The following is a 57,671-nucleotide window of genomic DNA, read 5'->3' as shown; positions in this document are numbered from 1 at the left end:
TGCGAGGATGCGCAGCATGGTGCTCTTGCCGGCGCCGTTGGCGCCGACCAGAGCGGCCCGTCCGGCGGGGATGGTGAAGCTGAGGTCGTCGAAGACTTCGGTGCCATCGGGCCAGCGCAGCGAGAGTGCTGAGACAGCGAGAGAGGTAGCCATGAATGCTCCTTGAGGTCGTCAGGGGCCGCGGCACCGTGTGACACCGGGTGCGAGGGCGGCGGGGGCCGAGGACGTCTCAGGACAGCATGGCGACGAGTATAAGAGCCGGTGCGCGCGGCGCGCCACCGCTTTTCTCGATGCCCGTTTCTCCCGGCGCGCCTCCGAAACCGGCCCTCTGCGCGGTCTCGACGCGAATACATCGCCGTGACCCGGCGAAACGGCGGTTTCGGACGCCGACACCCGATCGGAGTGTGACCTGCGTCGCAGTTCCGTCTCGTGCGCTTGCGCGCTCGACGGTTCGGGGTGCTACTTTCATGACATGTCCGGGAGTCTTGAGGCACATCTGCGCGTCGGTTATGAGACCGTCGCGCTGGGTTGCCGTCTCCCCATGGTTCGCGTGCACTGTCGAATGTGTTGCTGCTGAGCGTTCCGCTCGCACCTCCCGCCGGCCCTTCTGATCGGGCCGCACCTTCGACAACTCCATCTTCACGCCGGCGCCCGGGAGAGTTCCCGCAGGTCGCGGCGTACGCACACCTACGAGGAATCATGACCGTCGTTGATCTTCCTGCCACTTCCGCCACGACCCGCGCGCCGCAGGCCCGCACGGCCCGGCCGCGCAATCCGCTCGTCCGTCCGGCCGCCCCCGAGCGCCAGGTCCGCACCGCTTCGCCCGCACGGGTTTTCGCCCCGCAGCTGCGGGTCTCGGAGAAGCCCGCCGCCGCCGTCCTGCGGGTGATCCGCCGCGGCGGCCTCGTGTTGCGCGACGAGATCGTCCGCGAGACCCAGCTCTCCGCCGCCACGGTGAACCGCCAGGTCACCGCTCTGATCGAGGCCGGCCTGGTCCGGGAGCGCGCCGATCGCGCGGCGAGCGGCGTCGTCGGCCGCCCCCGCCTGCCGCTCGAGGTGGATCCGAACGGTCCGCTCGCGCTCGGCATCCACATCGGCTTCCGGGTGAGCACCGTGACGATGCACGACGTCGCCGGCAAGATCGTCGGCGCCATCCAGATCCCGACGCCCGAGAGCGGCGAGCCCGGTGAGGTGCTGTCGGTGATCGCCACCAGCGCACGACGTTTCCTCGCCCGCTGGGACGGACGTACCGTTCTCGGTGCGGGCATCGCGATCGGCGGCCGGGTCGACGATCGCGGCGTCGTCGCCGATCACCCGCGCCTCGGCTGGAAGGACGTCGCTCTGGGCGAACGCCTTTCGGGCGCCATCGGCCTTCCCGTGACCGTCGCCCCGCACGTCGAGGCGATGGCCGCAGCCGAGCTGCACCTGTCCGAGGAGTACGAGTCCCAGGGCTCGACGCTGTACTTCTACGGTCGCGAGACCGTGGGCGTCGCCCTCGCGCTGCACGGCGCCGTGCACTCGCCGAAGTCGGGCCCGCACACCATCGGCCACCTGCCGACGCGGGGTGTCGAGCTGCTGGACCCGCAGCGCACCGGCCGTCTCGAGGACGCGGTCACCGACACCGCCGTCGTGGATGCCGCACGCGCGCAGAAGCTTCCGGTGCGCAACATCGCCGATCTGCACAAGCTCGCCGACGGCGGCAACGAGACCGCGCGCGCCATCGTCGCCGAGCGCGGCCGGGTGCTGGGTGAGGCGGCGGCCCTCGTCGCCGACATCTTCAACCCGGACCGGCTGATCCTCGGCGGCCAGGCGTTCACCGACCACACGGCGATCCTGCCGCACGTCTCCACCGCGCTGAAGGCCACGTCGGCCGAGCCCGGCCGGGCCGTGCGTGTGAGCGGCGCGGGTGGGCGCGTGCAGCAGCAGGCCGCCGGTGCCGCTGCGCTCGACGGTGTCTACACCGACCCGCTGGGTGCGGTCGCGCGCGTCACCGCCTGACGGGCTCGTCTACTTCGCGTCCTTGACCATGAGGTAGCTCGCCGTCGCTTGCTGGTGTGCCTGCACCAGCGTGCTGACCGCATCGGTGGAGACGTAGTAGCGACCGGCGACGAAGGCGCAGGAGTAGGCCTTGCGGGGGTCGCCGTTGGCCCTCGTGAGGTAGGACTCGCACACGACTCCGGGTACTCCGCGAGCGGCCGGCTCACGCGTTGTGGCCGCACCCGAAGCCCCCGCATCCCTGCTGTAGTCGTCGAAGAGGTTTCGGGCGGCGGCGCCGCTGCGCGTGCGTTGCACAACGGATCCCGCTGCCCCGATCAGGTCGACCCCTGCCTGCTCCAGACGCACTTTCGTCTCGAGCCAGTCGTCCGCGGCGGCGTGGAGCCATGCCCGCGGGGTGAGGTATCCCAGGGAGGGTTGCGTCCCGTCGCTCGTCCGGACGACGTTCGGCAGTGTGAGCGACATGATCCCGTCGCGGTCGGGAGGCGGCCGCAGCATCTGCTCCGCCGTCGTGGTCAGGGTTCGGAGAGCGGCGATCTGGCGGTCGAACCACGTCGCGGCGAGGACGTCCGCTGAGGACTCGCCGACGTTGCCGAAGCCGACCATGAGCAGCTGATCACCGACGGGCATCCACCACACCCGGGTCAGGCCGCGCGGTGTGATCGCGGCCCCGGGGAAGGCGTCGGGATGCGCGGGGATTCTCGACGGCTGATCGGCACCGAATCCGGTGCGGACCGCGCGGGCGGCCGCACCGGCGTTCTCGGCGGTGCGGTACCGGATGAGGGCGGTGAACATCCGGGCGGTGTCGGGGCTCTCGCGTTCGATCTTGGTCGTCTGCCGCGCCGAGACCGCCCCACCGACGAAGCTCTCGTTCTGCGAAAGCGGGGCGGCGAAGGGGATTCCGAAGAACGTCCCGATCCCGGCCAGTGACGGGAGGACCGGCGTCGACGCGGGCGCGACCCACGTGAAGTTCTTGTCGATCTCGGCCGGGGCCACGAGGTACGCGGACAGGTCGTAACTGGACTGCACGCGGCTGTCGTTGATGTTCGTGCGCTCGGGGACGGCGCGGGGTGCCGTCGGGTAGCCGCCGGTATCGAGCCGGATCGCGCTCGGATCGGCCTCGGCGCTGCCGTCGACGGTGGCGGAGCAGCCGACGAGGATCAGCAGTGCTGCCAGTACCCAGCACCGACCGGCGGGGGATCGATTCATTGCGATAGCTTCGCACGGTCAGCCTCCCGGCCGAGCGTTCGCGCTCGGATCACCAGGGTGCACCTCCACCGGATTACGACATCGAATCCTCGTGTCTGATGTGCATCCTCACGAAAGAACTGCGCGTGTGGCGCCCCGTCGGGTGGAATCCGGCAGGGGGTTCCGCGCGGAACCGCTCCACCACCTGCGGTGATGATGTCTCGACGAGACGATTGGGGCCGGCTGTGTGCGCCGGTCGCCGACCGGCGATCGGGGGCGGAGCGCCCCGGGCGCCGACCGCGGGGCGGATCGGGCCGCAACCTTGCACAACATGACCGACAACCAAAATTGTCGATAACGATCCTGTGTGTTCTGACCTGGCAGTCTTTCCGCCGGACAAGCGCGCCTACAGAAGAGTGCAGTTGCAATGGGGGTGGTACATTCTTTTGCGACAACGAATCCAGTCGGTACGTGTGTGCCGACTGGCTGGGCAGGACGGGAGGGTGGCATTGAGCTCCGACACGGACAGCAGTGCGAACCTCGGCCAGAGCGCGGGTGCCCGCGCCATCGAGGCGCGCGCGGCCATCGCCACGGCGCAACTGCGATCGACGGTGACGTCGATCAGCTCGTCGATGGGCAGCACCAGCGCACATGGTGAACGGATCGTCGAGGCCATCGACGATCTCGTCGATGACGTCATGCCCGAGCTCGAGGCCGCGGAGGCCCTCGCTCAGCGCAACCGCGCCGAGCGGCCGACGAGCGATCAGTCGGCCCGCGGATCGGTGTGGGTGCACACCCCGTCGACCGTGGGTGCTTCGTCGTGAGCGTTCCGTCCGCCGCGGCAGCATCGCCGCTCTCGGTCTGAAGTGAGGTGTCGAAGTGATCGATCGCCCTGATACCCCCCATGCCGACGTCCTCCTCGAAGGGATCTGGGAGGACGAGGTGACCCCCGACGATCTGGCGTCGCGGGCGTTGTCCGCCGCCCAGGCTTCGTCGTACGCGTTCCGCGTCGCCAGCGAGGGCACCACTGCCACCGCCCAGCTGGGCGAGGTCGATGTCGCCGAGTTCCTCGAGTCCGAGACGGGCAAGTGGGCGCAGAGCTTCATCGGCATCGTCCGCGTCGGCGAGTCGCTCGTGCACGTCTCCGCCGCGCTCGGCGAGCTCGCCCGGAGCCTGCAGCAGGTCAATCTCGAGCAGTCCGAGATCGTCTACCAGGTCGAGGCCGAGATCGAGGCCGCGGAACTCCAGTCGGCGCAGACCGGTGTCGACTCGGCCGAACGGATCGCGGAGTTGATCGCGCATGCGCGCGCCCGCGCCGCCGAGGTCGCCGAGAAGATGGCCACGCCCGAGAGCGTGAGCGCGAAGAAGAAGCCGGCCGCCGGCCTGGTGAGCGGGTTCATGGCGTTCGGCCGCGTGCCCGGGAACAGTGCCGAGGCCACGGAGCGCAACGGTCGCGTGGCGCGGAACGGGCACGCGCGCAGCGGCTACGCGATCCGGAACACGCGCGCCGCGCAGAACGGTCATGACCACGCCGCGGTGAACGGCCACGACGACGCCGCGACCGCGGTGAACGGCCACCACGAGGCCCACGCGGTCCCCGACGACACGGTGAACGGGCACGCGAGCGTCAACGGGCACGAGGCCGCCGGTGCCGAGACGGCCGCCCGTCCCGAGGACGCGGCCGCGGCGGCGGAGGACGCGTTCGCGAACTCCGTCGACGAGGCCCCGATGGACCTCGTGTTCATGGGATTCGGTCGGACGCCGTCAGGCGCGGTCCTGCATGCCGAGAGCGCCGATCCCGACGACGCTCCCGCTTCCGTCCCGGCACCCGAGGCCGACGAGGCGGACGTCGCCGGGATCGACGACGCCGATGCTGCGGAGCCGGCGGCAGGTGCCGCCGAGGCCGAGCCGGTCGAGGCGCGGGAGACGCCCGACGTCGAATCCGGGACGGCGGTGCGGACCGACGCATCGCCGTCGATCGCCGTCGAGTCGCCTGCGCCCGTGCTCTCCGAGGGGTTCCTCGGCCTCGGGCGCGCGCCCTCGCACACCGGTCCGAACGGTGAGACCGGCGTGCCGGCACTGCCGCAGCCGCTGGAGCAAGGGTTCACCTTCGGGCGGGTCCCCGGGGCGGCCGCACGGGCGCCCCACGAGGCGAACAGTGGTCCGTTCCCCGTCGCCGCGGCCACCGGATTCCTGCCGATCGCCGCGGAGAGCACTGCTGCCGGAGCGTCTTTCGGCGAGGAGGCGGGGGAGCCACTTGCTGTGGGTGGCGGTACCGAGCATCCGGAGCCGAGCCGGATCGACGCAGCGGCCGCGCACCGCGATGACACCGCGAACGACGATGTCCTTTCCTTCGGTCGCGTACCGGGTGGTGCCCGGCGGGGCTCGGGTGCCGTTCCGACGGTGCCGGGCGTCGGGGCGGCTGCGGCGGAATCCCTGTCCGACGAGCCGATCGGTACTGCGGCGTCCGTGGGGGACGTCGCCGAGGTGGACGTCTCGGAGGATCTGGGCATCGACGACGTCGCCCTGGACGAGGACGAGCTCGCCTCGCTCGACTTCGCCGACGACGCCTTCGACGCGGACGATGAACCGGACACCGAGATCGACGGGGCCGGGGTCCTGGATGCAGTGGAGGACGACGCCGAGGCGGTCGGGGAACCGATGAACGACGAGATCGCAGTCGAGAGCGACGACGAGCAGGACGTCCTCGACTCGAGCGAGGACGACTCCGCCGTGGCGGGGGCGGAGGGCGAGGACATCGTCGAAGAGGATGTCGATGCGCCCGAGCCTGATTCGGGCGAGATCGTTGAGGTCGAGTCGGAGGAGGCGGGGGCGGACCCGGACGAAGCCGATGAGACCGATCAGCCGGCGAGCGCCGATGGCTCCGACGGTGACGCGGACGAGGCGGCCGCGGTCGAGTCGGACGAGACTGGTGAGCCGGTGCCTGACGGTGACGCGGACGAGGCGACTGCGGTCGAGTCGGACGAGACTGGTGAGCCGGCGCGCGACGACGATGCGGATGAGGCTCCCGCTGCTGAGTCCGAGGCGCCCGACGCGGACGCCGACGAGACGGACGGTGCACAGACCGTCGCGGACGGTGACGCGGATGATGACGCGGTCGAGGGTCCGGTCGAGTCGGTCGAAGAGGCCGACCGCCACGAGGATGCAGCCGACGACGCCGCTCCGGGGGAGGCCGCTGCGGATCCCGTCGACGTGCCCGCGGAGGACGCGGCTCCTGCCCCGGATGCTGCGGCCGCAGGCGTGCCGGCCGCGCCCGCGGCCGGGAAGGTGCCTGCGGCGGCGGTACCCGTGAAGAAGGCGGGGCCGAAGGCGGTCAAGTTCTCCGAGCTGATCAAGGCCACTCGCCCGAGCGCGAGCGGCCCCGCACAGGTATCGGCGGCGACCGCACCGGCCCCGGGCCCGGCCGAATCGACGACCCCGGCTGAGCCGACGGTGCCGGCTGCCGCCGCGGCACCGTCGGAGCCCGAGCCCGCCCCGGAACCGACTGTCGAGGTCCCCGCGCGTCCTGCGCCCGTCCTGGCGACCGGGCCGGTGATCCTCGGGCGCGCTGAGCCCCTGGTGCTTCCGCGCCGGTCCTCGCCGGAGGTGCAGCAGGTGCACGACGCGGTCGCCTCGATCCTCGGCTCGCTGCGCGGCGGACCGCACGGACCGGAGTCCGGCCTGCACTGGGCGGCAGCGCTTCTGGTCAAGGACGCCGAGACGGTCATGGCCGTCACGACGTCGGACGCCGGGTGGCTGCCGCTCGGCGTGGTGATCCCCGCAGGCGTCCGCGTGCTGTGGAACGCTCCCGACGGCTATCGCTGGGCGTCCGTGGACGATCCGGTGCGCCAGCTGGTGGAGTACGCGCGGCGCAACGGCTACACGCTCTCCGCCGTGGCGACGACCCACCCGAGCAGGGCCTACGCCTCCGTCGTGGGGGAGGAGAACCTCGTGGGCGTGCGCCGCGCGGGTGCCGTCCTCCCCGGTGGTCGCAACCGGTTGGAGGCCACGGTCTCCCCGGTGCGCCTGCAGCACATCCGCTCGCTGGACCCGGAACAGGCCCAGCGCCAGATGCGGGCGCTGATCCGCGATCTCGAGACCCAGCCCATCGCGCCGGAGCACGCCATCGGCATCGAGGCGGCGCGGATCGACGCGCGCTGCTTCCTCGACGAGCGTGCGGCGGTGCCGCCGGCCGTCCTGCAGCAGTTGCACAGTGACGAGCAGGCGCTCGGTGACGCGCTGCGGCTCGACCGGACGCCGGCGTCGCCGGCGGATCTCGAGGCGCCCGCCCCGGCGGCCGTCATGCTGCGCGACCGGCTGTTGGAGCGCGCGATCCTCGTCGCCACTCTGGCCTCGGCGTACCGCGACATCGAGTCGGCGGTCTACGCCTGGACCTTCGCACGCTTCCTCTCGAGCCAGGATCAGGACTGACGCACAAGAACGATGACGACCTCGAATCCCACTGCCCAGCGGTACTTCTCGCTCGGGCTGCGATCTCTCGCTGCGCGGACGGACACGCGCGAACCGGCGCAGGCCTTCCGGCTGGCGGTCGAAGCCGATCCCACGATGTGCGATGCGTGGATCGGCCTGATGGCCGTGGACCGCACCCAGCTCGCCGATCCCGCCGCCGCCCGCGGTCTGCTGGCGTCCGCGCGAAACTTCGGCGCGGAACTGCGTCGCAACGGCATGACCGTCGACCCGGCCGAAGGAGCGCTCGGCCTGAAGATCCCCGTGCACATGGGGGTCGTCGAACTCGGGATGCCGGTGACCGACGTGACGTACGCGCGTGCGGGTGCCGCCGTGATCCTGGCGCAGACCGGCCACCTCGCCGAGGCCGCGGAGGAGCTGACCAAGCTGCAGCGCGAGGTCAGTCACGATTCGCCGGCGCAGCGCAACTACCTGCGCTACCTGTGGCTGTGCCTGCTCGGGCTCGCGCACCGCTGGCCCGAGGTCCTCTCGACGGTGGCCGACAGCCGCGAGCCGCTCTGGGTGTCGGCCGAGTCCGACGGAGCGGTCCGCTTCTGGCAGCTCGGCGTCACGGCCCTGACGGCGCGCGCGCTGGTCGGGACCGGCGATGCGCACCAGGCGCTCTCGGCGACGCGGACGGCCCTCGCCTCCGAGGACTACAAGCTGGTGCAGGCCAGCCTCATCGTCACGCAGGCGTACGCCCTCCGCGCGACCGGTGATGCGGACGGCGCGGCCAAACTGTTGCGCGATGCGCGGGCGTGGATCTCCTCGCGGGCCGACCTCGACCACGCGGCGGCGGGCGGCTTCCTCGAGGTGGTCACCGCGCAGTCGATGGGAACCCGCACCGATCCCTGGGATCCGGCTTCGGGCACCACGGCGCAGGAGATCGAGCAGCAGAGCCTGGACCGGCAGCGCGACGTCGTGCTCGCCGATGCGTGGCGCGAGCTGGACGCCCTCGTCGGCAGCCCCGATGTGAAGTCCCAGATCCGCCGCCTCGCCTCGAAGGTCGAGATGGACCGCGAGCGCAAGCAGCTCAGCGAGGAGCTCGGCGAGGAGTACCTCGAGGAGGAGATGCGGCTCTCGGCGATCATCACCGGACCGCCCGGCACCGGTAAGACCACCGGTGTGCGGATCCTCGCGAAGCTGTACTACGGCCTCGGCGTGATCGCGCGCCCCGAGGTGTACGAGCACCAGCCCAGCGACATGATGACCGGCTACGTCGGGCAGGCCGGTATCCGCACCAACAAGCTGGTCGACGAGTCCCGCGGCGGTCTGTTCTTCCTCGACGAGGCGTACGGGCTCGTCGCGGGGGACGGCGAGGATCAGGCCTCCAGGTTCGGTCGCGAGGCGCTCGAGGCCCTGCTGGCCCGGATCGAGAACGAGGGCGACCGTCCGCTGCGGGACAAGGTCGTGGTGGTCCTCGCGGGGTACGACGACGACATGAACCGCCTGCTGCAGGTGAACGCCGGTCTCCCGCTGCGCTTTCCGACGCGGATCTCGTTCAGTTCCTTCACTCCGGGGGAGCTGGTGGAGATCGCCGAGTCCGTGGCGGCGAAGAACCGGGAGCGGCTGGGCGACGGCGTGCGCGAGTATCTCGAGACCCACAACGACCGTCTCGCCGAGGTGAGCGCCCTCGACCTGAAGGGACGGCTGTGCACCGGCATCGACCTGATGTCGAACGCCCGGTTCATGCGCACCGTCATCTCGTCCGCGCGCGGTTTCCGCGACTTCCGGGTCAGCGCGATCGATCGTTCCGGCCTCTCCTCGGAGGAGAAGCGGTCGCTGCTGCGCACGCTCGAGCTCGACGACGTGCGGCTGGCCTACGAGGAGACCCTGCGGGTGTCGCCGAACTTCCCGTGGGCGGAGTGGAATCTGTTGGAGTCGAACTGGCGGGCGAAGACGAATGGCTGAGATCAACTCCGACCCGTCGAACCCGAAGTCGGGCCTGCAGGAACGGGTCCGCGGCTTCCGGCTCACGTCGAAGTACCAGAAGTCGGGCGAGGCGTACCTGCAGCGGCGCAACGAAGAGGCGCTGGTGCGGCGGGACACGCGCTGGATCGACGACGTCAAGAAGTACCAGGGGTCGCCGCTCTACATGGCGCTCGCGGTGGGCCTCGTCGTGGCGCTGGGCTCCGTGATCGGCGCGGTCATCTTCCCCGCGGGCAAGGTGGGCGACGGGGAGATCATCCAGGACGCCCAGACGGGCGGCCTGTACGTTCGGGTGGGTGACACGCTGAACCCGATCCCCAACGTGGTCTCCGGACAGCTCATCGTGGGCTCGCCGGCCAAGCCGGTCCAGGCCAAGTCCGGCGAGATCGAGAAGCTGCCCCGCGGGCCCATGGTCGGCATCCCGTACGCCCCCACGGTCATCCGCAACTCGCAGAGCACACTCTCGCAGTGGGCCGTGTGCGATACGACGGCCACCGGATCGGCCGTACCGCTCGATCCCGGCACCGGCCTGCCCACGACCGCGACCTCCGCGGTCAAGGTCACCGTCATCGGCGGCGGCCTCTCGCCCGCCGCCGGCACCGACGAACTGACGGGCGATCGCGCCCGCGTCGTCGCCTTCGACAACCAGACCTGGCTCGTCTACTCCGACGACGGGGTCGTGGCGCGGGCCCGCCTGGACCTGGGCAACTCCGCGATCCGCGAGGCGCTGGGGATCAGCATCGATCAGCGCGTCGTCCCGATGTCCTCGGGCCTGTTCAACGCGCTCGCCGCGCGCGAGCCGGTCGACGTCCCGCAGATCACGGATCTCGGTAAGCCCGTGCGCTTCCCGAACACGGAGAAGCTGCTCGTCGGCACCACTCTGCGCGTCCCCACGGTCGACGGCGGCTGGACCTACTACGTGGTCGCGGCCGACGGCATCCAGCAGATCACGCAGACGGCGGCGTCGATCCTGCAGACCGTCTCGCCGGTCAAGAGCGGCGTGGTCGAGACCGAGGCGGCGAAGGCGAACCAGTGGCCCAAGGTCGGTGGGCGGATCGCCGTCGACCATTTCCCGGAGGGCAAGGTGCGCATCGAGGATCCGACGAGCGATCCCGTGACCTGCCTGGCCTGGTCGCACGACGGGGACGAGCCCACGGCCGACCAACGCGTGCTCGTGGCCGGCACCCTGCCGCTCACCGCGGAGCAGAACGCCGCCCGGATCTCGCTCATCGGCGCGCCGGACTCGGCCGGCACCATCGCCGACGACGTCTACCTCCCGGCCAACAGCGGCCGGTACGTCTACGCCACCGGCTCGGCGCCGGACTCGCGCGAGCACAGCGGCGAGTTCTGGATCGCCGACACCGGGATCCGGTACGGCATCGACGATCAGGGCTCGACGGAGCAGGGGGCCTCGGCCAAGGCGCTCGGCCTGAGCAACCCGGTGCCCGCGCCGTGGACGATGATCAGCCTGTTCGCGCAGGGGCCCACGTTGTCGCAGGCCGGTGCATCCATCAAGCACGACGGTGGCGCGCAGGACCCCGTCGTCGCGAAGTTCGACCCGAGGGGGAAGTAGTGAGTCGGCAGGTCTTCGAGCCCCCGCTCCACCCGAAGAAGGAGCCCCGGGTCGTCAAGAAGGAGGTGGAGGTCCGCACCCCGGACACCATCGACGAGGTCGACCCTCCGGGCAAGTGGCGCACGGTGATGATGCCCGTGGTCATGGTGGTCGCCGTGCTCGGCATGCTGTTCATGATGATCCGCCTCAACCGCGGCTTCAATCCGGTGATGCTGCTCATGCCGATGATGCTGCTGTTCGGCATGTTCGCCTACATGGGCGGCGGTCCCGGCGGCAGCGGCAACAAGTCGAAGGCGCAGCTGCTGCACGACCGCAAGCAGGCGAGCCGGTCGATCGGCACCTCCCGCGAGAAGGCGCTCGCGCGCGGCCGCAACTACTTCGACGCCCTCGCGCACGCCTACCCGGATCCGGCGGTGATCGCCTCTCTCGTCGGTACGGAACGGATGTGGGAGGTGAACGGCGGCGACGCGGAGCGCAAGAGCAGGTTCACCGCGGCGCGGTACGGCCGCGGCCGCATCGTGCCGAAGGCCAAGCTGCTCACGCCCGAGGCGCCCGACGGGGAGTTCCTCGACCCGGTGCAGTGGACCGAGACCGTGAAGTTCCTGCACACCCACTCGACGATCGCCGACATGCCGCTCGCACTGACGCTGCGCAATCTCCCGGTGCTCGGCGTGGGCGGAGATCCGGAGCGGTCCGCGGGCATGGTGCGCGCGATGCTGAGCCACCTCGCGGTCACGCACGGCCCGGACAGGCTGCGGTTCGCCGTGGTCGCCGACACCCCGGACGGCGGCCGCTGGGAGTACCTGAAGTGGCTTCCGCAGGTGCAGCATCCGACCCTGATCGACGCCCTGGGCTCGCGCCGCATGATCTACGGCAACTGGACCGAGTTCCTCGAGGAACTGGCGGGCAGCGACGAACAGCCGACCGCCGAGGCCGACCGCGTCGTCGACTACTCGCGGCCGTTCACCACCGAGACCGAGGTGACCGGGCGGACCCGGCACACCGTCGTGATCGTGGAATCCGCTGAGCGCGCCCGGATGACGGACCAGGCGATCGCCTCGCTGGCGGACGTCACCTGGATCCTCATGTCGCCGCCCGAGGGCGTCATCGACTCCTTCCCGCACGCCGTGCTCCTGGACGTGGACCGCACGGGCATCGTGACCCGCTGGGACTCGGACCTGCCGCTGGAGCCGCCCAAGGAGATCGCGCGCGCCGACTACCTCGACCTCATCGATGCGCACACCACCGCCCGCAAGCTGGCGCGGTGGGAACTCGAGACGACCGCCTCGCTGCTGTCGAAGGAGCGCCAGGACACCGGGCGGGACTGGGCGAGCCTGGTGCAGGTGGAGGACCCCGGCGCCATCGACGTCCTCGCCTTCTGGCAGCGGATCAAGCGGTTCGACGATCCGCACCGCCTCAACTTCCCGATCGGCTTCGCCCCCGACGGCACGCGCATCTTCCTCAACATGCGTGAGGCCAGCCAGGGCGGTACGGGCCCGCACGGCGAGATGATCGGTACGTCGGGATCAGGTAAGTCCGAGTTCCTGCGCTGCCTGGTGCTCGACGCGTGCCTGTTCCACTCCCCGTCGATGCTCAACCTGTTGTTGGTGGACTTCAAGGGCGGCGCGACCTACCAGGGCATGGAGGACATCCCGCACGTCGCCGCGGTGGTCACCAACCTCGAGAAGTCCGAGAGCATGGTCGACCGGATGATGGAGGTCATCACCGGCGAGCTCAAGCGGCGCCAGCAGCTCTTCGACAGCGCGGCCGCGAAGTACCCGTCGTTCAACATCATCGGCCTCACGGAGTACGAGAAGGCCCGCGAGTCCGGGCACTGCCCGGACCTGGAACCGATGCCGGCGCTGCTCGTCCTGATCGACGAGTACACCGAGCTGCTCGAGGCCAAGCCGGAATTCGTGAACATCTTCAGCCAGATCGGCCGCGTCGGCCGGTCCGTGGGGGTGCACCTGCTGCTCGCCTCGCAGAACGCGGAGATGGCGCGTTCGCGCGGCCTCGAGTCGAACATCCACTACCACATCGCACTTCGCACCGGCACCGCCGGCGACTCCCGCGCGGTGATCGGCGTTCCCGACGCCAAGAACCTGCCCGGCAAGCCGGGCAACGGCCTGATCAAGACGCTCCACGAGGACGATCTGATCCGGTTCTACGCGGGTTTCACCGGCAAGCCCTACTTCGCCCCCGAGGTCGCTCCCGAGCCCGTCAAGCGCGAGGTGGTGCAGCCCACCGCGGACGACCTCTCCTCGCGCGGTTTCAGCGCGCGCCGGGTGGACATCCCGGACCTCGAGGTCGAGATCGTCGAGGACGACGAGGTGGTGCGCACGGAGGAGGAGATCCTCGCCGCGCCCACGGTCTTCACGGTGGTCAAGGAGCTGCTCACCAAGGCGCCGGCGCGGCCGGCCTACAAGCCCTGGTTGCCCGAGCTCACCTCCACCACGCTCGACATCCTGGCACCGTCGCTCAGTGCGGACGAGTGGGTCGCGCCGATGGTGACCGTCCCGGCCACGCTGAAGGCGCCGTTCGGCGTCTTCGACGACCCGGCCAAGCATCAGCAGCCCGTGTGGGAGCTGGACCTGTCGGGCGGCCAGGGCAACGTGCTGATCTACGGCGGCCCGCAGCGGGGCAAGACCACCGCCGCGATGACGCTGGTGACCTCGCTGGCCCTGACCCACTCGCCGGAACAGGTCCAGTTCTTCATCGTCGACTACACCGGCGGCGGCTGGATGCGGCTCGAGGACCTGCCGCACGTCTCCCGGATCGCGACGCGCTCCGAGGAGGACGCGATCAACCGGATCATCTCCCAGATGTCCGACCTGATCGAGCAGCGCGTCAAGCTCTTCCGCAAGTACCGCGTCAACTCGATGGCCGAGTACCGCAGGCTGCGCAGCGATCCCGGCGCCGAGATCAGCGGCGAGGACGCCTTCGGCGACGCCTTCATCGTGATCGACGGCTTCGACGCCGCGGTCACCGAGGGCGGCGTGTTCGAGGACAAGGTGCCGGTGCTGGAGGCGCTCGCCTCGGGCGCCCTGAACTACGGCGTCCACTTCGTGATCACCACGGCGCGCAACACGGTGCTGCGCGGCCTCTCGAGCCATATGCACACGATCGTCGAGGGCAGGATCTCCTCGGCGAGCTACGACATGTCGGTCGTGAACTCGCAGCGCAACAAGGCGGTTCCCGACAAGCCCGGTCACGTCATCTCCACCGATCGCGAGCTCCTCGGCCTCGTCGCGCTGCCGCGCGCCGACGGCGACAGCTCGCCGGAGACGCTCAGCGCGGGCATCGAAGAGGTGGTCGAGCGGATCCGCCGGGCCAACACCTCCGGCGCCGAGGCTCCGAAGCTGCTGGCACTGCCCGAGGTGATCCTGCAGGACGATCTCTTCTCGGTGCTGCCGGCGCAGGCCGGTGCGCGCGAGCGGGTCCGGCTGCCCTTCGGCGTCCGCGAGATCGACGGCGGACCCGCCGTCGCGGACTTCGGCCGAGAGGCCCACATGTACGTGGTGGGCGAGAGCGGTTCGGGGCGTTCGGCCCTGGTGCACACCCTCATCGAGGCGATCAGCCGGCGGTACCCGACGATCGACGACGGCGCCATCGCCCTGCTCGACCCCAAACGCGTGCACCGCGGCGCCTTCGCGCCGAACCCGAAGAACCTCGGGGTGCACGGCTCGGACCTGCACGACTTCCTGCGCCGGTGGCAGGACAAGCTCGTCGAGTGGATGGGCGAGGGGGAGACCGACCCGGCGAAGGTGACGTACCGCCGCGTGCCCGACGGTGCGGACAGCGCCGCGCTCGCCCGCCGCGACTGGTGGACGGGCCCCGAGATCTTCCTCATCATCGATGACTACGACGCCGTCGTGGCGCGCGGTGACCGCACCAACCCGATCACGCAGACCGTGAAACTGATGAGCGACGGCGTCATTCGCGGCTTCCACGTGATCGTGGTGCTCAACGACACCGAGTACCTCTACAAGGCGAGCTCCGACCCGATGATCCAGTTCCTCGACACCAACAGCGCCATGGCGTTGGCGCTGTCGGCGGACAAGTTCAACGTCAACATCGGCGGCGAGCGCGGCCAGCGGTTCGGCATCCCCGGCCGCGGCCGGTTCCATCCGGGCCGCGGCGCCCCGTCGGACGTCGTGCAGGTCGCCTGGAACGGCGTGCGCCGGGACGAGGCCGAGTCGGACGAGGACGTGTGGGGATGAGGGAGACACGGTTTCCGTCCGAGGTGGGCCGTACCCACCGGTAATGTGGGATCATTAATTTCGGGCAACCCGGGATTGACGAAATTTGACGGTTCTGTTTTAGTTGCAACTTGAAAATCAAGTAAAGGGGACAGCGGGTGAGCCTGAACGTGGCGCCTATTCAGCTCTTGGCAGGAACCAACGAGGTCATGGCCAACGTGGCCACCACCTCGGGCGTGATCGGTGGCGCCGCCGGCGCCATCGGTGCCGTCGTGCCCGCAGGTGCGGATGACGTCTCGCTGCTGGTCTCGACCAGTTCGGCCGCCCACGCCGCCAACTTCCTGGCCGCCTCCGTCCTGGACCACGCCGAGGTGGCGCAGTACGGGGTCAGCCTCTCGGCGGCCGCGGCGACGTACATCATGGCCGACAACGCCGTCCAGTTCTGACCCGAGTGTGACGCCGTGACTTTCCCAGCCCTGCCGCCCGAGGTCAACGTGGGGCGCCTGATGTCGGGCGCCGGGCCGGCACCCGCCACCGCCGCCGCTGCGGCGTGGGCATCGGTGGCGGCGTCCGTGAGCGCCCGCTCGGTCTTCCTGCAGTCCCTGCTGCCGCGTCTCGCCGCGTCGTGGCAGGCGCCCGAGACCGCCCTCATGACCCGCAACGTGGCCATGTACCTCGCGCACAACGAGGCCGTGCGCGCGCAGGCGCTGCTGGCCTCCACCCGGCACACCAAGCAGGCCGCCGACTACTCCGCCGCGCTGGCGGGCATGGCGCAGCTGCCCGAGATCGCGCTCAACCACCTCACCAACGCCGTGCTCAACGCCACCAACTTCCTGGGCGTGAACACCGCGGCGATCGCCGCCAACGAGGCGCAGTACGCGGCGATGTGGGCGCAGAACGCCTCGATGATGGCGGTCTACCTCGCGAACTCCGTCGCCAACATGACCTTCGAGCCGTTCATCCCGCCGAAGCCGATCGCGACGCCCGCGGGCGTGCCGATCCCGGCCGCGGCCGCTGGCGCGGCGTCCGTGGGCGACGCGGTGGTCACGAAGATGACGCTGGCCGCGCAGGGCGCGCAGGCGACCGCCAGCATGCTCGCGATGCGCACGGCCGGTGGCGTGCTGTCCGCGACCAAGCTCGCGCAGACCGCGATCGTCAACGCGCAGCGTCTCGAGCAGGTGGCGTCGAACATCGCCACCGCCGAATCGAAGTCGAACGACGGCCCGCGCCCGGTGATGGGCCAGCAGCTCGGCGCCAGCCTGGTGCAGCAGCTCGGCGGCGTGGTCGGCGCGGGCGCGGCCGGCGGCGTGAGCGCCGCCGCGGGCGCCGCGATGAACGTCGGCGGCGGTGCCGTCGGGCAGGTGCCGACCGCGGGGGTGACCGCCGGTGGCGTGGTCTACCAGCCCATGAGCGCGTTGCTCGCGAACGTGAGCGCCGAGAACCGGACCAGCAGCGTCGGCTACTTCGGTGCGCGCCCCGGTTCCCCCAACCTGGAACGGATGTCCCGCGGCGAGCCGGCGATCCGCTCGGCGTCGGCGCTGCGGGTGGAGACGGGGGCGATCGCGCAGGCGCAGGTCGTGGCACCGTCGAACTGGTCCACCGACGGTCTGACCGTTGCGCCGCCTCCGCCGCCGGTCCCGCGCGTCGCGGCCGAGCCGCTGCGGCCGATCCTCCCGACGGGCACGAGTGCCCCGGTGGCGCGGTCGCAGGGCAAGCAGCGCGAGCGCGTCGTCGTGCCCGATACCGCGGCCATGCCGATCTACCAGGATGCGGCGCCCGAGTACGAATCCGTCCCCGTCGACGTTCCGTCGAGTGGGGAGGGACGCTGATCCGCACCCCGCCGATGCCCCGCACAGACCACCACTGAACAGAAGGAGCTCTCATGCCCCCGCAGATCTACGACATGAACACCGTCGCCCACGCCGCCGGTACCGCCAAGACCACCGACGTGGCTGCGAGCACCCTCGCGAACATCAAGTTCGTGCGTGCCACCGCCGAGGCGTACCGCGCCGAGAACTCGGGTGACACGGCCAACCGCGCGACCGCGCACATGGAGGAGCTCATCGCCGTGTGCAACGCCGAGCAGCAGAAGCTCGAGGCCGTGGCCGAGGCCCTCGGCCGCAACGGCACGCACATCATCAACACCGACGGCGACGCCGGCGGCCTGTTCACCGGCTACGCCGTCTAGGCGACCCCACTCACTCGAAGGAGTTCCACCATGACCTCTCCGACCAACATCCGGGTCAGTGATTCCAGCTACGACGTCACCTCGGTCAGCTTCGGCAAGGCGGCCGCGGTCGCCGAGGGCCTCATCGCCGAGCTGACGAGCAACAACGTCGCGAACCTCAACGTCGGCAACTGGGTCGGTATCGACCAGGAGAGCTACCAGCGCGTGCACGAGGTGTGCCTGAAGGCGAACGAGAACCTCATCATGGCCCTGCAGAAGACCGGCGTGAACGTCCAGACCGCTGCGGCGATCCACAAGGCCGGCCAGGTGCAGGCCATGAACTTCTACGCCATCTAGCAGCACCACGCCCACGCCCGTGGGCGGAGACCGGAAGGGAGTGCCGTGTCCGTGACGACCGACGGCCCCGTGGCGAAGCTGTCCGCTTTCGCCGCGGACATCGATGAGCTGCTGCTGCTCATGCGGCTGGCCGACGTCATGGAGCTGGCGCCGATCGTGCTCGCGGTGCATCCCAACGTGTACCGGCCCGACGATCAGCTGGTGGTCGACCTGGCGGTGCTGCCCGGTCTCGTGGATGCGGGCCTGGTGGACGGCACGGGGTCCGTCGATCCGCAGGTGAAGGCGTGGCTCGGCGTGCTCCAGGATCCTGCGGCGGAGCTCGCGATCCGGGTGTTCGACGGTGACACCGTGCTCCGCGGCGCGGTGGTGCGGCGCGACGAGACCGTGGTGGTCGCCTTCCGCAACGACGATCAGTTCACCGTGCAGGGGTTCCGCACGGACCGCGAGGACTTCGAGGCGACGGTCGTCGAACCGCTCTGGCGGGTCCTCGGTGCGCAGGCGCCGGCGGAACTCGAGTCCCTCACCCTCGACGCGAACGAACTGGCGGAGATCGTCGCGAGCTTCGACCCGCAGGTGGGCGGGGCGCGGGCAGAACGGGAGATCCGGAGCCGGCTGCGCGAGCACGACCTCTCGCAGCAGACCGTCGACATCCTGCTCGATGCCGCGCGGTACACCGGCCGACGGGCCGAGATCGTCTACCACCGTGCGGATTCCGGTGTGCGTACCCAGGCCGGATGGGCGGTGGGCGTCATGGACACCGCCGCGGGCCGGGTCCTGTCCACGACCCAGCGCGGATCGCAGGGCGCGGTCGACGTGACGCTGAGCCCGGGGACGCGGCGCCGTTTCTCCGAGGGGATCGCGGATCTGGTCGAGCGCGGGGGTTGCACCGGATGGTTCGACACAGCAAACTGATAGCCGCCCCCCGCTGGCTTCGTGACCAGCGCGTGTATTAATCTGCAAACAATTCTTCCATCGAGAGAGGTGCGGTCCATGAGCGACGCAGCTACGAACGTTCGGGTGCCTTTCGTGCCGCAAAATAGCCACGGTGAGAGCGATGCGGCTTCCCCCGTCCTGCCCTCGACCGATACCGCCGTGCCGGTGGTCCGTCCGTCCGCGCCCACCGGTGGCGCGCTGTCCGAGCCCGTGAGCGGCGAGTGGGAGGAGCCCGCGCTCCCCGACGTCGACGACCTCGACGGATCCGCGGCGATGCCCACCGCCCCCGCCACCCCGGTCGTTCCTGTCGCCGACGAGCGCCCCACGGCGGAGCAGCCCGCAGTCGTCGACGACGCCGCCCCGGACGCCCCGAAGGCCGAGGCCGTCAAGGCGGACGCGGCGAAGGCCGATGCAGCGCCCACGAGCGAGGCGCCGGCGGCGTCCCCGAAGGCCGACGCGGCCGAGGCGGACTCCGGGTCGGATGCGCCCGCCAAGGCCGACGCGCCGGCGACCGACGGCCCGCAGGCCGCGGCACCGTCGACCCCGCAGCAGGCGGCGCCCAAGCCCGCCCCGGCCCCCGCGCCGGTCCCGCAGCCGCAGCAGCAGTGGCAGGGCGGCCAGAACGGCTTCGCCCCCGCCGCGGCGCAGAACGGCCAGCAGCAGAACGGCCAGGGGCAGCAGGCGTTCCAGGGCGTCCCGCCGACCGGCCAGTTCCAGTCCGCGCAGGCCTCCGGTCAGCTCCACCGCCCGTCCGCGCCGCAGCCCTTCGGCCAGGCGCCGCTGCAGGGCGCGCCCGCCCCGATGGTGCCGCAGCACCAGCAGGCCCCGATGCGCCCGATGGGTGACTCGGTCTCTGCGCCGATGTCGACCGCGTCCTCGTCCTTCAACCAGCAGATCCGCTTCTCGGACGCCGCCGTGCGCGTCTCCGGCTGGCGCGCCTGGCTGCGCAAGATGGGCCTCGACATCGGCCCCAGCGCGAACGACCAGGAGCACGCCGAGCTCGTGCACCGCATCCGCGTCCCGAAGCACAAGTTCCACGTCACCAGCGTGTTCGCCGACAACGCCGGCGGAACCCTGCTCGTGGGCGTGCTCGGCCAGATCCTCGAGCGCACCCGCGCCGACAACGTGGTCGCGCTCGACCTCGATCCCGACGGTGGCGATCTGGACCAGGTGACCGCGTGGCACCAGGGCGGTTCCACGGCGCGCACGCTGATCCAGCAGAGCGATCTCTCGGACCGCAACCAGGTCGACAAGCACCTCGCGGTGACCTCGACCAACCTGCACGTGCTGCCTTCGCCGTGGCGGTTCAACGGCCGCGATGTGGCCGATTACGACGACGTGCTGGACCTGTACTCGATCTTCCGTCCGCACTACAGCCTCGCGCTGGCCGATGCGGGTCGCGGCTTGCAGACCACCACGGGCACCGGCGTCCTGGAGATCTCGTCCGCGCTGATCCTGCCCGCCTCGGCCACCACGCGTGGCGTGCGCAAGGTGGCGGCGACCATCGACTGGCTGCGTCACCACGGCTGGCACGGCCTGCTCGCGAACACCATCGTGGTCATCAACCACACCAAGCGTCGCAGCAGCGTCTCCGTCGAGCAGTTCGACGAGCTCTTCCGCGCCGGGCAGAAGCTGCGCGTGCACGAGATCCCGTACGACCCGCACCTCGACTCGGACCAGCCGATCGACATCGATCTGCTGCGCAAGCGCACCGTCCGCGCCTTCGAGGAGCTGGCGGCGGACCTCGCGGACGGCTTCAACTCGGGCTACGAGCCGCCGGCCGCCCAGAAGCTCGCCGAGCTGCAGCAGGTGCGCACGACAGAGGGACGCTGACGCCAGATGGTCTTCCCGATCACCCCGGAGCCCGCCGCCACCGAGAACGCGGGCCCCGGGAGATCCGCCGTACCCGAGCAGGTTCGCGTCCTGGTCGAGGTGGGCGAGAACTCGGTCGAGCGGAGCCTGCTGGCGCGCCGCCGGCTCTCCGTCGTGATGGACTCGGTGATCCCGGGGCTGGAGCAGATCTTCCCCGATCACGACTTCTCGACGACCGGTGCCTGGACCTTCGCCCGTGAGGGCGGCGCGCAGCTGGCCCGGGACAAGTCGCTCGCCGATGCGGGCGTGCTCGACGGCGATCGACTGATCCTGTCCGAGACCTTCTCGACGCAGACCTTCCGGCCGCTCATCGAGAGCACCGCCGATGCGATCCAGGAGTTCTGCCGCCAGCGCTTCCGCCGCTTCGAATCGGCGACGGCGCGCGCGCTGGGCCTGCTCGCCCTCGTCCTCGGCGCGGTGGTCTTCGCCGCGCTCGTGCTCGTCGCCTGGTTCGCCCACTCCAGCGTGCTCTGGTGGTTCCCCGTGGCCGCGCTGGCCGCGATCGGAGTGGTGCTCGCGGCGGTCTCCGCGGACCGCCAGTACCACGCCCCGCAGGTGGCGTACGCCCTGCAGATCGCCTCGGCCCCGGTGCTGTTCGCCGCGGGCTTCGTCCTCATTCCCCCGGACGGGGGCGTCGACGGTGCCTTCACCGCGGCGAACGTGCTGACGGGCTCGCTCTTCGCGCTCTTCGGCGTCGTCGTGCTGGGCCGCGCGAGCGGCCTCGGCGCGACGGTGCTGGCGGCCCTCGGTCTCACCGCCGCCGCGGCCGTGGTGGCGAGCGCCCTGTTCGCGTACACCCCGCTGGGCCGCCCCGCCGTCCCCGCCCTCGGCGTGATCGCCGGTCTCCTGCTGGCGAACTGGGCCCAGGGCTGGTCGCTCCTGCTCGCCCGGGTCCGGCCCGATCCGCTGCCGCCGCCCGGCGAGGACATCGATCGCACCGAGCTCGACGCCGCGTATCACGTGGACACCTTCGACGACGAGAGCACCACGGAGCTCGCGCGCTCCGAGGAGAACACGAGCCTCGAGCGCAAGGCCCGCACCGCGGCCAAGCTGCTCACCGGCTTCTACGTGGCGATCGCCGGGATCCTGGTGGTCTCGGCGCTCACCGTGATCGTGCCGGACAGCCACTACTTCTGGGGCGAGGTGGCGATCGCCGCCCTGACCTCGGTGATCTGTGTTCTCCGCGGCCGCACCCTCGACGACCGGGTCCACGCCACCGTCTTCTTCGTGGCGGGCTTCCTCGTCGCCGCGGGCCTCGCGGTGATCCTCGTGGGAGCCCTGGACTCCGATCTCGGCAGGCTGGTCGTGATCGTGCTCAGCGCCGTGGTGCTGGTGGCCTTCGGCGCGGGCGGCCTGCTGCTCGCGGACCGCGTCTCGACCGACGGCGGCGGCCACGTCCGGCCGCTGTCCGCGCGCCTGCTGGGGCGGATCGAGGCCGGCGAGAAACTGGCGATCTTCGCCGTGGTCCTGCTCGCGCTGTGGACCACCCGGCTGTTCGCGTTCATGCGCGAGCTCGACCTGTCGTTCCTGAAGTAGAGGGGCTGGGGTCCGTGCTCCGTTTCCCGAGGGCGGCCGCGATCACCGCGGTCTCCGTCTCCGTCATCGTGGCGGGCAGCTGGGCCCCGGCCCTCTCCGGTGCGGTCGTGCCGCCCGTCGCGGACATCGGCGGCGCGCCGCCCGACACCGACGGCCCGGAACGCCCGTTGCGCAACAACAACCCGCGCTGCGTGGAACCCGCCGTGCTGCCCAACTCGAACCTCGCCGCCGCGCCGGCCCCCGCGAACACCCTGCGGATCGATGAGGCGCACGACTTCTCGACGGGCGCCGGGGTCACCGTCGCCGTGCTCAGCACCGGCGTCCGTCCCCAGGCGCGCCTGCGCGGCCTCGACGGTGCGGGCGACAACATGGTGGCCGGCGACCGCGGGCTGCTGGACTGCGATTCGACGGGGACTCTCGTCGCCGGCATCGTCGGCGCGCAGCCGGTGGCGGGCGACGGCTTCGTCGGCGTCGCGCCGGATGCCCGGATCCTGTCGATCCGCGTCGACTCGGCCGGGTTCTCGCTGCAGAACAACCCCGCGGAGGACGCGGACCCCAACCTGAGCCGCGCCGCGGTCAACGCCCGCAGCATCGCCCGCGCGATCGTGCGGGCCGCGAACCGGGGCGCGAAGGTGATCGTCGTGCCCGAGCCGGTGTGCATGGCCGCGGACAACCAGTTCCGCCAGCGCGAGATCGGCGGGGCCGTGGCGTACGCGTTGCGCGCCAAGGACTCCCTGGTCGTGGTGGGCGCCGGCGCGACGGACCGCCAGGGCGGCACCGTCGGCGCCAGCACCTGCCGGGCGAACCCCGATCCCGACCCCGGCCGGCCCGACGATCCGCGCGGCTGGCGGCAGGTGAGCACCGTCGCGACCCCGAACTGGTTCGACGGGCAGGTGCTCTCGGTGGGCGCCACGACCGCGGAGGGCACCCCGTTGCCCGGCTCGCTGAACGGCCCGTGGATGGACGTGGCCGCACCGGGCGCCGGCATCGTCTCGCTGAGCTCGCGCGGCGGCGACGGCGTCGTGAACGGCGCACCGTCGGAGCGCACCCTGGTGCCCTTCGCCGGCCCCGAGTTCGCGGCCGCCTACGCGGCGGGCACGGCCGCCCTCGTGCGCTCGCGGTACCCGCAGCTCTCCGCGACGGAGGTGGCGGCGCGGCTGGTCGCCACGGCGCACGCCCCCGGCCGCGGCACCGACAACGAAGTCGGCCGGGGCCTCATCGACCCGGTCGCCGCACTGACCGCGAAGGTGCCGGACATCGACACCGCCATCGACCCCGAGTCGGTCGAGAAGCTGCTCGTGCCCCCGCCGCCGCCCGCGCCGGACACCCGGCCGCGGCGGACGGCGGCGATCGTGACCGGCGCCGGAGCGGTCGCGCTACTCGCCATCGGTGGCGCGGTCGCGCTCCTGCGGCCCGGCCGGAAGCGGAGGGCGTGATGACGCAGACCCTGATCGAGCAGGCATCGCCGGAGCCGGTGGAGGCACCGACGCATCCCGAGATCGCGCGGCTGCGCCGTCCCGTCTGGATCCGGGTGTCGCTGCGGCGCGCCCTGATCTGGGCGGTGCTCTCCGCCTCGCTCGTCGCGCTCGCCGGCGGGAGCCGGCCGCTGTGGGCGGTGATCGCGCTGATCGTGATCGGCGCCCTGCTCGCCTTCGTCTCGGTGCACGGAACGGTGCTCAGCGAGAAGATCGGCGCCCGCCTGCGGTACCTGCGCCGCCGCCGGCGCGCCACGGGCGGCATCCCCGGTCGCGTGATCGACGTGGACGGCTGCGGCGTGCGGCAGGGCGACGGATTCGAGCTGGTCTCGGCGATCGAGCTGACCGCCGACCCGGCGGAGACGCGGCTGCGCGACGGGCGCGCCTTCGCCGCGGAGACCGTGCCCCTGGACCTGCTGGCCACGATGATGACCCAGTACGGGCTCGACGTGGACATCGACGTCGTCTCCGCAGGCCGGCGCGTGCCGCCCGGTCCCGCGTACCGCGCCTCCTACTCGCAGGGCGTCCGGTTCTACGCGGCGATGGCAGAGCGGTCCACGTGGCTCGTCCTGCGCGTGAACACGCGCCGCAACCTCGAGGGCATCGTCCGGCGCGGACCGTCGCGCACGGCGGGCCCGAAGGCACTGATGGCCGCGACCCGCCGGCTCGAGCAGCGCCTGCTCGAGCGCCTGATCCGCGCCCGGGTGCTACCCGCCGCGGAACTCGCGCAGCTCGACGCCCGGATGACCTTCGGCGCGGATCCGCTGGGCGGCACCGAGAACTGGCAGAACGTCGAGCACGGCGCGGAGTTCGCCACGACCTACCTCGTCGACCCGGTCCGGACCTCCACGGAGAAGCTGGACCGGTGGTGGGGACTCGACAGCGACAGCACCTCGGTGGTGCTGCGCCTGCGCAAGGCCTACGCCCACGCGCCGGTGGAGATCAGCGGCCTGGTGCGGTACGACACCGCCGTGCCGATCGTCGACAACCTCGACGACGCGCTCGTCCCCGTCCCGGGGCGCCAGATGGAACTGCTGCGCGGCACCCTGCCGGGCGGCGGGTCCAGCATCGTCGACCTGCCCTCGACTCCGTTGAGCGATCTGAGTGCGGTGGAGATCCCCGTCGGCCCGGCCGGTCCCGTCTGGGGCGTCTCCGGTCCGGACGCCGTCGCGCTGCCCCTGTTCGACGGTTCGCCCGTCCCCGAGACGCTGGTCGCGGAGTTCGCCACCGAGCTGATCCCGCTGCAACTGGTGCTGCTGCGCTCCGTCGGCGCGGGCGCCTCCGTGGTGGTGCACACCGACCGCCCGGCGCAGTGGAGCACGCTGGCGGCGACCCTCGCCGACCCGGCCCGCTTCCGCATCGCGGACGGTTCCCTCGGCCGTCCTGCGGACATCACCGTCTTCGACGGTGCCCCGGTCGATTCCGTGCCCGCGCGCACCATGCTCACCCTGCGCGCCCCCGGTAGCGCCCCCGAGCGCGCCAACGCCGACATCGTGGTCGAGCAGGTCGCCGCCACCGCGGTCCGCGTGCGGATCGGCCGCCGCCCCGTCTTCGACGTGCTGCTCAACCCGACCGATGAGGAGCTGCGGTACTGCGACGTCCTGGCCCAGCCCAGCGCCGCGTCCGCCCCGGCGCAGCCCGCGCCCCGGGTGCCGCGGCAGGTGCCCGCGCCCCCGCGGCTGGCACCGGGTGCCGTGCCGCAGGCCCCCCTCCCGCCGCAGTCCCCGGGTGTCCAGCCGCCCGGCCGGCACGCGCGTCCGGCGGGATCGCCGGCCCAGGCACCCGCACCCGGTGCGCCGGGGGCGGCTCCCGTTCCGACCGGACACGTCCCGCCGCCCGTGCCGCCCCGCGCACCGTCGCGCCCGGTCCGCCCGCTGCCGCCGCCCCCGTACGACCGGGGCAGCGGTGCGCAGCGCAAGCAGGCCAACCGCTGGGTGCGCCCCTCGCAGGACCAGGGGAACGACGGCCCAGCCCGGCGGCCCGTGCGGCCGGCGAGCGCCCCGCGCTGGGGCACCGCGGGGGAGCGGCCGCCGTCCGACGAGCCGCCAACTTCGCGTTAAGCCGCGCGCAACCTGCAGCGAGGTAGATTCATACCGCTGTATTCGTGCAGGAGCGGAGGCAAGTTCGTGGCGTCGGAACCCGGTGAATCGATCGCGGGATACGTGATCGAGTCGGTACTCGGTACCGGCGGTATGGGCACGGTGTACCGCGTGCGGCACCGAACGCTGCCCCGCTCCGTGGCCCTGAAGGTGCTGCAGAGCCAGCTCTCGGCGGACCCGTCGGTGCGGTCGCGGTTCGACCGCGAGGCCGACCTGATCGCCGGGCTCAAGCACCCGCACATCGTGGACGTCTACGACCGCGGCGAGTCCGACGGGCACCTGTGGATCGCGATGGAGCTGGTCGAGGGCGGCAACCTCGCCGAGACCGTGCACCGGGAGGGGCAGTTCAGCCTCGACCGCACCGTCGCCGTGATCGAGCAGGTCGCCGACGCCCTCGACTACGCGCACCAGCACGGCATCATCCACCGCGACGTCAAGCCCGCCAACTTCCTCGTCGACCGGGGCCGCCGGGGCGAGCAGGTCAAGCTCGCCGACTTCGGGATCGGCGCCGCGCAGACGGAGGTCGGGCAGAACACGCAGGCGGGCACCGTCGTCGGGACGCTCGCGTACACCGCGCCCGAGGCGCTGCTCGGGCACCCCGTCGATCACCGGGCGGACGTGTACTCGCTCGCCTGCGCCACCGTCGTGCTGCTCACGGGCGCACCGCCGTTCACCACCACCATCTCCGGCCAGCTCATGCTGGCGCACATCAGCCAGAACCCGCCCAGCATCCGGCTCAAGCGGCCCGACCTCTCGCCCGAGGTCGATCACGTGCTGAGCCGCGCGATGGCGAAGAACCCCGCGGACCGGTTCGCCACCGCGGGCGCGTTCGCCGATGCCCTGGCCGCCGCGGCCCGCCGCATGTCGGGCGCCGCGGGCATGGCGCCGCCCGTCGCGCCGCAGGGCGCGAATTGGCAGGGAACACCGTCGAATCCGGCGCTCGCCACCGGTTTCCACCCCGGCGGACCGTCGCCGGTCCCCGGAGGCCCGGGCCTGCCGCCCGGTGCGCCGACGGGGCTGCTCGGTGCCGTGGGGCCGGGGCAGCCGGGGCCGGGCGGCCCGGGTGGTCCGATGGGGCCGAGTTCGCCGTCGATGCCCGTGCACGGCGGCCCGCGGGGTGCGTCGAAGAACCGCAAGCGTCTCCTGATCGGCGGTGCCGCAGCGCTCGTCGTGGTGCTGGTGGCGGTGCTCTCCGTGGTGCTGCTCCGCGGGGGCGGCGACGACGGGCCGGCGCTCGACGCGTGGAGCGCGCGCACCATCACCGATGTCAACGGCACCACCGACATCCGGGAGCGACCGGAGCGGATCGTCGCGCTGGGGCCGGGCGATGCGGAGCTCGTCGCCGCGCTGGGCTTCGACGTGGTCGCCGGTGCGAACGGCTCGAAGTCCGAGATGCCTTCCTGGGTGCCCGCTCTCGCGAACACGCCGACCGCCGGCACCTCCGCCGACCCGGACCGGTCGGCGATCGAGAACGCGAAGCCGGACCTGATCATCGACACCGACCCCGCGGCGGCGGAGAAGGTCAAGGACCTCAAGTCGCTCGCCGACGGCCGTGCGCTGGCCGTCACCGCCGAGGGCAAGGGCGGGTGGACCTGGCAGGACCAGCTGACCTTCATCGCCGAGGCGCTGGGCGCGAAGGAGCGGGCCGAGGCGGTCAAGCGGACCTTCCAGGAACGGATCACCGAGCTCCGCGCGGCCCACCCCGATTTCGCGAGCAAGAAGGTGGACCTCGTCCATTACGACGGCGCCGCTACCGTGCTCGCCTCCACCAACGCGAACGCGCTGCAGCTGCTCGGGCTGCTGGGATTCTCGGCGCAGGTCCCGGTCACGGGCACCGGGGCGTGGATCACGCTGGGATCGACCGATCTCTACAAAGTGGTCAACAACAGCCAGGTCGATCGGACCGTCGTGGCGCGCACCGACCCCGCCGGCGGCAACGGCGGATTCGACGGCCTCCCGTCGTCGCTGATCTACGGCGTGCCGATCATCATCCTGGACAAGACGAACGGCGTGGACGCACTGCTCTACGGCGGCCCCCTCGCGATCGATACCATCGAGTCCACCGTTCTTCCCGCACTCGCGAAGGGGCTCAAGTGATGGCCGAGCAGACATTGACCGCCGCGGATCTCGCGCGCTACACCGAGGCGCTCGCCGACGGGAAGAAGCCGCTCGTCTACCTCGTCGAGGGCGTCCCCAGCCTGGGGCTGGCCTCGGGTGCGTCGGCCCGCGTCGTCGAGGTCGACGGGGACACCGTCACTGTCAAACCGACCGGCGTCGACGACCGATTGCCCTACGAGGCACGGGAACTGCGCGCGACCAAGCAGCCCAAGCCGGTGAAGCGAGCGCCGAGGACCCCGGCGAAGGCCGCCGCGGCTTCGTCGCCGGCGGCGAAGGCGCCGGGCGTCGGGAGCAAGGGCGCGGGCCGGGCGGCCCGGTCCGTCGCGGTCACCGTGTACGTCGGCGCCGACAACACCGCCTCGCTCAAGGTGACCCGCAACGCGCAGAAACCGCAGGGCGCGCAGGAGATTCCGCTGCCGACGGTGCACAAGGCGCTGGCCGCCCTCGGCGACAAGGAGGCGCGGGACGCCGTCGACGAGGTGCTCTCCGCGGCGCGCGAGGCGGCCGCCGACCGCGTGGCGGCGCTGCAGGCCGAGCTGGCCGTCGCGAAGAAGTCGCTGGCCACGCTCGATCGCGCCAAGCGGGGGAGCGCACCGGCCCGCGGTCGCTAGGCTCGGGTCATGGCACTCGACTTCCCGCACCTGGATCTGTCCGCCGACGAGGTACTGACCACCACCCGGTCCGTGCGCAAGCGTCTCGACCTGGAGCGGCCGGTGCCGCTGGAGGTGATCACCGACGCGCTCGAGGTGGCGCTGCAGGCACCGTCGGGCAGTAATGCGCAGGGGTGGCACTGGATCGTGCTGACCGATCCCGAGCCCAAGATGATCGTCGCCGAGTACTACCGCAAGTCCTACTTCGCCTACGCCGAGGCGGGTGCGGCGGCGCGTGCGGCCAAGCCGCCCAAGGATCTCGAAACCGCCGAGAAGGTGGCCTCCAGCGCCACCTACCTCGCCGAGATCATGGAGCAGGTGCCCGCCCTGGTGATCGGCGCGATCCACGTGCCCGGCGGAGAGCTGCCGGAGGGCAACCAGGCCGGGGTCTGGGGATCGCTGCTGCCCGGCGCGTGGAGCCTGGCGCTCGCCCTGCGCGAGCGCGGCCTCGGCTCCGCCTGGACGACGCTGCACCTGGAGTACGAGCGCGAGGTGGCGCAGGCCCTGGGCATTCCGGAGAACATCCGGCAGGGCGTGCTCCTGCCCGTCGCCTACACCAAGGGCACGGAGTTCAAGCGCGCCAAGCGCGCCCCGCTGGAGACGGTGCTGCACGTCAACGGCTGGTAGGCCCGACGGTCCGCTGTCCGGCGTAGTGGCGGGAGAATCGTGACCGGATCGTTCCGGAAGGCGGCGTGATCGTGCCTCGCTGCGGTGTGGTTGATCGGCCACGATCGTCGGTATGAACGCACTGTTGGTCATCGATGTACAGGAGTCCTTTCGTCGCGGAGAGGCCTGGTCGCAAGTATCGAACCCGGACCTCGTCGACGATGTGAACCGGCTGGTAGCAGCCGCTCGGGCCCGTGGCGAGTTGGTGGTGTGGATCCTCCATAGCGAGCCGGGCAGTGGCGGCGTCTTCGACCCGCTCTCCGGTCACGTCGCCCTGCAAGCGGGCCTCACCCCAGTGAAGGGCGAGCCGACGCTCGTCAAGACCACGCGGAACGCCTTCACGAGCACCGACCTCAGCCGCGTACTGACGCGTGCCGGCACCAGGAACGTGACGATCTCCGGAATCCAGACGGAGCAGTGCTGCGAGACCACCGCACGGTTGGCGGCCGACCTCGGGTTCGAGGTCGACTTCGTCACCGAGGCGACGGCGACGTTCCCGATCGCGCGGCCGGATACCGGCGAGGTGCTCAGTGCCGCGGCCGTCATCGAACGGACGGAGTTCGCCCTCGCCGGGCGGTTCGCCACGATTCGCACACTCGACGAGGCGGTCGAGGGCGCGGCATGATCCTCGCGTGAATCCGACGACGGTCGCGGTCCTCCTCGTTCCCGGCGTGCACCTGCTGGATGTGGCGGGGCCCGCTCAGGCGTTCGCCGCGGCCACCGACCTCGGGTACGAGTACCACCTGCGGTACGTGGGGGAGGAGCCGCAGGTGACCAGTCACCAGGGCCTGACACTGATGGCTGAGACCGCACTTCCTGCGCTGCGCTCGAACGACGCCGTGGTGATTCCGGGTTGGCGCACCGATACCGGTGCGGTCCCGCTCACCGCCGTGACCCTGCGGTGGATCGCGGCACATCACGCCGCCGGTGGCACCGTGATGTCCGTGTGCGCGGGCGCTTTCGCGCTCGGTGCGGCGGGCTTGCTCGACGGTCGCCGGTGCACCACGCACCACGCGCTCTGCGATCAGCTCGCGAGACGCGTTCCGGCCGCCACGGTGGTGCGTGACGTCCTGCACGTGACCGACGGAGGTCTTCGCACCTCGGCCGGTATCGCGAGCGGCATCGATGCGACCCTGGCCCTGCTCGTCGATCGCCACGGTCCCGCCGTCGCCGCGTCGGTCTCCCGAGCGATGGTGGTCTACGCCCGGCGGAACGGGCAGGCCTCACAGCATTCGGTGATGCTGCGACACCGGGGTCATGTCAACGACGCTGTGCATCGAGCCCTCGATCTGATCGACGGCCGGTACTCCGAATCGATCCCGCTGCGCGAACTCGCCGCGGCCGTCGGCGTCAGCCCGCGCACCCTGTCCAGGTCATTCGGTGCGGAACTGGGAACCACACCGCTCCGGTATCAACAGGCGGTGCGGGTGGAGCACGCGGAGATCCTGATCGAACAGGGCGCGACGGTCGAGTCCGCGGCGCACGCCGTCGGGTTCTCCGATGCGCGGATGCTGCGACGGCTGCGCGCTCGGCGGGACTGAGTGCACTGCTGATCTTCGGTGCGTTCCTGTGGTCGGGCGTCGGCGTGTCGTCGACGACACGCACCGAAGATCATCGGGGTGTCCAGCCGCGGTCGCGGAGAGCGGCGCGAGCCTGCCGCAGGAGCTCGTCGCGGCCGCCTGCCAGCGACCAGGCGTTCGCCAGAACGACGGTCCAGCCGTGGTCGTACTGGAGGCGGTTCCACCGCGCGATGTCCGCGCGGTGCTGATCGCGATTGCGGTGGTGGCCACCGTCGTACTCGACCGCGACCCGGAACTCCTCGGCGCCGAGGTCCACGCGGTAGCGACCGCGGGCGATCTTCACCTGGGGAACGAACACCGTCAGGCCCGCGCGATGGAGGAGCAGCCGGACGTGCGTCTCCTGGGGTGACTCCGCGCGACCGTCGACCTCGGCCAGGACCCTGCGCACCCGGCTGGAGCGGTGCAGTCGGGGGTGCGACGAGAGGTACCGCTCCATCTCGTCGACGGAGGTGACGTGCCGGCCGAAGCGGTCGGTCCGGACGCATTGATCGACGGCGGCGATCGCTTCGTCGCCCTCGACGAACCGGGCCAGATCGATCGCGGTGCGCACCTCGCTCGTCAGCGCGAACTCCCTGCGCCGCAAGATGTCCGACGGGGGCATCGCGCACCGTCGGATCACCAGGCCATCGCGCCGACGGTGCTCCGGCAACCACAGCTCGAGGGGGCGGTCCTCGTCGGCGTACGGCACCGCGTGCATCCGGGCGGCGGTCCATCCGCAGAACACGGCTGCCGGATACACCTGCATCACCGCCCGCCGCCGCTCGGCGAAGGTGACCTCGTCCTGGATCGGCAGGTGGATGCCGCGGAGGACCTGCTGGTACTCGGTGCGGATCCGATGCGCCGTCTCGGTGGCCGCCAACTCCGACGTTCTGCGTCCCATGTGGATTGGACGCACCGGCCACTCGGTCGGTTCCGGCCGGCGCGATCTTCGGTGCGTTCGTGCGGTGGTGCCGCGGCGTGTCGTCGACGACACGCACCGAAGATCGGTGGGGCTCAGAGTCCCAGGGCGGCGTCGACGAGGTGGACGAGCTCGTCGTGGAAGCGGGGGCGGCGGCGCAGGCGACGGGTGCGGGCGAAATCGTTGGCGATCGTCATGGCGGCGCCGACGGCGATGCGGGCGCCGGCGGGATCGATGTCGGAGCCGGCGGCGAGCAGCGCCACCCACCGCGCGACGTAGTCCCGCTGCGCGGCGAGCAGGGCCTCGCCGCCGGATTCGATGACCACCTCGCGCCCGACGGTGAACGCCACGGCCAGGTCGGTGGAGCTGACCAGGTTCGCGGCGTAGGACCGGACCAGCGACCGCAGCTCCGCGAGGGGGGCACCGTCGGACAGCCCGGACGCGCCGACGACGCCGATCTCCAGCGCGGCACGCGCCCGCGCGACGATGCCCACCAGGATCGACCCCTTCGACGGGAAGTGCCCGTACACGCTGGGGCCCGACATACCCACGGCCGCACCGATGTCGTCCATGCTCACGGTGCTGTAGCCGCGGGAGAAGAAGAGTTCCGAGGCGGCGTCGAGGATCTCGTCGCTGCGGACCACCGGCGCGCGACGGGCCGGGGGCGCCGGTAGTTCCGGCGCGGTCGACGGGGCCGCGCGCAGCACGCGGTGGGCGATCGTCTCCAGATCGGCGCGGTAGCGGCGGATCCCGATCCGGCCGCGGCTGGGCGGCACGGAGCCGCCGACCGCGAGCACGGCCCAGGTGAGCACGCGGGCGTCGTCGTCGGTGAGCTCGGGGTGATCGCGCCGCAGTACCTCGGTCCACGAGCCGAGCACCGACTCGCTGCCGGCGATCATCTCGCGCGCTTGCTCGGCGGTCAGGTGGCGGCGGTTCCAGCGCCACAGGGCGAGCGGGCCGGGCCGGGAGACCGCCATGGCGAAGACCGCCGAGGCGAGGTCGTCGAAGCTGGCGCCGGGGCGGGCGAGCACGCGGGCGGTGGTCTCGCCCATCTCGTCGACCGCGGAGCGCATGGCGGCCGCGAGGATGGCCTCCTTGTCCGGGAAGTGCCGATAGACGCTGGGGCCGCTGATCCCCGCGGCGCGCGCGATGTCGGAGACGGAGACCTTGCCGTAGCCCTGCTCGAGGAACAACGCGGTGGCGGCGTCGACGAGTTGTCGACGCCGCTCGGCGGGGCGCAGGCGGGTGCCCGAGGTGCGTGGTGCTGTTCCCATGATTAACGTCACAATAGCCCATCAGATGGCTTCCGTATGAAGTTCTACCAGGCGATCTAGCGATTTAAGCTACAGACGGTTAGCCTGTAGGAGTGACGGGCTTCGTGGCATCCGCGGAGGCTGGAAACACCTTCTTCGAAAGGACGGGAAGACCAAGTGTCTGACGCATTCATCTACGAGGCGATCCGTACGCCCCGTGGCAAGCTCAAGAACGGCTCGCTGACCGCGATCAAGCCCACCGACCTCGTGGTCGGCCTGATCGACGAGATCAAGGACCGCAACGAGAACCTCGATCCGGCGGCCATCGACGACATCGTGCTCGGCGTGGTCTCCCCCGTCGGTGAGCAGGGCGCCGACATCGCCCGCACCGCCTCCATCGTGGCCGGCCTGCCGGACACCGTCGCGGGTGTGCAGATCAACCGCTTCTGCGCCTCGGGCCTCGAGGCCGCCAACATGGCGGCGCAGAAGGTCGGCTCGGCCCTCGGTGACGACCTCGTCCTCGCCGGTGGCGTGGAGTCGATGTCCCGCGTGCCCATGGGCTCCGACTTCGGCGCGCTGTTCTACGACCCGCAGTACAGCTACGACAACTACATCGCGCCCCAGGGCATCGGTGCCGACCTGATCGCCACCATCGAGGGTTTCTCCCGCGAGGACGTCGACCAGTACTCCGCGCAGTCGCAGGACCTCGCTGCGAAGGCGTGGGACGAGGGTCGTTTCGCCAAGTCCGTCGTGCCGGTCAAGGACCAGAACGGCCTCGTCGTGCTCGACAACGACGAGCACCGTCGCCCCGGCACCACCGCCGCGGACCTCGGCAAGCTGCGCCCCGCATTCACCGTCGTCGGTGAGATGGGCGGCTTCGACGCCGTCGCGCTGCAGCGCTACAACACGGTCGAGAAGATCGACCACGTCCACACCGGTGGCAACAGCTCGGGCATCGTCGACGGTGCCGCGCTGGTCCTGGTGGGCAACGAGGCCGGCGGCAAGAAGGCCGGCCTGACCCCGCGCGGCCGCATCGTCGCCACCGCGTCGACGGGTGCCGACCCCACGATCATGCTGACCGGCCCCACGCCGGCCACCGAGAAGGTCCTCGCCAAGGCCGGCCTGACCAAGGACGACATCGACGTGTGGGAGCTGAACGAGGCCTTCGCCTCGGTCGTCCTCAAGTGGATGAAGGACTTCAAGCTCGACCGCGAGCAGGTCAACGTCAACGGCGGCGCCATCGCGCTGGGCCACCCCCTCGGCGCCACCGGCGCCATGCTGGTGGGCACCGTGCTCGACGAGCTGGAGCGCACGGGCGGCCGCTACGGCCTCATCACGCTGTGCATCGCCGGCGGCATGGGCTCGGCCACCATCATCGAGCGCGTCTGACGCCCACCGGAACAACAGGAGAGACAAGAACACATGTCTGACAACATGATCCGCTGGGAGCAGGACGCCGACGGCATCGTCGTACTGACGATGGACGATCCGACCAGCTCCGCGAACACCATGAACGAGCTGTACGGCACGTCGATGCGCGCCACCGTCGACCGCCTCGAGGCCGAGGCCGACTCGATCACCGGCGTCGTCATCACCTCCGCGAAGAAGACCTTCTTCGCCGGCGGCAACCTGACCGAGATCCGCAAGGCCACCAAGGCCGACGCGCAGCAGGTCTTCGACAACGTCCAGGAGATCAAGAAGGATCTCCGGCGCCTGGAGAAGCTGCCCAAGCCCGTCGTGGCCGCCATCAACGGCGCCGCGCTCGGCGGCGGCCTCGAGATCGCCCTCGCCGCCAACCACCGCATCGCGGCGGACGTCAAGGGCAGCAAGATCGGCCTCCCCGAGGTCAGCCTCGGCCTGCTCCCCGGCGGCGGCGGCGTGACCCGCACCGTCCGGATGCTCGGCCTGCAGGGCGCGCTCATGGGCGTGCTGCTCCAGGGCACCCAGATGAACCCGACCAAGGCGCAGAAGACGGGCCTCGTGAACGAGGTCGTCGGCACCGTCGACGAGCTGCTCCCCGCCGCCAAGGCGTGGATCAAGGCCAACCCCGAGGGCGGCGTGCAGCCCTGGGACGTCAAGGGCCACCGCATCCCCGGCGGTTCCCCGATCGACAAGACGCTGGCCCCCAACGCCCCGGCCTTCCCGGCCAACCTGCGCAAGCAGCTCAAGGGTGCGCCGATGCCGGCGCCGGAGGCCATCATGGCCGCCGCGTTCGAGGGCACCTACGTCGACTTCGACACCGCGCTCGAGATCGAGTCGCGCTACTTCACCAAGCTGGCCACCGGCCAGGTGTCGAAGAACATGATCAAGGCGTTCTTCTTCGACCTGCAGCACATCAACGGCGGCGGCTCGCGCCCCGAGGGCTACGACAAGTACACCGCCAAGAAGGTCGGCGTCATCGGCGCCGGCATGATGGGCGCGGCCATCGCGTACGTCTCCGCCAAGGCCGGCATCGAGGTCGTCCTCAAGGACATCGATCTCGACGCCGCCAAGCGCGGCAAGGCCTACTCGGAGCAGCTCGAGGCGAAGGCTCTGGCCAAGGGCCGCACCACGCAGGAGAAGTCCGACGAGCTGCTCGCGCGGATCACGCCGACCGTCGACCCGCAGGACTTCGCGGGCGTCGATCTCGTGATCGAGGCGGCGTTCGAGTCGGTCGAGGTGAAGAACAAGGTCTTCCAGGAGATCGAGGACATCGTCGAGCCCGACGCCATCCTCGGCTCCAACACCTCCACCCTGCCGATCACCATCCTCGCGGAGGGTGTGAAGCGCCAGGAGGACTTCATCGGCATCCACTTCTTCTCGCCGGTCGACAAGATGCCGCTGGTGGAGATCATCCGCGGCGCCAAGACCTCGGATGCGGTGCTGGCCAAGGTCATCGACTACACGCTGCAGATCAAGAAGACCCCGATCGTTGTGCACGACAGCCGCGGCTTCTTCACCTCCCGCGTGATCGGCACGTTCATCAACGAGGCCCTCGCGGCCATCGCCGAGGGCGTCGACCCGGTGTACCTGGAGCAGGCGGGCCAGCAGGCCGGCTACCCGGCCGCGCCGCTGCAGCTGGCGGATGAGCTCACGCTCACCCTCATGCAGAAGATCCGCCTGGCCACGGCCACCGCGCTCGAGGCCGAGGGCAAGCCGGTCCCCGAGCACGGCGCCTTCGCCGTGGTCGACTGGATGGTCGAGAACGGCCGCCCGTCCAAGAAGGACGGCGCGGGCTTCTACGACTACGCCGACGGCAAGCGCACCGGCCTGTCGAAGGGCTTCCAGGAGCAGTTCAAGTCGGGCTCGAGCAAGCCGGACTTCGCCGAGCTGCAGGAGCGCATGCTCTTCATCGAGTCGATCGAGACCGTGCGCTGCTTCGACGAGGGCGTCATGGACTCCGTCGCCGACGCCAACATCGGCTCGATCTTCGGCATCGGCTTCCCCGCGTGGACCGGTGGTGTGCTGCAGTACATCAACGGCTACGAGGGCCGCCCGGGCACGCCCGCCGAGGGCCTCACCGGCCCGAAGGCCTTCGTCGAGCAGGCGAAGTTCCTGGCCGGCAAGTACGGCGAGCAGTTCACTCCGCCCGCCTCGCTGGTCGCCAAGGCCGAGGCCGGCGAGACCTACGAGTAGGACTCGCCGCAGGCCGTAGGCCACCGGACAGACGAAAGGGCCGGCACCGTCGCGAAGACGGTGCCGGCCCTTTCGTCGTGCGGGATCAGACCTGCGGGTGCAGGCGGTTGATCGTGGAGCGGATCTGGATGCCGTGGAAGATCTCCACCAGGCCGAGCGCGATCAGCACGATGCCGGTGGCCAGCACCAGCGACGGGATCGAGTCGTACGGGTAGATGACGACGAAGGCGCCGGCGACCACGGACAGGATCGCGAGGATGATGCCCCAGACCTTGCCGGGCGTGCCCTTCGGGAAGCTGGTGTACACCGACAGGCCGGCGACGCCGCGGAAGACCCAGCCCACACCGATCCAGATCGCCAGCAGCACCAGCGACTCGACGACGTCGCGGAAGGCGACGACGGCCAGCACGATGGAGACGGCACCGGAGACGAAGGTGAGCAGGCGCCACCAGAAGCTCTGCGAGGAGAGCACGCCGAACGTGGCGACGACCTGCAGGACGCCGGTGATGAGCAGGTAGAGCGCGAACAGGATCGCGACGACGTGCAGGGTCGGCTGCGGCCAGGCCAGCAGCACGATGCCGAGGATCGCGGCGACGGCGCCGATGGCGATGGCGGCCTGCCAGGAACGCTTGCCGACCTCGGCGGCGAAGCCCCGGATGTCGCCGGCGAGCGACCGGCCCGCTTCCAGCGGATCGTTCGTGGGGTTGGTGGTCATGATCTTCCTCTTCTCGTAAGACGTCTGCCGACGCCGAGGTCCAGTCTGTTCCGCGCCTCGCCGGCAAAACATAGACAACCATAGATGCCGCTGTATTGCGCTCCGAGAGTCGGATCCGGTCACGAAGATTCCGAGATCGCGTCGGCGAGCGGGATCCGCTGGGGTCGAGCGGAGGCGGTACGCACACGAACGCACGCGCGGCGTGGTCTCCGGGACCACGCCGCGCGTGCGGTGGAAAGGGGACGACGGTCCGCGACGGCGGACCGTCGGGCTCACTCCGGGCCGGCCTCGATGACCTGCTCGGCGACCTCGGCCAGACGGACGTTGCTGTCCTGGGACAGGCGGGCGAGGAGGCGGAAGGCGGCGTCGGAATCGAGCTTGTAGCGCTCCATGATCATGCCCTTGGCCTGGCCGATCACGTCGCGCGTGGTGAGCGCCGCCCGGATCTGTTCCTTCTCGCGCACCGCGGAGAAGGCGACGGCCGCGTGCACGGCGTAGAGCGAGCCGATGGAGATGGACTCGGCGTCGAAGGCGTTCGGCTCGCGGGCCATCAGGTCGAGGGTGCCGTAGGCGTCGTTCTGCACGTAGAGGCAGAACGAGAGGATCGAGCCCACGCCGGCGGCGTGCGCGGCGGCGGCGAAGCGGGGCCAGCGATCGTCGGTGGTCGTGTCCTCCAGCAGGAGGATGGTGGTCGACTCGAAGGTCGCGCCCACGCTGGGGCCCTCCTCGAGGTCGCGCTGCACGTCGGCGACGCGCTGCGCCTCCTCGCCGATCACGACGGGGTGCGAGATGCCGCCCTTGGGGTCGACGAGGGTGACGGACGCGAAGTCGGCGCCGGGCACCTGGTCGACCGCGAACTGGGTTGCGGCGGTCAGCAGCGATTCGGAGTCCGCGGACTGTTCCCGCAGAATCCGCGCGATCTCACCCATCCTCTCCCCGAGGGTCAATTCCTCGAGTGGGACCTCGGGCGCCTCGTGGACGACGCCGAGGACCGAGGGGAGTTGTTCACTGGACTGTTTGCGTGAATGCACGGCCACCCGTTCTCCGTGCCGAATCGACACGGGATCCCAACATGGGTATCCGCCGGTTACTGGACGGGACGTTCCTCGTTGTTACTGATCGGTGATCACCATATCGAGACACGGCGGTCGGGGTCCAAAAACAGGCGATCCCCGGCACCGACCTCGAAGGCCGTGTAGAACTCGTCGAGATTCGAGACGATGGCGTTGCAACGGAATTCGGCGGGCGAGTGCGGGTCGATCGCGAGCCGCCGGATCGCCTCCTCGGGACGCGACTTGCCGCGCCAGACGACGCCCCAGCTGAAGAACAGCCGCTGCAGGCCGGTGAGGCCGTCGATGCGGGTCGACTCGTCGTCGACGGTGCCGCCGTCCCGCTCCCGCGCGATCGCGTAGGCCACCAGGGCGATGCCGAGGCCGCCCAGGTCGCCGATGTTCTCGCCGACGGTGAAGCCGCCGTTGACGTGGTGCTCGGAGCCGCCGGGCTCGCCGGCCAGCTCCCGCGGCACGAGCGCGTCGTACTGCTCGATGAGCGCCGTGGTGCGCTTGCCGAACTCCGCGCGGTCGGCGTCGGTCCACCAGTCCTCGAGGTTGCCGTCACCGTCGTACTTGGCGCCCTGATCGTCGAAGCCGTGGCCGATCTCGTGCCCGATCACGGCGCCGATGCCGCCGTAGTTCACCGCGTCGTCGGCCGTGGGGGAGAAGAACGGCGGCTGCAGGATCGCGGCGGGGAAGACGATCTCGTTCATGCCCGGGTTGTAGTAGGCGTTCACCGTCTGCGGCGTCATGAACCACTCGTCGCGGTCGACGGGGGCGCCGATCTTCGCGAACTCGCGGTCGTGCTCGAAGGCCTCGCCGCGGCGCAGGTTGCCGACGAGGTCGTCGCGGCGGATCTCCAGTGCCGAGTAGTCGCGGGAGACGTCCGGGTAGCCGATCTTCGGGGTGAACTTGCCCAGCTTCTCCAGCGCGCGCTCGCGGGTGGCCGGCGTCATCCAGGGCAGGTCGGTGATCCGGCGGCGGTAGGCCTCGACAAGGTCGGCGACCAGGGCCTGCATCCGCTCCTTGGACTCGGCGGGGAAGTGCTGCGCGGTGTAGAGCTCACCCACGGCGAAGCCCAGGTACTGCTCGACGAGCGTGACGCCGCGCTTCCACCGGTCGCGGATCTCGGGCGTCCCGGTGAGGGTCGTGCCGTAGAAGGCGAAGTGCTCGTCGACCAGCGCGTCGGTCAGGAAGGGGCTGCGCGCGTGCAGGACCCGCCAGGCGAGCCAGATGCGCCACTGCGCGAGCGGGCGGTCGGCCAGCAGGTTCGCCGCGTGCGCGACGAACGAGGGCTGGCGGACGTTGACCTCGGCGAACGCGGCGCTGTCCGGCGCGCCGGTGACGGCGGCGACCCAGGCGGCCGGTGCGAGGCCCGGCGCCTCGTCGGAGAGTTGCGCGAAGGTGCGCAGGTTGTAGCCCTTGTCCGCGTCGCGGCGCGCCACGACGTCCCAGTGGCCGGCGGCGATCGCCGTCTCCAGCTCGAGGACCTGCGCGGCCGCGGCCTCCTCCTCGCCGGGGGCGACGATGCCCTCGAGCACCTCCGCGGCGAGGCGGAAGGTGGCGGCGACGTGGGCCGTGAACTTCTCCCGGATCGGCGCGTACTGCTCCTCGCGGTAGTAGGCCTCGTCGGGCAGGGAGATGCCGCTCTGCACCAGGTTGACCAGGTACCGGTCGGAGCGCTTGGCGTCGGTGTCGACGTAGTAGCCGACGAGGCCGCTCACACCCGTGCGCTGCAGGCGGCCGAGGACGGTGGTCAGCTCCTCCTGCGTGCCCGCCCAGCGGACCTCGGTGAGCTCGTCGGCCAGCGGGGTGAGCCCGGCCGCGGCGATGGCCGCGGTGTCCATGAAGCCCGCGTAGAGATCGCCGATCCGCGCGGCGTCCCCCGTCGCATCGGTGCGCGCGGCGCAGTCCTCGATGATCGTGCGCACCGTCGCCTCCGCGGCGTCGCGGAGGGCGTAGAAGGCGCCGTCGGTGGAACGGTCGGCGGGGATCTCGTGCGAGTCCAGCCAGGTGCCGTTGACGTGCCCGAACAGATCGTCCTGCACACGGATGCCGGTGTCGACGTGGCTGAGGTCCAGAGCGGGGGAGGTGGTCACCGTTCCATCCTGCCAGTCCGCACTTCGCGTCCCACAGTGTGAGAGGACTTACTCGTCAGTATTCCCTATGAGCTCGCACATCGTTAGCGTTCCGTGTGACGTAAACCGCAATCGCGGTTACCCTGATGCGACGCTGAGAAGTAAGAGGGGATTCTTTCCATGAGGTTGACCCGTCCGCACCTGCGGCTGACGCTGGCCGCCCTGCTCACGGCTCTCGTGCTGATCGGATCCCTGATCGCCGTACCCGGACTCGCGCCGCGTGCGAGCGCCGATCCCTGGAAGCCCGGCTCCGGTGTTGCGGGCATGATCAATCCTGAATGGATCGCCTCGCACGACGCTCCCACCCAGTACCCGAACATGACCGTGGACTGGGATGTTCCGATCCGCATGTCGGACGGCACCGTCCTCAAGGCGAACGTGTTCCGGCCCGCCGATGCCGCGGGACGCGCGATCACCACCAAGACCCCGACGGTCGTCAACATGACGCCGTACACGAAGTTCGTGAGCGCGCTCGCGCAGGTCGCCGTGAACACGCCCGTGCTCTCCGACGCGCTGGTCGGCGTGCTCAACCTGTTCAACTTCGCCGGCACTCCCATCGCGGGCGTCAACGACCTGCGCGACGTCCTCAACGGCGGCATGGCGAACTCCTTCACCGGCGTCGACCGCAAGCTCGTGCAGAACGGCTACACGCAGGTTGTCGTCGACGTGCGCGGCACCGGCAACTCGCAGGGCGTGTGGCAGGTCTTCGCCGAGCGCGAGCAGCTCGACACCGTCGAGGTGCTCGACTGGGTGCGGAACCAGCCGTGGACCAACGGCCGCATGGGCATGACGGGCGTCTCGTACTCCGGCATCAACCAGCTGCAGGTGGCCGCACGCAACCCGAAGGGCCTGCAGGCGCTGTTCCCGGTCGTGCCGGGCGCCGACCTCGCGACCGACATCATCGCTCCCGGCGGCGGCCTCGGCCTGGGCTTCCTCGGCCCGTGGCTGGCCCTGGTGAACATCCTCAAGTTCGTGCCCGACGTGCGCTCGATGCTCAACGGGACCTTCGACTGGACGTGGCTGCGCGACCGCCTCCAGAACCCCGCCGTCTTCGTGCCGCAGCTGCTCTCGGGCATCTTCGCGCCCACCGTCGAGCAGCTGGACCCGAAGACCAAGGAACTGATCGACAAGAACTCGCCGCTGCGGCAGGCCTACCGCACGCCGCTCGACAAGGTCACCACGCCCACCTTCGCGCTCGGCGGCTGGCACGACCTGTTCACCAACACCGAGTGGCGCCTGCCCACCGAGCTGAGCAGCCTCCCGCCGAGCAAGAAGAAGCTCATCATGGGCGACTCCTACCACGTGACGGTCACCCACGACATGGGCGGCGTGAACCAGCCGCCCCGCGCCGACGTGCTGCAGAAGGCGTGGTTCGACAAGTGGCTCAAGGACGTCGACAACGGCATCGACAACTACGCGCCGGTCACCGTGCACCGCAAGGGCGGCGGCTGGTGGCAGGGCGAGACCTTCCCGGAACCCGGCCAGAAGTACCAGCGGATGTACCTCTCGAGCCTGTCCTCGGGGTCGGCGCCGGGCTCGCTGAGCGATAACAGCCTGCAGACGGCGCCCCCGAAGATCGCGGCGCGGCGCACCGTCGGGCCCGGCCTGTCGACCCTGTGCTCCAACGACACCGGCCAGGCCATGTTCGGCCTGCTCGTCTTCCAGGGCTGCACCGCCGACAACCGCGTCGCGGAGATGAACGGCCTCACGTTCAGCTCCAAGCCGGTCTCCAAGCCGACCGTCGTGTCCGGGCCGATCAACCTGCACCTGACCACCACCCAGGACGCCAAGGACGCGTACTGGAACGTCATGGTCACCGACGTCTCGCCGGACGGCCGCTCCGAGGTCATCAGCTCCGGGCAGCTGACCACCTCGCTGCGCCAGATCGACGAGGAGCGGAGCATGCGCACCGCCGCCGGCGACTACTCCTCGCCCTACTACGAGCTCGACATCGCGGAGCGCGAGTTGGTCAAGCCGGGGCAGGTGGTCGAACTCGACATCGCGACGCATGCGACGAGCGCGATCCTCAAGCCGGGGCATCGCCTGCGGGTGGACGTCTTCGCGCTCAACATGATCAAGGCGATCACCGTCGGCCCCGTGACCTCGGAGACGCAGTTCCGCCCGCAGCACGTGCTCCTCGATCCGAAGCGCCCCAGCTATCTGGTGGTGCCCTCGGACCGGCCGCTGCCCTGACGGGAGCGCCTCGGCGGGTCAGCCGCCGAGGCGGGTGCGCATGCGCCAGAACAGGAGCTCGGCACCGTCGGGCCCCGCGGTCACGCGCCGCGCGTCCCCGGCGGTGCGCAGCGAGTCACCGTCGGACAAGGCGAGCGAGCCCGCGTCCGACTCGCCGGTGAGCGCGCCCTGCGCGAGGTAGAGGTGCCCGAAGGGCGCCTCGGGCAGCACGGCGGTGCCGCCCGGCGCGAGCCGCGCTGCGAACAGGGTGGCGCCGCGGTTGCCGATGCGGACCGCCGCGTCCTGCTCCGGCTCGCCCGAGGCGACCGGCACCAGCGCGCCGGTGGCGAGGTCCGCGTCCACCTCCCGCTGCTCGTACGACGGTGCGCCGCCCGGCTCGTCCGGAAGGACCCACATCTGGACGAACCGGACGTCGGCGCCGGCGGGATCGGGGCGGTCGTTGCGCTCGGAGTGCAGCACACCGGTGCCGGCGCTCATCCGCTGCGCGAGCCCCGGATGCACCAGCCCGGCGTGTCCCTCGCTGTCCTGATGCACCAGGGCACCGGACAGCACCCAGGTGACGATCTCGACGGCGCGGTGCGGGTGCGTGTCGAAGCCCGTCCCCGCCGCGACCTGCTCGGCATTGCAGGCCAGCAGCACGCCGTGGTGCGTGTTGTCCGGATCGTAGTGATCGCCGAAGGAGAAGCAGTGCCGCGACTGCACGCCGGGCATCGACGATGCGGCGCGGTCCCGGGAGCGAACCAACCGATCCATATCCCAAGGATGCCATGTGCGGAAAGGTAAACTCCGCGACCAGGGATGCCGAACGACCTGTGAGCAGCGAGGAGACCGGAGTGAGACGAAGCGGCCGAGCACGGTACGCCTCCGCCGCAGTGGTCTCCGTCGTCCTGCTCGGACTCGGCGGCGGGCTGGCCGCGTGCGGCGACAGCGCCTCCTCGGACGTGCAGAAGATGCTCGACGGGTACGCCACGGCACTGGGCGAGGGCAAGGCGGTCGCCGCCGCCGCGTTCACCTCCTCTCCGGACGTCGCGGGCGGCGTCATCGGTCGCACGCTGCGCGACATGAACGCCAAGACCGTGGAGGTCAAGGCCTCCAACGTGCAGCGCTACTCCGGCGGCAACGCCACCTTCGACGTCAAGACGCACTGGAACTTCGGCGACGGGCGCGACTGGGACTACACCACCAAGGGCTCCGCGTCGGAGCTCTCCATCGGCTGGCGCATCTCGTGGGACCCCGCGGTGCTGGCGCCCGGACTCACGCCCCAGACGGCGATCCGGCAGATCCGCACGGACGCCAAGGCTCCCAAGGTCTTCGGCGCGGACAAGTCGGAGCTGATGTTCGCCGGCACCGTGCACCGGCTGACCGTCGACCCGAACAAGACCAAGAACCTCAGCGACAGCCTGAGCCGGGTGGCGAAGATCGTCTCCCCCGTCGCGCCGCTCGTCACGCCGGAGTCGCTGGCCGCCAAGGCGAAGGCGGACCCCGGCAAGCCCGTGCCCGTCGTGGATCTGCGCGACGACGACTACGGCGTGCTCGGCGACGACCTGAAAGCCGTTCCCGGACTGCAGGACACCACCGCCGACGACCTGCTCATCGCCAACCGCCAGCTGTTCTCGCCCCTGTTCGACGGGATCAAGGGCGCCTGGCAGGCCAACCGCGACGCGACCGCCGGCTGGGAGGTGCAGCTGCTCACGAACGGCAAGCCGCCCACGAAGATCGTCGGCTTCCAGGGGCCGCCCGGACCGGACCTGCGGGCCGCGATGGACCCGAAGGTGCAGCTCGACGTCGAGAACGCCGTCGTGCAGCTGGGGCAGCCCGCCGCGATGGTCGTGCTCTCCGTCTCCACCGGCGCGGTGCTCGCCGCCGCGCAGAACACCCAGGCCAGCGGCATCGCGACCGACTGGGCGCTGAACGGCCTCTCCACCACCGGCCCGGTGCTCGAGCCGCTGTACCAGGAGGTCAACGCGGCGGCGGGGAACGACGCCGGGAAGCAGGGCGCGCTGCTCGCGCCGCTGGGCATGGGCACCGAGTTCGCCATGACCGGGGTGAAGACGACGACCGCGCAGCTCCCCGGCACGGGCGGCCGCGGCGCCGCCGAGCTCGGCGCCGACACCGTCAAGGCCAGCCCGTTCGGCATGGCCGTCCTCGCCTCCGCGATCGCCAAGGGCAGGACGACGGCGCCGTACGTGGTGCAGGGCCAGACCGCGAAGCCCAGCGCGCCGCTCGGTGAGGTCGACGAGAAGATCCTCAAGGCGGTACGCGCGAAGATGGACGCCACCGTCTCCCCGTCGGGCGACGGCAGCGACCTGGTCTCGACGAAGGCCAAGGGCCTCGTGGGCACCAACGGCCCCGAGGGGCCGGGCTGGTTCATCGGCTACCGCGGCGATCAGGCCTTCGCGATCATGGTGACCGGCGAGCGCTCGGGCGCCGGGTCGCTCCAGGTCGCGGGCGCGTACCTGAAGTAGCTCAGGCCTTCACCGGCGTCTTCGCGCGCCGGGCGAGGACCGCCTGCGCCACGGCGCGCCAGCCCAGCAGGAACACGCCCAGGGTGATGGTGGCGACGATGACGAAGCTGACCTCGACGCCCTTCGAGCTGAGCAGGCCGCGGGCCGTCATGCCGAAGGCCACCGTCGAGATCCAGATGATGACGCCGGCGGGGAAGACGCGCCCCGGGGCGAAGGTGGCGGCGCGGCCGGGCTCGTGACCGCGCAGGGCGGCGAGGACGTAGGTGAACGCCCAGCCCACGGCCAGCGCGAGCAGGAACGGCCACGCGGTCTCGGCGAAGCCGGCGGGCGAGAAGGCCTCGTTGTGGTTGAACCGGCCGATCGTCACGAACAGCAGGACGAAGAGCACGTCGATGACGGCGATGACCGGGATGCGCATACGGCAACGGTAGTAGATCTCTCGCTCCTGCCAGGAATCGGTCCGCGGCCGGCACGCGGTCGGGGCGCGGTCCTCCCGGCCGCGACCCGACCGGGCCTTGACCCCCCGTGCGCCCCCCTCCACTCCGGGGCGCAGTGAGCGCTGCGGGTCCTCGCTCACAGGGACGACGATGCCGCGGGGCGCTTGAGCGTCGGTTGTCGCGCGCTAAAGGTGCTTGTCAGGGGTGGTGTCGGTCGACGGTGTGCCCGCGTCCGGCGGACCGTCGGGCCGGGGCTCCCGCCCCGTGGCGGCGTCGGAGGGCTCGTCGTTCTCCTCGTCGGCCTGGTCGGCCGTGTCGTCGGCGTTCTTGTCGGCCGCGTCGGGGTCGACGTCCAGCGTCGCGCGGTAGCTGCGGTAGCTCGCGAAGATCACGATCCAGCCGACCACGACGACCAGGACGTAGCTGACCAGGCGGTAGAGCAGCGTCGCGGTCAGGGCCTGGCTCAGCGGCATCCCGGAGAGGGCGAGGGCGGGGACCAGCGCGCCCTCCACGAGCCCGAGGCCGCCGGGGATCGGGCTGATGGTGTTGACCACCTTGGAGGCCGCGTACGCGCCGGCCAGGGCGGCGAGCCCGGGGGCCTCGCCGACGGCGTAGCAGGCGAAGGCGAGGCAGGCCACGTCGGCGACCCAGTTGAACAGGGACCAGCCGAACGCCTCCCCGCCGTACCGGCGGCTCATCTTCACGGACTGGAGCTGCTCGATCACCTCGCGCAGCCGGTCGAGCCCGGCGTCCTCCGGCTTGTTGCGCAGATCGTTGGTCCATCGGATCAGGCGCGCGCCGACGACGTACAGGCCGTCGGGGTGCGAGGCCACGTACTGCACGAGCACGATGAAGACCACGAGCATACCGACCGAGAAGATGACCGAGTACGGGCTCGTCTTCGCTCCGGCCAGCAGCGCGCCCGCGAGGCCGAGCACCGCCAGGCCGGCCGACATGAGCAGGCCGCTCATCACGATCTGCCACGCGGCGACCACCTGCGACGCGCCCCACAGGCGGGTCCGGCGGTAGACCAGCGTCGGCGCGAGGACCTGGCCGCCGGGCAGGGTCTGGGAGACCGAGTTCGAGGCCAGCTGCAGGCTCAGCGCCTGCCGCTGCGTGACCTTCACGCCCGCCGAGCGGAGCAGGACGCGGGTCACCTGGGCGAACGAGTCCATCGAGAAGAAGACCGCGATCACGCAGGCCACGACCCATTCCCAGCGGATGTGCTCGAACTCGCGGACCGCCTTCGAGACCGTCGGGCCGAAGAGGTACGCCTCGACGCCGAGGATGATCGCGATGACGAGCAGGAGCACCCGGCGCACCCAGCGCAGCCGCCGCCGGGTCTTGTCGACGTCCTTCGAGGGAGCGCTCGTCGAGGGCGCGTCCCCGGAGGGCTCCGCGCCGGAGGGCGCGTCGTCGTCTGCCTGCATCGGCGCCAGCCTACCCAGCGGTTAACGTGGGCACATGCAAGGCCTCGCATCCCGGGTGCGGCGCGTCGCCCGTTCCGGCGGTGTCGCCGACGCCGCCGCGACCGACGGCGACCCCCGCGCGCCGCTGTGGCGCGGCGCGCAGTGGTTCCGCGCGCTGTCCGTGGTGTACGCCGTGGGGCGGCAGATCGACGAGGCCGACCGGTACGAGCGGATCGGCTGGAGCTGGGTGATGATCGGCGCCGTCGTGGTGGTCAGCGCGATCGCGGGCCTCGGCTACGTGCGCGGCTTCGGCCGCAACCGCTGGTTCGTGATCGGGGAGTTCGCGGCCGCCGCGGTGCTCGCGCTGGGCACCGTCTGGGTGGCCTCGCCCGAGTTCACCGCGCACAACCAGGCGCTGCCCACCACGTTGTGGTTGACCAACCCGGTGGTCTCGGCCGCGATCCTCGGCGGCCCCGTCGCGGGCGTGATCGGCGGCATCGCCATCGCCGTCATCAACGCGATCTACCGCGGCACCTTCCCCGAGACGGTGCTCCGCGACGCCAACTACCCCGTGTTCATGGCCGTCGGGCTCGGGCTGGGCGTGGCCGCGCGCGTCGCGATCCGCTCGCAGGAACAGCTCCGCGAGGCCGAGCGCGTGGCCGCCGAGGCCCGCGCCCGCGAGCGCCTCGCCCGCGAGGTGCACGACGGGGTGCTGCAGGCGCTGGCCTTCCTCGCCCGACGGTGCGCCGCCCTCGGCGGCCCCGGCACGGAGCTGGGCGCACTCGGTGAGCTGGCGGCGCAGCAGGAGCGGGCGCTGCGGCACCTGATCGCGGAGACCCCCGATGCCGCTCCCGGGCGCGAGGACGGCGGCACCGTCGACCTGCGGGATCTGCTGCGCCCCTTCGCGAGCGCGACCGTGACCCTTGCGGAACCCGGCGGCCCCGTCGTGCTGCCGGCCGCTGCGGCGGCGGAACTCGCGGCCGCGGTGCGCAACGCCGTGGAGAACACGGAGCGGCACGCGGGGCCGGGGGCCCGTTCGTATCTACTGCTCGAGGACGTCGGGGACGCCGTGCTGGTCACGGTGCGCGACGACGGTGCCGGGATCGCGCCGGGACGCCTCGACGCCGCCCGGGCGGAGGGCAGACTGGGGGTGTCCGAGTCCATCGTCGGGCGGATGCGGGCGCTCGGCGGCCGCGCCGAGCTGACCACGGACGTGGGAGAAGGGGTGGAATGGGAGCTATGGATACCGCGAACGTAGACCCGGCGGGCATCTCCGTGCTGGTGGTCGACGATCACCCGATGTGGCGCGAGGCCGTGGCCCGCGACCTGGAGGCGCGCGGCTTCGCCGTCGCCGGGACCGCCGATTCGGTGGCCGCGGCGGGGCGGATCGCGAAGGCCGTGCAGCCCGGGGTGGTCCTGATGGACATGTCGCTGCCCGACGGGAACGGCGCCGCCGGCACCGCGCTGGTGCTCGAGGCCGCGCCGCAGGCGCAGGTGCTGATCCTCTCCGCCTCCGACGAGCGCGACGACGTGGTGGAGGCGGTGAAGGCCGGCGCCTGCGGCTACCTGGTCAAGAGCGCCTCCGCGGAGGAACTGGTCGCGGCGGTGCACGCCACCGCCGCCGGGCAGCCGGTGTTCACCCCCGGCCTCGCCGGGCTGGTGCTGGGCGAGTTCCGCCGCATGGCGTCGGCGCCCGAGCCCGCCGGTCCCGGGCTCACCGCCCGGGAGACCGAGGTGCTGCGGCTGGTGGCGAAGGGGCTGTCCGCCAAGCAGATCGCCACCCGCCTGCACCTGAGTCACCGCACCGTCGAGAACCACGTGCAGGCCACGTTGCGCAAACTCCAACTCGGCAACCGGGTGGAGCTGGCGCGCTACGCCTTGGAGAACGGTCTGGACTAGGTGCTTCGGGGAATCCGCGGATTTCTCGCTGGGAACGCTCATATCCGTTCCCGCGCCGATTTCCGCGCAATCGCCTACTCCTCGTCGGGCCGGGGCGCCAGCGCGTGCGGCGGGTGGCCGGTGAGGTACTCGGGGCTGAGCAGGGAGGCGAGTGTCTGCTCGTCGAGCAGTTCGCGCTCGCGGACGATCTCGACGACGCCGCGCCCGGAATCGAGCGCCTCCGCGGCGACGGAGGTGGCGGCGGCGTAGCCGATGGTGGGGCTCAGCGCCGTGACGACGCCGATGGACTCGCTCACCATCTGCTCCAGCCGATCCCGGTTCGCGGTGATCCCGGAGACGCAGCGCTCGCCGAGCACCCGGGCGCCGCGGGTCAGGTGCGCGATGGATTCGACCAGCGAGCGCGCGATGATCGGCTCGAACGCGTTGAGCTGCAGCTGCCCGCCCTCGGCGGCCATGGTGACGGTGACGTCGTGGCCGATCACCTCGTAGGCGATCTGGTTGACCACCTCGGGGATCACGGGGTTGACCTTGCCCGGCATGATCGACGAACCGGCCTGCACGGCGGGCAGATTGATCTCCGCGAGGCCGGCGCGCGGCCCCGAGGACAGCAGCCGCAGATCGTTGCACGTCTTCGAGAGCTTGACCGCGATCCGCTTGAGCACGCCGGAGAGCTGGACGAAGACGCCGACGTCGGCCGTGGCCTCGATCAGGTCGGTGGCGCCGACCAGCTCGTGGATGCCCGTGACCTCGCGCAGCTGCTCGATGACCTTGTGCCGGTAGCCGGGGTGGGCGTTGAGGGCCGTGCCGATCGCCGTGCCGCCGATGTTGAGCTCGTGCAGCAGCCGCGTGGCCTCCTGCAGCCGCACGATGTCCTCGCCGAGCGTGGTGGCGAAGGCGCCGAACTCCTGCCCGAGCGTCATCGGCACCGCGTCCTGCAGCTGGGTGCGGCCCATCTTGAGAATGCCCGCGAACTCCTCGGACTTGGCGGCGAAGGTGCCGCGCAGCCCGGTGAGCGCCTCGACCAGCTCGGCGAGCTGCGTGATGAGCGCGATCTTGATCGCGGTCGGGTACACGTCGTTGGTGCTCTGGCCCAGGTTCACGTGGTCGAGCGGATGCAGCGCCGCGTAGTCGCCCTTGGGGCGGCCCAGGTGTTCGAGGGCGGCGTTGGCGACCACCTCGTTGGCGTTCATGTTGGTGGAGGTGCCCGCGCCGCCGGCGATGGTGTCGACGACGAACCACTCGTGCAGCCCGCCGCCGCGGATCCGCTCGCAGGCCGCGACGATCGCGGCGGACCGCTCCTCATCGAGGAGGCCCAGCTGTCGGTTCGCCGACGCCGCAGCCTGTTTCACGGCCGCCAGGGCGTGCACCAGGTGCGTGTGGATCGCGATGGGGACGCCGGTGATCGGGAAGTTGAGCAGGGCGCGCGCGGTGTGCGCGCCGTAGTAGGCCTCGGCGGGGACGTCGATGTCGCCGAGCAGGTCGTGCTCGCTGCGGGTGTGCGGGGTGGTCATCCGTCGATCGTCGCGCACCCGCGGCCGGGCCGGGTGCGGTTCGCGGGATCGCCCGGCGCCCCGGTCGATCCGGCGCGGGACCTAGGTGGTGACCGGAACCCCGGAGGTGGAGAAGACGTCGAGCACCTCGGCGTAGAGCTTCGCTCCGAGTGCGCTGCGCACCTCCTCGGGGTGCGTGATCCGGAACGCGAAGGGTTCGTCCTCCGGCGTGCCGAATCCGCCGCGCAGGCAGTCGACGAGGGCGTCGAGGTTGCTGCCGAAGTAGCCGTCGGTGCCGTTCACGGCCCGGCCGAGCTCGGTGTAGAAGTCCTCCACGTCGTTCACGCGGCTGCCGTCCACGGTGTAGGTCCTCATCCTCAGACTCCCGTCACGATGCAGAAGGAGGCGTAGTGATCGCCGGTGTAGTACCAGTCGGGCGGGGAGGTCAACGGCGTTCCGCCGGTGACGATCCGGCGCGCGCCACGGGTCGACGAGCCGGGCGTGGGCACCGTGTACTCGTGGTAGTAGCCCGAGGCCTTCGCGGGCAGGATGCCCTCGCGGTTCTGGAAGACGACCCCGTCGTTGCGCGGGTACGGGAAGGGCCCGCCCTGGTGGATGAGGTCGGCGGTGTCGGTGGCCTCCGCGGGGAGCGAGGAGAGCGCGCAGGTGGGCAGGGCGGCGGTGGCGGGGGAGACGGTCGCGGCGGTGACCCCGAGGGCCACGACGACCGATCCCGCGAGACGGGCTGCGGTACGCATGGCTGCAAAGTTAGCCGAAGTAGGTAATCGTCGGATGGCGACGCGGTGAACCTCCGGGTCCGGCTCCGGACACGGCGGGGCGCGGCGGCGGGCGCCTGATGGGGATTCGGCGCGGCGCGGGGTTGAGTCTGCGCTCGGTGGGCGGCGCTACCGCTTGCGGGGCTGGTACGAGGCGAGGCCCAGCGCGACGACGGTCAGCTGCCGCGTGGTGCGGTCGATCAGCTCGGCCTCGTCGCGGGTGTTGCGGGCGTCGATGCGCACCAGCTCGGCCACGAAGCCCAGCATGATCGTGACGTAGAGGTCGGCGGTCATGTCGAGGTCCTCGACGCTCCACTCGCTCAGTGCGGGGATGCGCGAGAGGTCGTGGGTGAGCTCCTTGGCGAACAGGCGCAGCTCCACGTCGATCGCGCGCTGCAACTCCGGCGAGCCCCCGTAGCGCTCGCGCACCAGGAACTGGAACTCGGCGTCGTTCGCGCGGGCCTGCTTGGCCACGACGCGGATGGCCTCGGCGCCACTGGGCGCCACGCCGTCGCGGCGGCCCTCGCGGAGCATGCGGCGCAGCACGCGCATCGCGTCCTCCACGAGCGTGACGCCGAGATCGTCCATCGAGGCGAAGTGGCGGTAGAAGGCGGTGGGCACCACGCCGGCCGCCTTGGCGACCTCGCGCAGGGACAGGCTCGCGAACGAGCGTTCACCGGCCAGGGCCAGGGCCTCGTCGAGCAGGGTCTGCCGCGTGCGCTCCTTGGCCTCCGCCCGCGACGGACCCGGTGTGTGCCGTTCGACGGCGCGCGGGGTCGGTCTGGGCATGGGTTCGAGTCTATCGCCCCTGCGCCGCCGGGCGGGCCGCGCCGAGGTTGTGTCCGAGGTCACGGAACACGTCCTTGACGCCGTGCTGCTGATTGCGTGCATACTGTGAGTGTACAAGCGTGCACTGAACGGAGATACACAGCCATGAGCCGCTTCACCCGATTCGCCGGATCCGTCATCGAGGCCGTCCTGACCCCGCATGCCGTCGACCGCTACCTCGAGCTGGTCGATCCGATGGTCACGTGGACCGATATCCGTGGCCGGGTCACCGCCGTCAGTCGTCGGACGGACCGCACCGTCACCTTCACGGTGACTCCGACCCGCCAGTTCGAGGGTTTCCAGGCGGGCCAGTTTATCCAGGTCAGCGTGGTGATCGACGGAGTCCGTCAGACCCGTTGCTTCTCGCCCGCGGGTTCGCAGCACGCCGGCGGCGAGCTCGAGTTCACCGTGACCGCGGACGCCGACGGCCACGTCAGCAAGCACCTCCGCGAGAACCTCGCGGTGGGCGACGTGCTCGGCCTGACCCCCGCCGCCGGCACCTTCACGCTGCCCGGCACGCCGGGGAACCGCCCCGCGCGGATCCGTCTGATCAGTGGCGGCAGCGGCGTCACACCCGTTCTCTCGATCGTGCGCACGCTCGTGGACGAGCAGTACGACGGTGCGATCGACCTGCTGCACTTCTGCCGCGACGCCGCCGACAACCCGTACCGGGAGGAGCTGGAGCGGCTGGCCCGCTTCCGGAACATCTCGGTCACCTACGTCTACACCCGCGCCGGCGGCCGCCACCTCGGTCCCGAGCACCTCGAGGACCTCGGCGACATCGGCTTCGCGTGCGGCCCCGCCCCGTTGCTCGAGACCGCGAAACAGCTGTACTCCGACGCCGGCGTCGAGCTCCGCGTCGAGGAGTTCACCCCGCCGGTGGCGGCGGCGCCGTCGGGTGAGGCGACCGGCACCCTGCGCTTCACCGAGGCCGGCACCGAGGTCGACAACGACGGCCGCAGCATCCTCGATCAGGCCGAGTCCTCGGGCCTGTTCCCCGAGAGCGGCTGCCGCATGGGCATCTGCTTCTCCTGCACCGCGGTCCGCAAGTCCGGCTGCACCACCAACATCCTCACGGGCGAGACCGACGACGAGCCCGACCAGCACATCCAGCTCTGCATCAGCGCGCCCGCCGGCGACGTCGAGATCGCGCTCTAGCCATCACTTTCGAAGGGAGTTCCACCATGACCGAACAGATCACCCTCACCGCCGAGCAAGTCGAGATCATCGGCGAGCGCTTCGACGCCATCCGCACCCGGATCATCAACGATCTGGGCGCCAAGGACCGCGAGTACATCTACAAGATCGTGCGTGCGCAGCGCGGGTTCGAGATCGCCGGCCGGGCCATGATGTACCTGCCGCCGCTGTGGCCCGTGGCCGTCGGCTCGCTCGGCCTGTCGAAGATCCTCGACAACATGGAGATCGGCCACAACGTGATGCACGGCCAGTACGACTGGATGCGTGAGCCGGGCCTGAACTCCCGCGAGTTCGAGTGGGACACCGTGTGCCCCGCCGACCAGTGGAAGCACAGCCACAACTACCTGCACCACACGTTCACCAACGTCCTCGACATGGACCGCGACATCGGCTACGGCATCCTGCGCATGGCTCCGGAGCAGAAGTGGCACCCGTACTACCTGGGCAACCTCGCCTACGCCGGCGCGCTCATGGTGCTGTTCCAGTGGGGCGTCATGCTGCACGACCTCGAGGCCGAGCGGATCGTCAAGGGCGAGCGCAAGTGGGGCGACATCAAGGAGCTCGTCGCCGGCATGCGGCGCAAGGCCGGCAAGCAGGTCCTCAAGGACTACGTCATCTTCCCCGCGCTCACCGGCCCGCTGTTCCCGCTGACCTTCCTGGGCAACATGTCCGCGAACCTGATCCGCAACCTGTGGACCTTCTCCATCATCTTCTGCGGCCACTTCCCGTCGGGCGTGCAGACCTTCACCAAGGAGGAGACGGCCGACGAGACGCGCGGCGAGTGGTACGTCCGGCAGATGCTGGGCTCGGCCAACATCGACGGTGGCCGCCTGTTCCACATCCTCAGCGGCAACCTGAGCTTCCAGATCGAGCACCACCTGTTCCCCGACATCCCCGCCAACCGCTACCCGGAGATCGCCGCCGAGGTCCGCGCCACGTGCGAGGAGTTCGGCCTGCCCTACAACACGGGTTCGCTGCGCGGCCAGCTCGGCTCGACGTGGAAGAAGATCGCCAAGCTCTCGCTGCCGAACCGCTGGACCAAGCAGGAGCCCGAGCTCGCGGTCACCATCGAGCGCGCCCGGCACGAGGAGGCCGCTCGCGGCGCCCTCGCCAAGGCGGGCTGGCAGCGCGCCGCCGAGCGTGAGATGGTGTCGGTCTAGGACCTCACGGTCTTTCGACCAGCATCAGGAGGGCGGGACGTGGGCAAACTGGAGCGGCGCAAGGATGTGGCGCAGGAGGCGATCGAGTCGACCTCCATCCGCGTCGGCCGGATCGCGACCATCATCACCACCGCCGTCGCCGATGTCGCGCGCGAGATCGGCGACGCGGTGAGTGATGCGCTGGAGATGCGCCAGGCCGCCCGCGCGGCCGCCGCGGACGAGGCGCGCACCGAGTCGCGGGCGCCGCGCCCCGTCGACGAGGTCGAGCCCTCCGACGTGGCCGCTCCCACGGGCGATGCGGGGACCGCCGACGGGCCGCAGCGCGCCGTCGACCCCGAGCCCGTCGACCCCGAGCCCGTCGGTGAGCCCCGTTCCGCCGGTGAGTCCGGCAGCGCTGAGCCCGAGCCCGGTGAGGAGCCCGGCCCGCTGACCTCACCGTGACCACAACGGTGGCAGCGCCCGCCGCCCCGTGAGAAGGTTGCGATCCAACAATCTTCCTGGAGAGGTGTGGTCGTGAGCGCAGTGGAGCAGGGTAAGGCCGTGGTGAAGACGATCCGCCAGCTGATCGGCGGATTCACGCAGGCGCGAGGTGCGGCGGGCCGCGCCGCCGGCGAGAAGTCCGCGATCACCTCCGATGTCGATGCCGTCAAGGCGGCGGGCAAAGAGGTCACCGAGGGCTTGGCCGAGTTCACATCCGCGGAGTCGAAGCTCGACGCCGACGTCAAGGACACGGCCGCGAACGTCTCCGCCGACATCGCCGCCGTCAAGGGCGCCGGGAAGCCCGCGCCCGCCGCGAAGGCCGACACCGCGAAGGCGGACGTAGCGAAGGCCACCGCCGCGCCCGCGGCGAAGAAGGCCGAGAAGACCACCGAGCCCGCCGCGGCGGCGAAGACCGCGCCGAAGGCGGCGCCCACGCCGACGACGGCACCGTCGGCCCCGAAGACGGATCCCACCCACCCGGCCTGACCCGGGCGGTGCCCCCGCCGCGCTCAGAGCAGCAGCGTGCAGGCGGTGTGGAAGCCGACGGTCAGCATTCCGGCGGCGACCACCGCGGGGGTGACGGAGAAGGCGGCCGACGCGAGGGCGCCGCGGCGCGGCCCGCGCCGCACCCGCGCGGAATCCAGGCGCGCCAGGCGCACCGCGATCGCCTCGTTCGACATGTGCAGGCCCCCGGGCACCGACGGTGCCGGCGTCGCGCCGCCCATCAGGGCCAGGGCGGAGCGCACGGTGTGCGGGCTGTGCGAGCGCGCCGCCGCGTCGTCGGCCGCCAGCTCCACGAGGAGCCGCACCATCAGCGCCGCGCGGCGGGCGAGCGGCAGGAACGGGAAGGCGGCGGCGACCACGTCGACGCCCTGCAGCATCAGGTGGTGCCGACCGCGGATGTGCGCGCGCTCGTGCGCGAGGACGGCGGCGCACCGTCGCTCCCCGAGGCCCCGCACGCCCGCGGTGGCGATCACGGCGCCGGGCCGGCCGCCCAGGCTGTAGGCGAGCGGCCTGGCCTCGTCGAGCCAGTGCACGCCCTCGGCGTCGCTGCACAGCAGGCGCACCACCGTCAGGTGGCGGTCGCGGGAGCGCCGCGCGGCGCGGGCCGCCGGGACCGCGACGGCGGCGAGGCGGGCCAGCGCGAGCAGCGGGACCGCGGCGACGGCCATCCGGGCGGCCGTGCTCCACGAGTCGGCACTGACGCTGCCGCTGAGGCATTCGCTCACGAGCGCCCGTACAGGACCCGTCTCGAGCAGGTGCGGCAGTACCGCCAGTGCCGCCGCGGCGGCCGTGAGCAGGACGGCGGCCGCGACGGTGCCGAGCCAGGCCGCCAGGGCGGCCGCGGGGGAGACCGTCGGGCGTTCGACGACGCGCAGCAATCGCGGTCCGGCGCAACCGATCACGACGGCGGCGGCGATCAGCGTCAGGACGACCGTCATACCAGCCCGCCTCGGCGCAGGATCTCGCGCAGCATCGTCGACTCCTCCGCGGAGGCGCCCTTGGCGAAGTGCAGCAGCACGCCCTCGGGGTCGCCGCTCTCGGCCAGCAGGTCCCGCATCATGCGCGCGGTGAGCTGCTCGCGGCTCTCGGCGGGCACGTACCGGAAGGCGCGGCCGGCCTTCTGCCGAGCGACGAATCCCTTGCCGTGCAGGTTGTCCAGGACGGTCATCACCGTGGTGTAGGCCAGCGGGCTCGCGAGCCGATCCAGGACGTCGCGCACGGTGAGCGCCTCGTCGGCGTCCCACAACACGGCCATGATCGTGGCCTCGCGTTCGCCGAGGCCGTACGCGCCCTTCACCGCGCACCCCCGCTCGAGACGGGGGTCCGGCAGCCCTCGTCGCCGCACCGGGCGGCCCGCACGCGGCGCACCGCGAAGACGCCCATCGCGAGTATCGAGGCGGCGGCGAGCACAGGCTGGACGGGGGCCCAGATCGACATCGCCCCAGCGGTTCCCAGCACGCCGACGGCGACGGCGTTGCACACGGGGCAGCCGACCGCGAGCGTGGCGCCGACGACGCTGAGCACGCCGGCGACGGTGGTGTGCTCGCCCGTGCCGGCGCGCCGGCGGCGCAGGGCCACTGCGCCGCCCGCGATCGCTGCGAGCACGGCCATCGTCACCACGACCGGTGCCTCCCACCAACTCACCGGCAGCTGCCGGGTGAACAGCGGGGTGTCGATCACGTCGGTGGGCACGCCCACCGCCAGCGCGGTGATCCCGCCCGTCGCGAGCGCGACGAGCACCGGCTCAGCGCCCCTGCGCATCGACTGCGTCGACATCGCCCGCCTCCTTCGCATCCTGCGCCGCGCCGGTCTCCTCCGCGCCCGCTGCTTCCGTCCCCGCCGCCGGTCGCGCCAGCCGGTACAGGACGACGGCGAGCGCGACGACGGCGATCACCAGCAAGAATATCGGGTTCGAGACGTGCGAGGTGACCTGCTGGGTCCACTCCTGCAGATCGAACTGGGTGTCGCTGGTGGTGATGCCGATGAGCGACGCCGTGCCCTCGGTCGCGACGAACAGCACGCCGATCGCGATGAACAGCACCCCGGAGATCAGGTTCGTGGTGTGCGTGCGGAGCGGGCCGATGCGGATCTCGGTACCCCGCACCCACCGCTTGCTCCGTAGATCGAACCGTTCCCACACCAGGGCGAGCACGAACAGCGGGAGCACCATGCCGAGGGCGTAGAAGGCCATGAGCAGGCCGCCGTACGCGGGCTGGGAACCGACGGCCGCGACGGTGAGCACGCTGCCGAGCACCGGCCCGGAGCAGAAGCCGGCCAGCGCGTAGACGGTGCCCAGCAGGAACACCGACAGCCCGGACGAGACCGTGATCCGCGAGGCAAGACGGTCCGCGGCGCCGA

General features: G+C 71.2%; 48 protein-coding genes (2 of these 48 running past the window's edge). 30 read left to right on the top strand and 18 right to left on the bottom strand.

The genetic code is table 11. From position 1 onward, the window contains the following. Positions 1-153 carry the beginning of an ABC-F family ATP-binding cassette domain-containing protein gene (locus BLQ62_RS22110; RefSeq protein ID WP_068563951.1) on the bottom strand. The gene continues 1,383 nt to the left of window position 1, outside the view, so 153 of the gene's 1,536 nt are visible here — the first part of the coding sequence; it begins with the start codon at positions 151-153; its stop codon lies beyond the left edge, outside the window. 546 nt (positions 154-699) lie between these two features. Here BLQ62_RS22110 and BLQ62_RS22105 point away from each other — a divergent pair. Continuing rightward, the gene (locus tag BLQ62_RS22105; RefSeq protein ID WP_068530773.1) at positions 700-1,998 is read left to right on the top strand and encodes an ROK family transcriptional regulator; all 1,299 of its coding nucleotides are present in this window, start codon (positions 700-702) and stop codon (positions 1,996-1,998) included. Between the two features lie 9 nt (positions 1,999-2,007). Here BLQ62_RS22105 and BLQ62_RS22100 read toward each other — a convergent pair whose 3' ends face one another. Then, positions 2,008-3,204 carry a DUF7373 family lipoprotein gene (locus BLQ62_RS22100; protein ID WP_068530775.1) on the bottom strand — a complete coding sequence of 399 codons (1,197 nt, stop codon included), beginning with the start codon at positions 3,202-3,204 and terminating at the stop codon, positions 2,008-2,010. A 488-nt stretch (positions 3,205-3,692) separates the two neighbouring features. Here BLQ62_RS22100 and BLQ62_RS22095 point away from each other — a divergent pair, with 488 nt between their 5' ends. The 19 genes from BLQ62_RS22095 (at position 3,693) to BLQ62_RS22005 (ending at position 30,765) form a co-directional block, all read left to right on the top strand. Next, positions 3,693-4,007 (top strand): hypothetical protein, encoded by a 315-nt coding sequence (locus BLQ62_RS22095; RefSeq protein WP_068530778.1) that lies wholly within the window; start codon positions 3,693-3,695, stop codon positions 4,005-4,007. Between the two features lie 55 nt (positions 4,008-4,062). After that, entirely contained in the window at positions 4,063-7,614 is a 3,552-nt protein-coding gene (locus tag BLQ62_RS22090; protein WP_068563953.1) for a midas domain-containing protein, read from the top strand. A 12-nt stretch (positions 7,615-7,626) separates the two neighbouring features. Continuing rightward, entirely contained in the window at positions 7,627-9,561 is a 1,935-nt protein-coding gene (locus BLQ62_RS22085) for an AAA family ATPase (protein WP_068530788.1), read from the top strand. Then, complete coding sequence (eccB, locus tag BLQ62_RS22080) at positions 9,554-11,152, top strand: type VII secretion protein EccB (RefSeq protein WP_068563955.1); 1,599 nt, start codon at positions 9,554-9,556, stop codon at positions 11,150-11,152. Before BLQ62_RS22085 ends, eccB begins: the two co-directional genes overlap by 8 nt. Beyond that, positions 11,152-15,372 (top strand): type VII secretion protein EccCa, encoded by a 4,221-nt coding sequence (eccCa, locus tag BLQ62_RS22075; RefSeq protein ID WP_068563957.1) that lies wholly within the window; start codon positions 11,152-11,154, stop codon positions 15,370-15,372. The genes eccB and eccCa overlap by 1 nt, the downstream gene beginning before the upstream one ends. Before the next feature lie 137 nt (positions 15,373-15,509). Further along, positions 15,510-15,797, top strand: coding sequence for a PE domain-containing protein (locus BLQ62_RS22070; RefSeq protein WP_139061751.1), 288 nt, complete (start codon positions 15,510-15,512; stop codon positions 15,795-15,797). A gap of 15 nt (positions 15,798-15,812) precedes the next feature. Continuing rightward, positions 15,813-17,180: a PPE family protein gene (locus BLQ62_RS22065; RefSeq protein WP_068563959.1), complete on the top strand. Its 1,368-nt coding sequence runs from the start codon at positions 15,813-15,815 to the stop codon at positions 17,178-17,180. 53 nt (positions 17,181-17,233) lie between these two features. Next, positions 17,234-17,539, top strand: coding sequence for a hypothetical protein (locus tag BLQ62_RS22060; RefSeq protein WP_068530801.1), 306 nt, complete (start codon positions 17,234-17,236; stop codon positions 17,537-17,539). A 30-nt stretch (positions 17,540-17,569) separates the two neighbouring features. After that, on the top strand, positions 17,570-17,875 hold the full coding sequence (locus tag BLQ62_RS22055; RefSeq protein ID WP_068530803.1) for a hypothetical protein: 306 nt from the start codon (positions 17,570-17,572) through the stop codon (positions 17,873-17,875). A gap of 45 nt (positions 17,876-17,920) precedes the next feature. Then, a complete protein-coding gene (locus tag BLQ62_RS22050) occupies positions 17,921-18,787 on the top strand; it encodes an ESX secretion-associated protein EspG (protein WP_068563961.1) in 867 nt (288 codons plus the stop codon). Positions 18,788-18,865: 78 nt separating this feature from the next. Further along, the gene (locus BLQ62_RS22045; protein WP_139184287.1) at positions 18,866-20,641 is read left to right on the top strand and encodes a hypothetical protein; all 1,776 of its coding nucleotides are present in this window, start codon (positions 18,866-18,868) and stop codon (positions 20,639-20,641) included. Between the two features lie 6 nt (positions 20,642-20,647). After that, positions 20,648-22,216, top strand: coding sequence for a type VII secretion integral membrane protein EccD (gene eccD / locus BLQ62_RS22040; RefSeq protein WP_068530810.1), 1,569 nt, complete (start codon positions 20,648-20,650; stop codon positions 22,214-22,216). A gap of 14 nt (positions 22,217-22,230) precedes the next feature. Further along, the gene (mycP, locus tag BLQ62_RS22035; protein ID WP_068530813.1) at positions 22,231-23,652 is read left to right on the top strand and encodes a type VII secretion-associated serine protease mycosin; all 1,422 of its coding nucleotides are present in this window, start codon (positions 22,231-22,233) and stop codon (positions 23,650-23,652) included. Next, a complete protein-coding gene (gene eccE, locus BLQ62_RS24420) occupies positions 23,652-25,751 on the top strand; it encodes a type VII secretion protein EccE (RefSeq protein ID WP_068563966.1) in 2,100 nt (699 codons plus the stop codon). Before mycP ends, eccE begins: the two co-directional genes overlap by 1 nt. A gap of 66 nt (positions 25,752-25,817) precedes the next feature. Next, positions 25,818-27,887 carry a serine/threonine-protein kinase gene (locus BLQ62_RS24415; RefSeq protein WP_068563968.1) on the top strand — a complete coding sequence of 690 codons (2,070 nt, stop codon included), beginning with the start codon at positions 25,818-25,820 and terminating at the stop codon, positions 27,885-27,887. Beyond that, positions 27,887-28,519 carry a KOW domain-containing RNA-binding protein gene (locus BLQ62_RS22020; RefSeq protein ID WP_068563970.1) on the top strand — a complete coding sequence of 211 codons (633 nt, stop codon included), beginning with the start codon at positions 27,887-27,889 and terminating at the stop codon, positions 28,517-28,519. Before BLQ62_RS24415 ends, BLQ62_RS22020 begins: the two co-directional genes overlap by 1 nt. Before the next feature lie 9 nt (positions 28,520-28,528). Continuing rightward, on the top strand, positions 28,529-29,185 hold the full coding sequence (locus BLQ62_RS22015) for a nitroreductase family protein (protein WP_068563972.1): 657 nt from the start codon (positions 28,529-28,531) through the stop codon (positions 29,183-29,185). Positions 29,186-29,297: 112 nt separating this feature from the next. Further along, the gene (locus tag BLQ62_RS22010; protein WP_068563974.1) at positions 29,298-29,849 is read left to right on the top strand and encodes an isochorismatase family protein; all 552 of its coding nucleotides are present in this window, start codon (positions 29,298-29,300) and stop codon (positions 29,847-29,849) included. 7 nt (positions 29,850-29,856) lie between these two features. Then, on the top strand, positions 29,857-30,765 hold the full coding sequence (locus BLQ62_RS22005) for a GlxA family transcriptional regulator (protein ID WP_068563975.1): 909 nt from the start codon (positions 29,857-29,859) through the stop codon (positions 30,763-30,765). A gap of 70 nt (positions 30,766-30,835) precedes the next feature. On the opposite strand, the gene BLQ62_RS22000 is transcribed toward BLQ62_RS22005, so the two are convergent. Both BLQ62_RS22000 and BLQ62_RS21995 read right to left on the bottom strand, forming a co-directional pair. After that, on the bottom strand, positions 30,836-31,684 hold the full coding sequence (locus BLQ62_RS22000) for an endonuclease domain-containing protein (protein WP_139184286.1): 849 nt from the start codon (positions 31,682-31,684) through the stop codon (positions 30,836-30,838). A 113-nt stretch (positions 31,685-31,797) separates the two neighbouring features. Further along, positions 31,798-32,976 (bottom strand): TetR/AcrR family transcriptional regulator, encoded by a 1,179-nt coding sequence (locus BLQ62_RS21995; RefSeq protein WP_068530829.1) that lies wholly within the window; start codon positions 32,974-32,976, stop codon positions 31,798-31,800. A gap of 156 nt (positions 32,977-33,132) precedes the next feature. On the opposite strand from BLQ62_RS21995, the gene BLQ62_RS21990 reads away from it, so the two are divergent. Both BLQ62_RS21990 and BLQ62_RS21985 read left to right on the top strand, forming a co-directional pair. Beyond that, positions 33,133-34,344 (top strand): acetyl-CoA C-acetyltransferase, encoded by a 1,212-nt coding sequence (locus BLQ62_RS21990; RefSeq protein WP_068563981.1) that lies wholly within the window; start codon positions 33,133-33,135, stop codon positions 34,342-34,344. Between the two features lie 33 nt (positions 34,345-34,377). After that, entirely contained in the window at positions 34,378-36,570 is a 2,193-nt protein-coding gene (locus BLQ62_RS21985; RefSeq protein WP_068563983.1) for a 3-hydroxyacyl-CoA dehydrogenase NAD-binding domain-containing protein, read from the top strand. 85 nt (positions 36,571-36,655) lie between these two features. On the opposite strand, the gene BLQ62_RS21980 is transcribed toward BLQ62_RS21985, so the two are convergent. The 3 genes from BLQ62_RS21980 to BLQ62_RS21970 all read right to left on the bottom strand — a co-directional run bounded on the left by BLQ62_RS21980 (position 36,656) and on the right by BLQ62_RS21970 (position 40,436). Then, a complete protein-coding gene (locus tag BLQ62_RS21980; protein WP_068563984.1) occupies positions 36,656-37,285 on the bottom strand; it encodes an HdeD family acid-resistance protein in 630 nt (209 codons plus the stop codon). 272 nt (positions 37,286-37,557) lie between these two features. Next, positions 37,558-38,316, bottom strand: a complete 759-nt coding sequence (locus BLQ62_RS21975; protein WP_331711101.1) for a GAF and ANTAR domain-containing protein — start codon at positions 38,314-38,316, stop codon at positions 37,558-37,560. Positions 38,317-38,411: 95 nt separating this feature from the next. Beyond that, positions 38,412-40,436, bottom strand: a complete 2,025-nt coding sequence (locus BLQ62_RS21970; protein WP_068563986.1) for a M13 family metallopeptidase — start codon at positions 40,434-40,436, stop codon at positions 38,412-38,414. A gap of 159 nt (positions 40,437-40,595) precedes the next feature. Between BLQ62_RS21970 and BLQ62_RS21965 the strand changes: the two genes are divergently transcribed. Further along, positions 40,596-42,668 carry a CocE/NonD family hydrolase gene (locus BLQ62_RS21965; protein ID WP_068530845.1) on the top strand — a complete coding sequence of 691 codons (2,073 nt, stop codon included), beginning with the start codon at positions 40,596-40,598 and terminating at the stop codon, positions 42,666-42,668. An 18-nt stretch (positions 42,669-42,686) separates the two neighbouring features. Here BLQ62_RS21965 and BLQ62_RS21960 read toward each other — a convergent pair whose 3' ends face one another. Beyond that, positions 42,687-43,421 carry a pirin family protein gene (locus BLQ62_RS21960; protein ID WP_068563988.1) on the bottom strand — a complete coding sequence of 245 codons (735 nt, stop codon included), beginning with the start codon at positions 43,419-43,421 and terminating at the stop codon, positions 42,687-42,689. 80 nt (positions 43,422-43,501) lie between these two features. Between BLQ62_RS21960 and BLQ62_RS21955 the strand changes: the two genes are divergently transcribed. Then, complete coding sequence (locus BLQ62_RS21955) at positions 43,502-45,133, top strand: NTF2-like N-terminal transpeptidase domain-containing protein (RefSeq protein ID WP_160126293.1); 1,632 nt, start codon at positions 43,502-43,504, stop codon at positions 45,131-45,133. Position 45,134: 1 nt separating this feature from the next. On the opposite strand, the gene BLQ62_RS21950 is transcribed toward BLQ62_RS21955, so the two are convergent. Further along, positions 45,135-45,551, bottom strand: coding sequence for a DUF3054 domain-containing protein (locus tag BLQ62_RS21950; protein ID WP_068530853.1), 417 nt, complete (start codon positions 45,549-45,551; stop codon positions 45,135-45,137). 204 nt (positions 45,552-45,755) lie between these two features. Continuing rightward, positions 45,756-47,000 (bottom strand): lysylphosphatidylglycerol synthase transmembrane domain-containing protein, encoded by a 1,245-nt coding sequence (locus tag BLQ62_RS21945; RefSeq protein WP_082756183.1) that lies wholly within the window; start codon positions 46,998-47,000, stop codon positions 45,756-45,758. A 34-nt stretch (positions 47,001-47,034) separates the two neighbouring features. Here BLQ62_RS21945 and macS point away from each other — a divergent pair, with 34 nt between their 5' ends. Beyond that, positions 47,035-48,237, top strand: coding sequence for a MacS family sensor histidine kinase (macS, locus tag BLQ62_RS21940; RefSeq protein WP_115391307.1), 1,203 nt, complete (start codon positions 47,035-47,037; stop codon positions 48,235-48,237). Further along, positions 48,219-48,878 (top strand): response regulator, encoded by a 660-nt coding sequence (locus tag BLQ62_RS21935; protein WP_414929901.1) that lies wholly within the window; start codon positions 48,219-48,221, stop codon positions 48,876-48,878. Before macS ends, BLQ62_RS21935 begins: the two co-directional genes overlap by 19 nt. Before the next feature lie 74 nt (positions 48,879-48,952). On the opposite strand, the gene BLQ62_RS21930 is transcribed toward BLQ62_RS21935, so the two are convergent. The 4 genes from BLQ62_RS21930 to BLQ62_RS21915 form a co-directional block, all read right to left on the bottom strand. Continuing rightward, on the bottom strand, positions 48,953-50,389 hold the full coding sequence (locus BLQ62_RS21930) for an aspartate ammonia-lyase (protein ID WP_068530858.1): 1,437 nt from the start codon (positions 50,387-50,389) through the stop codon (positions 48,953-48,955). Positions 50,390-50,470: 81 nt separating this feature from the next. After that, a complete protein-coding gene (locus BLQ62_RS21925) occupies positions 50,471-50,743 on the bottom strand; it encodes a barstar family protein (RefSeq protein ID WP_068530861.1) in 273 nt (90 codons plus the stop codon). A gap of 2 nt (positions 50,744-50,745) precedes the next feature. Next, a complete protein-coding gene (locus tag BLQ62_RS21920) occupies positions 50,746-51,126 on the bottom strand; it encodes a guanyl-specific ribonuclease (protein WP_068530862.1) in 381 nt (126 codons plus the stop codon). 147 nt (positions 51,127-51,273) lie between these two features. Next, positions 51,274-51,933 carry a TetR family transcriptional regulator gene (locus BLQ62_RS21915; RefSeq protein ID WP_068563995.1) on the bottom strand — a complete coding sequence of 220 codons (660 nt, stop codon included), beginning with the start codon at positions 51,931-51,933 and terminating at the stop codon, positions 51,274-51,276. A 144-nt stretch (positions 51,934-52,077) separates the two neighbouring features. Between BLQ62_RS21915 and BLQ62_RS21910 the strand changes: the two genes are divergently transcribed. The 4 genes from BLQ62_RS21910 to BLQ62_RS21895 all read left to right on the top strand — a co-directional run bounded on the left by BLQ62_RS21910 (position 52,078) and on the right by BLQ62_RS21895 (position 55,295). Further along, entirely contained in the window at positions 52,078-53,130 is a 1,053-nt protein-coding gene (locus tag BLQ62_RS21910) for a flavin reductase family protein (protein ID WP_068563997.1), read from the top strand. A 26-nt stretch (positions 53,131-53,156) separates the two neighbouring features. Beyond that, the gene (locus tag BLQ62_RS21905; RefSeq protein ID WP_068530871.1) at positions 53,157-54,329 is read left to right on the top strand and encodes a fatty acid desaturase family protein; all 1,173 of its coding nucleotides are present in this window, start codon (positions 53,157-53,159) and stop codon (positions 54,327-54,329) included. A 39-nt stretch (positions 54,330-54,368) separates the two neighbouring features. Then, positions 54,369-54,770 (top strand): hypothetical protein, encoded by a 402-nt coding sequence (locus BLQ62_RS24270; protein WP_231857520.1) that lies wholly within the window; start codon positions 54,369-54,371, stop codon positions 54,768-54,770. Positions 54,771-54,842: 72 nt separating this feature from the next. Then, positions 54,843-55,295, top strand: a complete 453-nt coding sequence (locus BLQ62_RS21895) for a hypothetical protein (protein WP_139184285.1) — start codon at positions 54,843-54,845, stop codon at positions 55,293-55,295. 23 nt (positions 55,296-55,318) lie between these two features. Here BLQ62_RS21895 and BLQ62_RS21890 read toward each other — a convergent pair whose 3' ends face one another. The 4 genes in view from BLQ62_RS21890 to BLQ62_RS21875 are tightly spaced (each overlapping or abutting the next) and all read right to left on the bottom strand, a layout consistent with a single transcriptional unit that may run on beyond the window. After that, entirely contained in the window at positions 55,319-56,251 is a 933-nt protein-coding gene (locus BLQ62_RS21890; RefSeq protein WP_068530877.1) for a M56 family metallopeptidase, read from the bottom strand. Then, complete coding sequence (locus tag BLQ62_RS21885) at positions 56,248-56,610, bottom strand: BlaI/MecI/CopY family transcriptional regulator (protein WP_082756185.1); 363 nt, start codon at positions 56,608-56,610, stop codon at positions 56,248-56,250. Before BLQ62_RS21885 ends, BLQ62_RS21890 begins: the two co-directional genes overlap by 4 nt. After that, on the bottom strand, positions 56,607-57,089 hold the full coding sequence (locus BLQ62_RS21880; protein WP_133298545.1) for a hypothetical protein: 483 nt from the start codon (positions 57,087-57,089) through the stop codon (positions 56,607-56,609). Before BLQ62_RS21880 ends, BLQ62_RS21885 begins: the two co-directional genes overlap by 4 nt. After that, on the bottom strand, positions 57,058-57,671 hold the 3' portion of the coding sequence (locus tag BLQ62_RS21875; RefSeq protein ID WP_068564003.1) for a cytochrome c biogenesis CcdA family protein. Its footprint extends 295 nt past the window's final position; only the last 614 of its 909 coding nucleotides appear in the window; its start codon lies off the right edge, out of view; it ends in the stop codon at positions 57,058-57,060. The genes BLQ62_RS21880 and BLQ62_RS21875 overlap by 32 nt, the downstream gene beginning before the upstream one ends.

Origin of the sequence: Tsukamurella pulmonis, from assembly GCF_900103175.1 — a bacterium.
In the GTDB taxonomy this organism is placed as follows: domain Bacteria; phylum Actinomycetota; class Actinomycetes; order Mycobacteriales; family Mycobacteriaceae; genus Tsukamurella; species Tsukamurella pulmonis.
The sequence above is the reverse complement of the archived record's forward strand: the minus strand, read 5'-3'. Positions and strand labels throughout refer to the sequence as shown.

Bases quoted from the DNA above. Each gene is read 5' to 3' on its own strand.
- BLQ62_RS21965 (WP_068530845.1), top strand. From the start codon at position 40,596: ATGAGGTTGACCCGTCCGCACCTGCGGCTGACGCTGGCCGCCCTGCTC.
- BLQ62_RS21910 (WP_068563997.1), top strand. From the start codon at position 52,078: ATGAGCCGCTTCACCCGATTCGCCGGATCCGTCATCGAGGCCGTCCTG.
- BLQ62_RS21920 (WP_068530862.1), bottom strand. From the start codon at position 51,126: ATGCGTACCGCAGCCCGTCTCGCGGGATCGGTCGTCGTGGCCCTCGGG.
- BLQ62_RS21890 (WP_068530877.1), bottom strand. From the start codon at position 56,251: ATGACGGTCGTCCTGACGCTGATCGCCGCCGCCGTCGTGATCGGTTGC.
- macS (WP_115391307.1), top strand. From the start codon at position 47,035: ATGCAAGGCCTCGCATCCCGGGTGCGGCGCGTCGCCCGTTCCGGCGGT.
- eccD (WP_068530810.1), top strand. From the start codon at position 20,648: ATGGTCTTCCCGATCACCCCGGAGCCCGCCGCCACCGAGAACGCGGGC.
- BLQ62_RS21945 (WP_082756183.1), bottom strand. From the start codon at position 47,000: ATGCAGGCAGACGACGACGCGCCCTCCGGCGCGGAGCCCTCCGGGGAC.
- BLQ62_RS21960 (WP_068563988.1), bottom strand. From the start codon at position 43,421: ATGGATCGGTTGGTTCGCTCCCGGGACCGCGCCGCATCGTCGATGCCC.
- eccE (WP_068563966.1), top strand. From the start codon at position 23,652: ATGACGCAGACCCTGATCGAGCAGGCATCGCCGGAGCCGGTGGAGGCA.
- BLQ62_RS22060 (WP_068530801.1), top strand. From the start codon at position 17,234: ATGCCCCCGCAGATCTACGACATGAACACCGTCGCCCACGCCGCCGGT.
- BLQ62_RS21985 (WP_068563983.1), top strand. From the start codon at position 34,378: ATGTCTGACAACATGATCCGCTGGGAGCAGGACGCCGACGGCATCGTC.
- BLQ62_RS21930 (WP_068530858.1), bottom strand. From the start codon at position 50,389: ATGACCACCCCGCACACCCGCAGCGAGCACGACCTGCTCGGCGACATC.
- BLQ62_RS22100 (WP_068530775.1), bottom strand. From the start codon at position 3,204: ATGAATCGATCCCCCGCCGGTCGGTGCTGGGTACTGGCAGCACTGCTG.
- BLQ62_RS22045 (WP_139184287.1), top strand. From the start codon at position 18,866: ATGAGCGACGCAGCTACGAACGTTCGGGTGCCTTTCGTGCCGCAAAAT.
- BLQ62_RS22000 (WP_139184286.1), bottom strand. From the start codon at position 31,684: ATGGGACGCAGAACGTCGGAGTTGGCGGCCACCGAGACGGCGCATCGG.
- BLQ62_RS22055 (WP_068530803.1), top strand. From the start codon at position 17,570: ATGACCTCTCCGACCAACATCCGGGTCAGTGATTCCAGCTACGACGTC.
- BLQ62_RS22105 (WP_068530773.1), top strand. From the start codon at position 700: ATGACCGTCGTTGATCTTCCTGCCACTTCCGCCACGACCCGCGCGCCG.
- BLQ62_RS21925 (WP_068530861.1), bottom strand. From the start codon at position 50,743: ATGAGGACCTACACCGTGGACGGCAGCCGCGTGAACGACGTGGAGGAC.
- BLQ62_RS21935 (WP_414929901.1), top strand. From the start codon at position 48,219: ATGGATACCGCGAACGTAGACCCGGCGGGCATCTCCGTGCTGGTGGTC.
- BLQ62_RS22010 (WP_068563974.1), top strand. From the start codon at position 29,298: ATGAACGCACTGTTGGTCATCGATGTACAGGAGTCCTTTCGTCGCGGA.
- eccB (WP_068563955.1), top strand. From the start codon at position 9,554: ATGGCTGAGATCAACTCCGACCCGTCGAACCCGAAGTCGGGCCTGCAG.
- BLQ62_RS22015 (WP_068563972.1), top strand. From the start codon at position 28,529: ATGGCACTCGACTTCCCGCACCTGGATCTGTCCGCCGACGAGGTACTG.
- BLQ62_RS21915 (WP_068563995.1), bottom strand. From the start codon at position 51,933: ATGCCCAGACCGACCCCGCGCGCCGTCGAACGGCACACACCGGGTCCG.
- BLQ62_RS21980 (WP_068563984.1), bottom strand. From the start codon at position 37,285: ATGACCACCAACCCCACGAACGATCCGCTGGAAGCGGGCCGGTCGCTC.
- BLQ62_RS21950 (WP_068530853.1), bottom strand. From the start codon at position 45,551: ATGCGCATCCCGGTCATCGCCGTCATCGACGTGCTCTTCGTCCTGCTG.
- BLQ62_RS21995 (WP_068530829.1), bottom strand. From the start codon at position 32,976: ATGGGAACAGCACCACGCACCTCGGGCACCCGCCTGCGCCCCGCCGAG.
- BLQ62_RS22020 (WP_068563970.1), top strand. From the start codon at position 27,887: ATGGCCGAGCAGACATTGACCGCCGCGGATCTCGCGCGCTACACCGAG.
- BLQ62_RS21880 (WP_133298545.1), bottom strand. From the start codon at position 57,089: ATGTCGACGCAGTCGATGCGCAGGGGCGCTGAGCCGGTGCTCGTCGCG.
- BLQ62_RS21905 (WP_068530871.1), top strand. From the start codon at position 53,157: ATGACCGAACAGATCACCCTCACCGCCGAGCAAGTCGAGATCATCGGC.
- BLQ62_RS22085 (WP_068530788.1), top strand. From the start codon at position 7,627: ATGACGACCTCGAATCCCACTGCCCAGCGGTACTTCTCGCTCGGGCTG.